Origin of the sequence: Hufsiella arboris, assembly GCF_009834875.1 — a bacterium.
Classification (GTDB): Bacteria; Bacteroidota; Bacteroidia; order Sphingobacteriales; family Sphingobacteriaceae; genus Hufsiella_A; species Hufsiella_A arboris.
This window is the reverse complement of sequence record NZ_WVHT01000001.1, coordinates 749,729-806,378: the sequence shown is the minus strand read 5'-3', so window position 1 is coordinate 806,378 and position 56,650 is coordinate 749,729. Positions and strand designations below refer to the sequence as shown.

60 protein-coding genes and 1 tRNA gene (2 of these 61 cut by a window edge) are annotated in these 56,650 nt (G+C 41.5%); 33 read left to right on the top strand and 28 right to left on the bottom strand.

All coding sequences use genetic code 11. From position 1 onward, the window contains the following. On the bottom strand, window positions 1–918 hold the 5' portion of the coding sequence (locus tag GS399_RS03555) for a Gfo/Idh/MocA family protein (protein ID WP_160843192.1). The gene continues 195 nt to the left of window position 1, outside the view; only the first 918 of its 1,113 coding nucleotides appear in the window; it begins with the start codon at window positions 916–918; the stop codon falls past the left edge of the window. 852 nt (window positions 919–1,770) lie between these two features. Here GS399_RS03555 and rplM point away from each other — a divergent pair. The 9 genes from rplM (at window position 1,771) to GS399_RS03510 (ending at window position 9,044) form a co-directional block, all read left to right on the top strand. Continuing rightward, a complete protein-coding gene (gene rplM, locus GS399_RS03550; RefSeq protein ID WP_160843191.1) occupies window positions 1,771–2,214 on the top strand; it encodes a 50S ribosomal protein L13 in 444 nt (147 codons plus the stop codon). A gap of 12 nt (window positions 2,215–2,226) precedes the next feature. Beyond that, a complete protein-coding gene (gene rpsI, locus GS399_RS03545) occupies window positions 2,227–2,613 on the top strand; it encodes a 30S ribosomal protein S9 (RefSeq protein WP_160843190.1) in 387 nt (128 codons plus the stop codon). Window positions 2,614–2,631: 18 nt separating this feature from the next. After that, window positions 2,632–3,474: a 30S ribosomal protein S2 gene (rpsB, locus tag GS399_RS03540; protein WP_160843189.1), complete on the top strand. Its 843-nt coding sequence runs from the start codon at window positions 2,632–2,634 to the stop codon at window positions 3,472–3,474. A 103-nt stretch (window positions 3,475–3,577) separates the two neighbouring features. Beyond that, entirely contained in the window at window positions 3,578–4,417 is an 840-nt protein-coding gene (tsf, locus tag GS399_RS03535) for a translation elongation factor Ts (protein WP_160843188.1), read from the top strand. Between the two features lie 78 nt (window positions 4,418–4,495). After that, window positions 4,496–5,620 (top strand): N-acetylglucosamine-6-phosphate deacetylase, encoded by a 1,125-nt coding sequence (gene nagA / locus GS399_RS03530; RefSeq protein ID WP_160843187.1) that lies wholly within the window; start codon window positions 4,496–4,498, stop codon window positions 5,618–5,620. A 48-nt stretch (window positions 5,621–5,668) separates the two neighbouring features. Continuing rightward, window positions 5,669–6,376: a UMP kinase gene (gene pyrH / locus GS399_RS03525; RefSeq protein ID WP_160843186.1), complete on the top strand. Its 708-nt coding sequence runs from the start codon at window positions 5,669–5,671 to the stop codon at window positions 6,374–6,376. A 48-nt stretch (window positions 6,377–6,424) separates the two neighbouring features. Further along, complete coding sequence (gene frr, locus GS399_RS03520) at window positions 6,425–6,988, top strand: ribosome recycling factor (RefSeq protein WP_160843185.1); 564 nt, start codon at window positions 6,425–6,427, stop codon at window positions 6,986–6,988. Window positions 6,989–7,059: 71 nt separating this feature from the next. Continuing rightward, a complete protein-coding gene (locus tag GS399_RS03515; protein WP_160843184.1) occupies window positions 7,060–8,814 on the top strand; it encodes an ABC transporter ATP-binding protein in 1,755 nt (584 codons plus the stop codon). 23 nt (window positions 8,815–8,837) lie between these two features. After that, window positions 8,838–9,044 (top strand): PLDc N-terminal domain-containing protein, encoded by a 207-nt coding sequence (locus GS399_RS03510; protein WP_160843183.1) that lies wholly within the window; start codon window positions 8,838–8,840, stop codon window positions 9,042–9,044. Here GS399_RS03510 and GS399_RS03505 read toward each other — a convergent pair. The 6 genes from GS399_RS03505 to GS399_RS03485 all read right to left on the bottom strand — a co-directional run bounded on the left by GS399_RS03505 (window position 9,041) and on the right by GS399_RS03485 (window position 15,865). Then, window positions 9,041–10,324, bottom strand: coding sequence for an MFS transporter (locus tag GS399_RS03505; RefSeq protein ID WP_237487847.1), 1,284 nt, complete (start codon window positions 10,322–10,324; stop codon window positions 9,041–9,043). The two genes, GS399_RS03510 and GS399_RS03505, sit on opposite strands and share 4 nt — an antisense overlap. A gap of 73 nt (window positions 10,325–10,397) precedes the next feature. Then, window positions 10,398–11,786, bottom strand: a complete 1,389-nt coding sequence (locus tag GS399_RS03500; RefSeq protein ID WP_160843182.1) for a M20/M25/M40 family metallo-hydrolase — start codon at window positions 11,784–11,786, stop codon at window positions 10,398–10,400. 40 nt (window positions 11,787–11,826) lie between these two features. After that, window positions 11,827–13,932: an ATP-dependent DNA helicase RecG gene (gene recG / locus GS399_RS03495; RefSeq protein ID WP_160843181.1), complete on the bottom strand. Its 2,106-nt coding sequence runs from the start codon at window positions 13,930–13,932 to the stop codon at window positions 11,827–11,829. 4 nt (window positions 13,933–13,936) lie between these two features. Next, on the bottom strand, window positions 13,937–14,317 hold the full coding sequence (locus tag GS399_RS03490; RefSeq protein WP_160843180.1) for a RidA family protein: 381 nt from the start codon (window positions 14,315–14,317) through the stop codon (window positions 13,937–13,939). Then, window positions 14,314–14,457, bottom strand: a complete 144-nt coding sequence (locus GS399_RS21060; protein WP_369410094.1) for a DUF6728 family protein — start codon at window positions 14,455–14,457, stop codon at window positions 14,314–14,316. The genes GS399_RS03490 and GS399_RS21060 overlap by 4 nt, the downstream gene beginning before the upstream one ends. Window positions 14,458–14,524: 67 nt before the next feature. Continuing rightward, window positions 14,525–15,865 (bottom strand): OmpA family protein, encoded by a 1,341-nt coding sequence (locus GS399_RS03485; RefSeq protein WP_160843179.1) that lies wholly within the window; start codon window positions 15,863–15,865, stop codon window positions 14,525–14,527. Between the two features lie 158 nt (window positions 15,866–16,023). Here GS399_RS03485 and GS399_RS03480 point away from each other — a divergent pair, with 158 nt between their 5' ends. Then, entirely contained in the window at window positions 16,024–17,313 is a 1,290-nt protein-coding gene (locus tag GS399_RS03480) for an aminopeptidase P family protein (protein ID WP_160843178.1), read from the top strand. Here the strand turns inward: GS399_RS03480 and meaB are convergent. Next, window positions 17,300–18,178 carry a methylmalonyl Co-A mutase-associated GTPase MeaB gene (gene meaB, locus GS399_RS03475; protein ID WP_160843177.1) on the bottom strand — a complete coding sequence of 293 codons (879 nt, stop codon included), beginning with the start codon at window positions 18,176–18,178 and terminating at the stop codon, window positions 17,300–17,302. The two genes, GS399_RS03480 and meaB, sit on opposite strands and share 14 nt — an antisense overlap. Before the next feature lie 66 nt (window positions 18,179–18,244). Here meaB and GS399_RS03470 point away from each other — a divergent pair, with 66 nt between their 5' ends. From GS399_RS03470 to GS399_RS03460, 3 genes are read left to right on the top strand one after another with little or no spacing between them, the layout of a single operon-like run. Next, the gene (locus GS399_RS03470) at window positions 18,245–19,240 is read left to right on the top strand and encodes a glycosyltransferase family 9 protein (protein WP_160843176.1); all 996 of its coding nucleotides are present in this window, start codon (window positions 18,245–18,247) and stop codon (window positions 19,238–19,240) included. Window positions 19,241–19,243: 3 nt separating this feature from the next. Beyond that, entirely contained in the window at window positions 19,244–20,122 is an 879-nt protein-coding gene (locus GS399_RS03465) for a glycosyltransferase family 2 protein (RefSeq protein ID WP_160843175.1), read from the top strand. 40 nt (window positions 20,123–20,162) lie between these two features. Then, window positions 20,163–20,954, top strand: a complete 792-nt coding sequence (locus GS399_RS03460) for a glycosyltransferase family 2 protein (protein WP_160843174.1) — start codon at window positions 20,163–20,165, stop codon at window positions 20,952–20,954. On the opposite strand, the gene GS399_RS03455 is transcribed toward GS399_RS03460, so the two are convergent. Beyond that, window positions 20,939–22,048 carry a glycosyltransferase family 2 protein gene (locus tag GS399_RS03455; RefSeq protein ID WP_160843173.1) on the bottom strand — a complete coding sequence of 370 codons (1,110 nt, stop codon included), beginning with the start codon at window positions 22,046–22,048 and terminating at the stop codon, window positions 20,939–20,941. The genes GS399_RS03460 and GS399_RS03455 overlap by 16 nt on opposite strands. A 57-nt stretch (window positions 22,049–22,105) precedes the next feature. Here GS399_RS03455 and GS399_RS03450 point away from each other — a divergent pair, with 57 nt between their 5' ends. From GS399_RS03450 to GS399_RS03435, 4 genes are all read left to right on the top strand, one after another. Further along, complete coding sequence (locus GS399_RS03450) at window positions 22,106–22,855, top strand: glycosyltransferase family 2 protein (RefSeq protein ID WP_160843172.1); 750 nt, start codon at window positions 22,106–22,108, stop codon at window positions 22,853–22,855. Between the two features lie 60 nt (window positions 22,856–22,915). Next, window positions 22,916–24,733 (top strand): ABC transporter ATP-binding protein, encoded by a 1,818-nt coding sequence (locus GS399_RS03445; RefSeq protein WP_160843171.1) that lies wholly within the window; start codon window positions 22,916–22,918, stop codon window positions 24,731–24,733. 86 nt (window positions 24,734–24,819) lie between these two features. Beyond that, a complete protein-coding gene (locus GS399_RS03440) occupies window positions 24,820–25,911 on the top strand; it encodes a glycosyltransferase family 9 protein (protein ID WP_160843170.1) in 1,092 nt (363 codons plus the stop codon). A 6-nt stretch (window positions 25,912–25,917) separates the two neighbouring features. Next, window positions 25,918–26,856, top strand: a complete 939-nt coding sequence (locus tag GS399_RS03435) for a nucleotide-diphospho-sugar transferase (RefSeq protein WP_160843169.1) — start codon at window positions 25,918–25,920, stop codon at window positions 26,854–26,856. On the opposite strand, the gene GS399_RS03430 is transcribed toward GS399_RS03435, so the two are convergent. From GS399_RS03430 to GS399_RS03410, 5 genes are all read right to left on the bottom strand, one after another. Continuing rightward, a complete protein-coding gene (locus tag GS399_RS03430; protein ID WP_160843168.1) occupies window positions 26,849–27,694 on the bottom strand; it encodes a class I SAM-dependent methyltransferase in 846 nt (281 codons plus the stop codon). The genes GS399_RS03435 and GS399_RS03430 overlap by 8 nt on opposite strands. Window positions 27,695–27,793: 99 nt before the next feature. Further along, on the bottom strand, window positions 27,794–30,787 hold the full coding sequence (gene infB, locus GS399_RS03425; RefSeq protein WP_160843167.1) for a translation initiation factor IF-2: 2,994 nt from the start codon (window positions 30,785–30,787) through the stop codon (window positions 27,794–27,796). Between the two features lie 80 nt (window positions 30,788–30,867). Further along, window positions 30,868–32,103, bottom strand: a complete 1,236-nt coding sequence (gene nusA, locus GS399_RS03420; protein ID WP_160843166.1) for a transcription termination factor NusA — start codon at window positions 32,101–32,103, stop codon at window positions 30,868–30,870. A gap of 2 nt (window positions 32,104–32,105) precedes the next feature. Next, window positions 32,106–32,570, bottom strand: coding sequence for a ribosome assembly cofactor RimP (gene rimP, locus GS399_RS03415; protein ID WP_160843165.1), 465 nt, complete (start codon window positions 32,568–32,570; stop codon window positions 32,106–32,108). A gap of 146 nt (window positions 32,571–32,716) precedes the next feature. After that, window positions 32,717–33,109: a hypothetical protein gene (locus tag GS399_RS03410; protein ID WP_160843164.1), complete on the bottom strand. Its 393-nt coding sequence runs from the start codon at window positions 33,107–33,109 to the stop codon at window positions 32,717–32,719. A gap of 28 nt (window positions 33,110–33,137) precedes the next feature. On the opposite strand from GS399_RS03410, the gene GS399_RS03405 reads away from it, so the two are divergent. Next, entirely contained in the window at window positions 33,138–33,479 is a 342-nt protein-coding gene (locus tag GS399_RS03405) for a phage holin family protein (protein ID WP_160843163.1), read from the top strand. 13 nt (window positions 33,480–33,492) lie between these two features. Here GS399_RS03405 and GS399_RS03400 read toward each other — a convergent pair whose 3' ends face one another. From GS399_RS03400 to panC, 5 genes are all read right to left on the bottom strand, one after another. Beyond that, window positions 33,493–34,740 (bottom strand): peroxiredoxin family protein, encoded by a 1,248-nt coding sequence (locus GS399_RS03400; protein WP_160843162.1) that lies wholly within the window; start codon window positions 34,738–34,740, stop codon window positions 33,493–33,495. 67 nt (window positions 34,741–34,807) lie between these two features. Beyond that, window positions 34,808–35,947 (bottom strand): acyl-CoA dehydrogenase, encoded by a 1,140-nt coding sequence (locus GS399_RS03395; protein ID WP_160843161.1) that lies wholly within the window; start codon window positions 35,945–35,947, stop codon window positions 34,808–34,810. Between the two features lie 72 nt (window positions 35,948–36,019). Then, on the bottom strand, window positions 36,020–36,514 hold the full coding sequence (gene rfaE2 / locus GS399_RS03390) for a D-glycero-beta-D-manno-heptose 1-phosphate adenylyltransferase (RefSeq protein WP_160843160.1): 495 nt from the start codon (window positions 36,512–36,514) through the stop codon (window positions 36,020–36,022). A 14-nt stretch (window positions 36,515–36,528) separates the two neighbouring features. Next, complete coding sequence (gene panD, locus GS399_RS03385) at window positions 36,529–36,879, bottom strand: aspartate 1-decarboxylase (RefSeq protein WP_160843159.1); 351 nt, start codon at window positions 36,877–36,879, stop codon at window positions 36,529–36,531. Between the two features lie 72 nt (window positions 36,880–36,951). After that, a complete protein-coding gene (gene panC, locus GS399_RS03380) occupies window positions 36,952–37,791 on the bottom strand; it encodes a pantoate--beta-alanine ligase (RefSeq protein ID WP_160843158.1) in 840 nt (279 codons plus the stop codon). Window positions 37,792–37,934: 143 nt separating this feature from the next. Here panC and GS399_RS03375 point away from each other — a divergent pair, with 143 nt between their 5' ends. From GS399_RS03375 to GS399_RS03360, 4 genes are all read left to right on the top strand, one after another. Further along, complete coding sequence (locus tag GS399_RS03375) at window positions 37,935–38,759, top strand: glycogen/starch synthase (protein WP_160843157.1); 825 nt, start codon at window positions 37,935–37,937, stop codon at window positions 38,757–38,759. Between the two features lie 12 nt (window positions 38,760–38,771). Further along, entirely contained in the window at window positions 38,772–40,205 is a 1,434-nt protein-coding gene (locus GS399_RS03370; RefSeq protein WP_160843156.1) for a DUF4270 family protein, read from the top strand. 79 nt (window positions 40,206–40,284) lie between these two features. After that, window positions 40,285–42,123 carry a glutamine--fructose-6-phosphate transaminase (isomerizing) gene (gene glmS / locus GS399_RS03365; RefSeq protein ID WP_160843155.1) on the top strand — a complete coding sequence of 613 codons (1,839 nt, stop codon included), beginning with the start codon at window positions 40,285–40,287 and terminating at the stop codon, window positions 42,121–42,123. A 178-nt stretch (window positions 42,124–42,301) separates the two neighbouring features. Beyond that, complete coding sequence (locus tag GS399_RS03360; protein ID WP_160843154.1) at window positions 42,302–43,243, top strand: hydrogen peroxide-inducible genes activator; 942 nt, start codon at window positions 42,302–42,304, stop codon at window positions 43,241–43,243. Here the strand turns inward: GS399_RS03360 and GS399_RS03355 are convergent. From GS399_RS03355 to GS399_RS03340, 4 genes are all read right to left on the bottom strand, one after another. Next, window positions 43,240–43,416: a phosphatidate cytidylyltransferase gene (locus GS399_RS03355; protein ID WP_160843153.1), complete on the bottom strand. Its 177-nt coding sequence runs from the start codon at window positions 43,414–43,416 to the stop codon at window positions 43,240–43,242. The two genes, GS399_RS03360 and GS399_RS03355, sit on opposite strands and share 4 nt — an antisense overlap. A 59-nt stretch (window positions 43,417–43,475) precedes the next feature. Beyond that, window positions 43,476–44,087 carry a superoxide dismutase gene (locus GS399_RS03350; protein ID WP_160843152.1) on the bottom strand — a complete coding sequence of 204 codons (612 nt, stop codon included), beginning with the start codon at window positions 44,085–44,087 and terminating at the stop codon, window positions 43,476–43,478. A gap of 83 nt (window positions 44,088–44,170) precedes the next feature. After that, a complete protein-coding gene (locus GS399_RS03345) occupies window positions 44,171–44,647 on the bottom strand; it encodes a nucleoside deaminase (RefSeq protein WP_160843151.1) in 477 nt (158 codons plus the stop codon). 3 nt (window positions 44,648–44,650) lie between these two features. Continuing rightward, a complete protein-coding gene (locus GS399_RS03340; protein ID WP_160843150.1) occupies window positions 44,651–44,986 on the bottom strand; it encodes a tRNA-binding protein in 336 nt (111 codons plus the stop codon). A 70-nt stretch (window positions 44,987–45,056) separates the two neighbouring features. Between GS399_RS03340 and GS399_RS03335 the strand changes: the two genes are divergently transcribed. Both GS399_RS03335 and GS399_RS03330 read left to right on the top strand, forming a co-directional pair. Then, window positions 45,057–46,241, top strand: a complete 1,185-nt coding sequence (locus GS399_RS03335; RefSeq protein WP_160843149.1) for a class I SAM-dependent rRNA methyltransferase — start codon at window positions 45,057–45,059, stop codon at window positions 46,239–46,241. Window positions 46,242–46,342: 101 nt separating this feature from the next. Next, window positions 46,343–46,984 carry an MCP four helix bundle domain-containing protein gene (locus GS399_RS03330; RefSeq protein WP_255491536.1) on the top strand — a complete coding sequence of 214 codons (642 nt, stop codon included), beginning with the start codon at window positions 46,343–46,345 and terminating at the stop codon, window positions 46,982–46,984. 19 nt (window positions 46,985–47,003) lie between these two features. On the opposite strand, the gene GS399_RS03325 is transcribed toward GS399_RS03330, so the two are convergent. After that, entirely contained in the window at window positions 47,004–47,369 is a 366-nt protein-coding gene (locus GS399_RS03325) for an iron chaperone (RefSeq protein WP_160843147.1), read from the bottom strand. A gap of 4 nt (window positions 47,370–47,373) precedes the next feature. Next, window positions 47,374–47,745 (bottom strand): VOC family protein, encoded by a 372-nt coding sequence (locus GS399_RS03320; RefSeq protein ID WP_160843146.1) that lies wholly within the window; start codon window positions 47,743–47,745, stop codon window positions 47,374–47,376. A 167-nt stretch (window positions 47,746–47,912) separates the two neighbouring features. Here GS399_RS03320 and GS399_RS03315 point away from each other — a divergent pair, with 167 nt between their 5' ends. Then, complete coding sequence (locus GS399_RS03315) at window positions 47,913–48,551, top strand: NAD(P)-dependent oxidoreductase (protein ID WP_160843145.1); 639 nt, start codon at window positions 47,913–47,915, stop codon at window positions 48,549–48,551. A 30-nt stretch (window positions 48,552–48,581) separates the two neighbouring features. Here GS399_RS03315 and GS399_RS03310 read toward each other — a convergent pair whose 3' ends face one another. Next, on the bottom strand, window positions 48,582–48,812 hold the full coding sequence (locus tag GS399_RS03310; RefSeq protein WP_160843144.1) for a DUF4287 domain-containing protein: 231 nt from the start codon (window positions 48,810–48,812) through the stop codon (window positions 48,582–48,584). Between the two features lie 147 nt (window positions 48,813–48,959). Between GS399_RS03310 and GS399_RS03305 the strand changes: the two genes are divergently transcribed. Both GS399_RS03305 and GS399_RS03300 read left to right on the top strand, forming a co-directional pair. Then, the gene (locus GS399_RS03305; protein ID WP_160843143.1) at window positions 48,960–50,138 is read left to right on the top strand and encodes a DUF3179 domain-containing (seleno)protein; all 1,179 of its coding nucleotides are present in this window, start codon (window positions 48,960–48,962) and stop codon (window positions 50,136–50,138) included. Window positions 50,139–50,362: 224 nt separating this feature from the next. After that, window positions 50,363–51,349: a pyruvate dehydrogenase complex E1 component subunit beta gene (locus tag GS399_RS03300; RefSeq protein WP_160843142.1), complete on the top strand. Its 987-nt coding sequence runs from the start codon at window positions 50,363–50,365 to the stop codon at window positions 51,347–51,349. Window positions 51,350–51,405: 56 nt separating this feature from the next. Here GS399_RS03300 and GS399_RS03295 read toward each other — a convergent pair whose 3' ends face one another. Together GS399_RS03295 and GS399_RS03290 are read right to left on the bottom strand one after the other, a co-directional pair. Continuing rightward, window positions 51,406–51,741: a hypothetical protein gene (locus GS399_RS03295; protein WP_237487846.1), complete on the bottom strand. Its 336-nt coding sequence runs from the start codon at window positions 51,739–51,741 to the stop codon at window positions 51,406–51,408. Window positions 51,742–51,822: 81 nt separating this feature from the next. Next, on the bottom strand, window positions 51,823–52,305 hold the full coding sequence (locus GS399_RS03290) for an Lrp/AsnC ligand binding domain-containing protein (RefSeq protein ID WP_160843140.1): 483 nt from the start codon (window positions 52,303–52,305) through the stop codon (window positions 51,823–51,825). Window positions 52,306–52,449: 144 nt separating this feature from the next. Between GS399_RS03290 and GS399_RS03285 the strand changes: the two genes are divergently transcribed. From GS399_RS03285 to GS399_RS03260, 6 genes are all read left to right on the top strand, one after another. Continuing rightward, window positions 52,450–52,561 (top strand) — tRNA-Asp (locus GS399_RS03285). Window positions 52,562–53,086: 525 nt separating this feature from the next. Continuing rightward, window positions 53,087–54,169: a glycosyl hydrolase gene (locus tag GS399_RS03280; RefSeq protein WP_160843139.1), complete on the top strand. Its 1,083-nt coding sequence runs from the start codon at window positions 53,087–53,089 to the stop codon at window positions 54,167–54,169. Between the two features lie 244 nt (window positions 54,170–54,413). Further along, entirely contained in the window at window positions 54,414–54,878 is a 465-nt protein-coding gene (locus GS399_RS03275) for a YMGG-like glycine zipper-containing protein (RefSeq protein WP_160843138.1), read from the top strand. A 53-nt stretch (window positions 54,879–54,931) separates the two neighbouring features. Then, window positions 54,932–55,426: a DUF2147 domain-containing protein gene (locus GS399_RS03270; protein WP_160843137.1), complete on the top strand. Its 495-nt coding sequence runs from the start codon at window positions 54,932–54,934 to the stop codon at window positions 55,424–55,426. Beyond that, window positions 55,423–55,887 carry a DUF4112 domain-containing protein gene (locus tag GS399_RS03265; RefSeq protein ID WP_160843136.1) on the top strand — a complete coding sequence of 155 codons (465 nt, stop codon included), beginning with the start codon at window positions 55,423–55,425 and terminating at the stop codon, window positions 55,885–55,887. The genes GS399_RS03270 and GS399_RS03265 overlap by 4 nt, the downstream gene beginning before the upstream one ends. Before the next feature lie 73 nt (window positions 55,888–55,960). Continuing rightward, a protein-coding gene (locus GS399_RS03260; RefSeq protein ID WP_160843135.1) for a sulfite exporter TauE/SafE family protein crosses the window boundary here: on the top strand, window positions 55,961–56,650 show its 5' portion. It continues 144 nt past the right edge of the window; the window shows 690 of its 834 coding nt (coding positions 1–690); its start codon is at window positions 55,961–55,963; its stop codon lies off the right edge, out of view.

Here is a 56,650-nt window from a genome sequence, read left to right as displayed (position 1 = left end):
CTGTCCGCCATAGGCATAGGCCGGCTCCAGCCAGAATTTTCCATTTTGGGCTTTGGCTTCCAACCTTCCCCAATTATTGTTGTAGCTGGATTTTCCATTTGAAACGGCACCAGACGGAAACTCAAGTTTCCAGAAAATCGTTTCGTCAACATCCTTGAACAGCTCTGGTTTTGTCTTTTCCTGGCGGGCTGTAACGTAAAGCGGTTCCTCCCCGGTAACATAGCGTGCTCCCTGGATGGCGTAAACTCCCATATCCATTAAAGCGCCGCCGCCAGATAGGGCTTTTTTTAGGCGCCAAGCATTCGGATCTCCGCCGTATACAAATCCGTTTTCAGCTTCGATAGTTTGCACTTTACCAAAAACTTGTTTCTGCCCCAGGCGCATCATCTCCATATTATAAGGCTCAAAATGCAGCCGGTATCCGATAGAAAGCATTCGGTCTGCTTTTTTGCAGGCATCGATCATTAATTGGCAGTCCGCTGCATTGAGTGCCATAGGCTTTTCACAAATTACATGTTTGCCTGCCTTGGCACCCCGAATAGTAAACTCCTTGTGCATTGAAACGGGCAGCACAATGTAAACGATGTCAATGTCTTTGTTTTTCGCAATTTCATCGAAGTTCCCGTAATTATATATGTTCTTCTGCGGAATGTTATACTGCTGAGACCATGTCGCTTCTTTGGAAGGCGTTCCTGTTACGATACCGGCCAAGTAGCAATTTTTAGTTTTCTGAAGGGCTGGAGCAAGCTGGCCACCGGCATAACCGCCCAACCCAATCAATGCGATTCCAAGCTTTTTGTTCTCTACAGTTGAAGCGCAGGCTTCAAGAAAGGAGAGATTTGGCGCGAGGGCTGCAGCTCCCACTCCAACCGAAATATTTTTAATAAATGACCGCCTGGTATTGTCGTTGCTTTTCATGCCGGATAGTTTTTTATTAGCAACTACACTGATTGATAAATGTTTAGAGAATTTAAGATTTGTGGTTTGCCTGTGGGATAAGATCCGTAGTTACTGGTTTGACTAGGTTATTTTTTTGAGGTATAACTCGCTATTGTTTTTGCGGTGATAGAAAATGATGATAGCAAGTAAAGCCAAAATGTTTTAAACGGGATGGAAGCGGCATCCTTTTTTATCAACGATAGGTTAAAGTCCGGGAATAAAAAAGATACAGCGTACAGCCCGGCTAACGTTAATTGGAACCCTGCAACTGCTTTCCAAAACCTGAATAGTAATTTAGTTGAGAAGCAATGGCAGATTTTCATGCAGTTGTAAGACGCTACGAATAGTTATAAGGCGCGGCAAACCTAAGATCTTTGACCGCTACCAAAAGATTGCACCGGTCCTTATCCGATTAAATAACGGCCTGTGTTAAATAAACCCACTCGTCGTGGAAAGCTTTTTTGCGGAATAGGCCTTCAATACGCAGAAGCGTTCACAAAAAACTTGCAACCAAAGCAGGACTGCAAATGCAAAGAATGATGCCGTTCGTTTTCAAAAGTGAATTATTAAAACGCTTTCTTTAAAGCAAGGGCCCTGTTGAACAAGTTTAATATAACCAACTTGTGTCATCCTTTGCTTTCATTTAAATTGAATCCCATTTAAACTTGGGCGACATTGCTTAAAACGCCCTTCTTGCCCAAATGCATTAACAAGTCTACGTACCCAAACTTTTTCTTCCCAACCATTTGACAGTTAAACAATTTCCCCTATCTTTGCAGTCCCGAATTTATGGGGTATAGTATATTGTTTAATTAATTTAATATCAAGCAAGTGAATACGTTAAGTTACAAAACTGTCTCTGCCAACAAGAAGACCGTTAACAAGGAATGGATCGTTGTTGACGCTGAAGGCGAGATCTTGGGGCGCTTGTCATCGAAGATCGCTATGATCATTCGTGGAAAACACAAGCCAACATTTACCCCAAACGTAGACTGTGGAGATAACGTAATCGTTATTAACGCAGACAAGGTAAAACTGACCGGAAACAAATTGTCTGAAAAGACTTATGTTTCTTACACTGGTTATCCAGGTGGTCAGCGTTTCATTTCTCCTAAAGAGTTATTGGAAAAGCATCCTACCCGTATCATTGAAAAAGCAGTACGTGGTATGTTACCTAAAAATCGTTTGGGCCGTGCGTTATACAAAAACCTGTTTGTTTATGCAGGTTCAGAGCATCCACACGAAGCTCAGACTCCAAAAACCGTTAAACTTTAAGGAAGAAAAGAAATGTCAACAACAAACACTTCAGGAAGAAGAAAAACTGCAGTTGCCCGCATTTACTTAAATGATGGCAGCGGCAACATTACCGTAAACGGTAAAGATTACAAAGAATATTTCCCAACGTTACCGCTTCAGTACATTGTTAACCAATCGTTAGAAGTTTCTGAAAACGGCGGTAAATTTGATGTAAATGTGAACGTAGCGGGTGGTGGCGTTAAAGGACAGGCAGAAGCCGTTCGTTTAGCTATCGCGAAAGCTATTGTTGAGTTAGATCCGGAGAAAAAATCTGCATTACGTGCAAAAGGTATCATGACCCGCGACGACAGAATGGTTGAGCGTAAAAAACCAGGACGCCGCAAAGCTCGTAGAAGATTTCAATTCAGTAAACGTTAATTTAAGGAGGATCAAACAATGGCTAGAACAACATATCAGGATTTACTTGATGCAGGTGTACACTTTGGTCACCTTACCCGTAAATGGGACCCGAAAATGTCACAGTACATTTTCATGGAGCGTAATGGCATCCACATTATCGATTTAAATAAAACTTTAACCAAAGTAGAAGAAGCTGCCGCTGCGATTAAACAGATCGTAAAATCAGGCCGTAAAGTATTATTCGTTGCTACTAAGAAGCAAGCGAAAGATATTGTAGCTGAGCAGGCAAAAAATGTAAACATGCCTTTCGTAACCGAGCGTTGGTTAGGTGGTATGTTAACAAACTTCGCTACAGTACGTAAGTCGATCAAAAAAATGTCGAACATCGACAAAATGACGAAAGACGGAACTTACGATGTATTGTCTAAGAAAGAAAAGCTGATGATTCAGCGTGAACGTATCAAATTGGAAACTCTTTTAGGAGGTATCTCTGATCTGAACCGTTTACCTGCAGCTTTGTTCCTTATCGATGTTAAGAAAGAGCATATCGCTGTTACTGAAGCGTTGAAATTGAACATCCCGACTTTCGCGATGGTTGATACAAACTCAGATCCTTCAAATATCGATTTTCCTATCCCGGCGAATGACGATGCTACTAAATCAATCTCTTTAATCACCAATATCATTATTGAAGCTATTAAAGAAGGTTTAGATGAGCGTAAACGCGATAAGGAAGATGAGGCAGAAAAAGAAGCGGCAGCATCTAAAGCTAAAATCGACAGCGGCGCTGAACAAGCACCTGCAGCCGAAGAAGTTTCAGGAAAACGCGAACGTAAGGTAGCGGCTGAAGCTCAAACTGAAGGCCAGTCAGAAGAATAATATCCAGTTACGGGTTACGGGTTATAAGTTGTGTGTGTCCACGTAACTCATAACTCCTAACCCTTAACTTTTTTACACGTAAAATCTTAAAAAAGAAATAAACATGTCTACAGTACAAATTTCTGCTTCAGACGTAAATAAACTGCGCCAGCAAACAGGTGCGGGAATGATGGATTGCAAGAAAGCTTTAACGGAAGCTAACGGCGATTTCGAAGCTGCTATCGATTACCTTCGTAAAAAAGGTGCAAAGGTTGCTGCTAGCCGTCAGGATCGTGATTCAAACGAAGGTGTTGTTATTGCAAAAACTACAGCTGATGCTAAAACAGGTATCGTTGTTGAAGTGAACTGCGAAACTGACTTCGTTGCGAAAAATGCTGATTTCATCTCTTTTGCTAACAGCATCGCTGATTTGGCTATTGAGAAAAATCCTGCAACAACAGAAGAATTATTAGCACTTGAATTAAACGGGTCAAAAATCTCTGATCTTTTATTAGATCAAACTGGTAAGATCGGTGAAAAAATCGGTGTTTCTAAATTTGAGAAGGTATCAGGTGAGAAAGTAATTGCTTACATCCACGGTAACTACCGTTTAGGTGTATTAGTTGCGTTAAGTGCTGATGCAGCTGGAGCTGACGAAGCAGGCAAAGACGTTTCAATGCAAATTGCTGCGATGAATCCGGTTGCTATTGATAAAGGCGACGTAGATTCAAAAACTATCGAGCGTGAGCTTGAAATCGCAAAAGAACAAATCCGTGCAGAAGGTAAACCAGAAGAAATGGTTGAAAAAATCGCTGCAGGAAAATTGAATAAATTCTACAAAGAGTCGACCCTGTTAAACCAGGAGTTTGTGAAAGATTCGTCGAAATCAATCGCACAATTCCTTGACAGTGTGTCAAAACGATTAACGGTAACCGCCTTCAAGCGGGTTCAGTTAGGAGCTTAATTTTCAAAGCCTCACTTTAAAAGTGAGGCTTTTTTTTGCTTTAACTTTTTTGAGCTATTTTGCGTGAGCATTCAACCTATGAAAATTGCGTATACGAATTGTATCGTTGTTACCAACGGCAGTGAGCTGCATGGCAAAGCCGTCATCACGGAAGGGAATATTATTTCGGATATAGTTTCTGAAAACAACATTCCTCAAGATTGCCGGCAGCATGATTTAGACGGTGCATTTATTTCGCCCGGTTTTATCGATCTGCAGATATATGGGAGCGGCGGCAAACTTTTTGGCGGCGTTCCAACAGCAGACGCCTTAGCACAAATGGAAGCGGACCTCCTTTCGCAAGGCACGACAGGTTTTCTGGGGGCGGTAGCTACTAATACTCCAGCAATTGTTCAACAAGCTGTCGATGCGGCAAAGGACTTCCGCAATCGATCGCAAGACATCTTCATTGGGCTCCATCTCGAAGGACCTTACTTAAATCCCAAACGAAAAGGCGCACATCCCGCTGACCTGATCAAAAAAGGATCACTTGAAGAACTAAAAAGTTGGGTGGAATCTGCTAAAGGGGAGATTAAAATGATGACAATCGCCCCGGAATTGCAGGATCAGGAACTGATCGACTATCTCAAGGAACAACAAATTATTATTTCGGCCGGGCACTCGGATGCTGACTATCGGCAAGCTTGTTCTGCTTTTTCAAATGGCGTCGCAGCGGCTACCCATCTTTATAACGCCATGCCGCAACTTCATCATAGAGAACCAGGGCTGGTTGCGGGCATTTTCCATTCGAAGCCGTTTACCAGTATAGTTGCTGATGGCGTCCACGTTAGTTTTCCAATGATTGAAATCGCCAAGAGGCAACTTCAAGAAAAGCTCTATCTCATAACTGATGCCGTAACTGAAACCAATGAAGGCATTTATCAGCATGTTTTAAATGGCGACAGGTACACAATGCCAGACGGAACGCTGTCTGGATCAAGCTTAACGATGCTGAAGGCAGTACAAAATTGTGTTACCGAGGTAAACATTGACTTACCGGAAGCCGTAAACATGGCAAGCCTCTATCCCGCAACAGTTATTGGATTGAACGAATCTCTGGGAACTATTGAGCATGGAAAACAAGCCAATATGGCCATTTTTGATCAGAATTTTAAAATTAAAGGCACAGTGTTTCAGGGAAATTACATTGAAAACGCCGGATAATTTTTTACAGTAACATTTATTAAATATTTTTGAAAAACCTTCTCTGTAATGAAATACAAAAGAGTTCTTCTTAAGCTGAGTGGCGAATCACTCATGGGCGACAAGCAATATGGCATTGACAGTGAACGTGTTGCGCAATATGCAAGTGACATTCGTGATGTCTATAAAAAGGGCTTGCAAATAGCCATAGTAATCGGAGGAGGAAACATTTTCCGCGGATTAAGTGCCGAAAAATCAGGGATGGACCGGGTTCAGGCCGACTACATGGGTATGTTGGCTACAGTTATCAACAGCATGGCTCTGCAAGATGCTCTGGAAAAAGTAGGGATGAAAACCCGCTTGATGACAGCTATTAAAATGGAACAGATTTGCGAACCCTTTATCAGGCGCCGCGCTGTCCGTCACCTTGAAAAAGGCAGAATTGTCATATTTGGCGCAGGAACAGGAAATCCATACTTCACAACCGATACTGCCGCATCGCTGCGTGCTATCGAAATCCAGGCTGACGCTGTTCTTAAGGGCACACGTGTCGACGGTATATACACCGCTGATCCGGAAAAAGATCCATTAGCTACACGCTACAATGAAATAACTTTCCAGGAAGTATACGACAAAGGATTAAATGTAATGGACTTAACCGCCATAACTCTTTGCCAGGAAAATAAGCTGCCAATTATCGTTTTTGACATGAACAAAGCCGGGAACTTTATGCGCGTCGCCGACGGTGAACCTTTAGGCACATTGGTTACCGGTTAATCAAATCGAAAAAGAATTGTAATTTTACACTCTCGAAAAACGCTTAATATGAGTGAACTGATAAAAAAACAATTAACTGAAGCACAATCAAGCATGGACAAGGCTGTTGAGCATTGTGAATATGAATTGACGAAAATACGCGCGGGAAAAGCAAGTCCTGGTATGCTTGATGGTATCATGGTTGAATATTATGGAACGCCTACCGCGATTAGCCAGGTTGGAACAATTAATACACCAGACCCCAGAACACTGGTGGTAACCCCATGGGAAAAGAATCTTTTAACCAGTATCGAACGGGCAATCCATGAAGCGAACATCGGTCTTAATCCACAGAATGACGGTCAGGTTATACGTTTAAACGTACCTCCCTTAACGGAAGAACGCCGCTTGGGTTTGGTGAAAAAAGTAAAAGAAGAAGCTGAACGCGGAAGGATCACCATTCGCAACATTCGCAAAGATGCTAACGAGCGCATAAAAAAATTAAAATCGGAAGGTGTATCCGAAGATGAAATAAAAACAGGTGAAGCCGAGGTGCAAAAGTTAACAGACAGCTATATAGTTAAAGTTGATAAACACGCCGAAGTGAAAGAAAAAGATATCATGACAGTTTAAGTTCGTAAGTCTTATGTCATTTGAAAGGGAATGAGGTGCATGCTTCATTCCCTTTGTTATTTTTGTTCAAGATGAATCTGTTAATCAATTATTTAAAGAAATATAAGTGGATCGTCCTGCTGGCCTTGGTGCTAGCCGGCTTCAATATGGGATTTTCGCTTCTTGACCCATACATAACCGGCCGCATAGTAGATCGCTTTATAGAAAAAAGAGACGTATTAGAACGCAGCCAATTTGTTTGGGGGGTTCTTGGCTTTGTCGGACTGGCAATTGGAGCGGCAATGGTTTCCAGAATCGCTAAAAATTTCCAGGATTATTTTACGAATATCATCATCCAAAAGGTCGGCGCTAATATGTATGCCGACGGACTAAAACATTCGCTTAAAATGCCTTATCAAGTTTTTGAGGATCAGCGTAGCGGGGAAACGTTGGGCATTTTACAAAAGGTAAGAACGGATTCAGAAAAATTCATTACATCCTTCATCAGTGTTTTATTTGTTTCGCTTATCGGCATCATTTTCGTGATTGTTTATTCCATTTCGGTAAGCTATAAAGTTACGTTGGTTTATTTCGCAGCCATCCCGATCATTGCTTTTCTTAGTATGTTCTTGAGTCGGAAAATCAAAGTGATACAAAAAACGATTGTTAAAGAAACCACGGCTTTGGCAGGATCAACGACCGAATCTCTTCGAAATATAGAACTTGTTAAAAGCCTTGGCCTGGCTGATCAGGAAATTGAAAGACTTAATAAAACAACTTTTAAGATTCTTGACCTGGAGCTAAAAAAAGTTAAATATGTTCGAAGCATGAGCTTTGTTCAGGGGACAACTGTAAACCTGGTTCGCAGTAGTATGATAGTAATCTTATTGCTACTTATTTTTGAAAAGACCATTTCACCCGGCCAGTATTTTTCCTTTTTATTTTATTCCTTCTTTTTGTTTAATCCTTTACAGGAATTAGGAAATGTGATCCTTACCTGGCGCGAAGCGGAAGTATCACTCGGAAATTTCCATAAGATCCTAAAAATGCCTGTAGAGCAAAAGCCTGTAAGCCCAAAGTCGTTTTCAAGGATTTCAGAACTTGAATTCGAGAACGTTACTTTCAAGCATCTTACCGCTAATAGAAATGCCCTTAACGGGATCAGTTTTGATGTACAAACAGGCGAGACAATAGCTTTTGTCGGCCCTTCGGGTTCCGGCAAAACGACGCTTGTTAAGCTGCTTGTAGGCCTATATAATCCCATTGAAGGTGAAGTTCTATACAACGGCATACCCTCTGATGAAATCGATCTGGACCACCTGCGTGAAAAAATTGGGTTTGTCACCCAGGACACTCAGCTCTTTTCAGGAACCATACGTGAAAATTTGCTTTTCGTACGGCCAAATGCAAGTGATGAAGAATGCCTGGAGGTATTAAGAAAGGCTGCGTGTCAGACCCTTATGGCGCGCGCCGTAAACGGATTGGATACCGTCATCGGTGAAGGTGGAGTAAAGGTCAGCGGTGGCGAAAAACAGCGACTGTCGATTGCCCGGGCTTTGCTGCGCCGGCCAAATATCTTGGTGTTTGATGAAGCTACTTCATCCCTTGATTCGATAACGGAGGAAGAGATTACACGAACAATTCGTGACGTTTCCGACATGGAGGACCATATCACAATCCTGATCGCTCACAGGCTTTCGACCATCATGCATGCAGATAAAATATTTGTACTCGAAAAAGGAAACATTATTGAATCCGGCAAACATCATGATCTGCTTGAAGAAAAAGGACTTTACTACGCGATGTGGCGCCAGCAAATAGGCGAGAGAACATTTGAGCTAAACTAGTGTTACTCAAGTTAAACATCACTATGAACCTTTTATTTATAAGCGGCCTTTTTAGTGGAATAGTCGGTTTGTTATGGCTGATCTTAATTATCTATGCTCTGTACGACATCATAAAAAGCAACATGCCGCAAAACACCAAGTTGCTTTGGATTATTATCGTTCTGGTTGCACCAATACTAGGATCAATTATTTACCTGATTTGGGGGAAAAACCAGACGATAAATATTTAAGCAGCCTCTTTCTCCGGCGGATGAATTTCATTTAAGCCTAACGGGATTAATTTTTTTGTTTTTAAAAAAGTAATCGTTACCACACTTAAAGTCATAAATCCTCCGAACAAAACAGCTGGGATTGTCCCCATCAGCTTTGCTGTAAGCCCCGATTCAAACGCACCCAGTTCATTAGAAGAGCCAATGAACATGGAATTTACGGCAGAAACCCTGCCTCTCATTTCATCTGGCGTAAGCAACTGAGAAATCGTTGATCGAATTATAACGCTCACGCTATCGAAAGCTCCTTCGCAGAAAAGGAAGAAGAGCGTGAGATAAAAGTTTCGGGAAAGGCCGTAGCAAATTATTGACAATCCAAAGCCGGTAACAGCGAATAGCAGGTTTCTCCATGGCTTATCCATGGGCGAGTGGCGCGTCATGAAAATCATAGTCAAAACAGCCCCTAATGCCGGCGCAGCGCGCATCATTCCAAATTGTTCAGCTCCAACATGCAAGACCTCAGTCGCGATAACCGGAATCAGAGCAACAGCGCCACCGAAAAACACCGAAAAAAGATCAAGGCTAAAAGCGCCAAGAAGCATCCTGCTTTTAAAAACAAAATGGATTCCTTCAGTAAGGCTTTTCACAATACTTTCCTTTGGGACATATTGAGGTGGACGGCTCTTGATGAAAAACAAACTTACAAACGAAAGAAAAATGAAGCCTATAATTACACTGAAAGTGACTGTAACGCCTGCAAATCCATAAATCAGTCCGCCTAAAGCCGGGCCAGCAATAGATGCAATCTGCCAGCTTGTGCTATTCCACGTCGAGGAGTTCGGATATAGCTCCCGGGGGACAATCTGGGCCATCAGTGAAAAAACCGTAGGCGACAAAAATCCTCGTCCAATTCCGATACAAAATATCATCAGATAAATTATCCATACAATATGTCCGTGATTTATTCGGTCTTTGATAGAAGGGATTGTTACCAGCAACAAAACTACAGAGCACAAAAACATTCCGAGTATAATCCGGCGAAGCAGCTTAGTTTTATCGGATTTATCAGCAACATAACCGCCGTAAAGCGAAATGCCAATTGACGGTATTGCTTCGGCAAGGCCGATCATTCCAAGCGAAAGCGGGCTTTTAGTTAAATGGTAAATATACCAGCCGATAACCACTGCTTGTATCTGGTAGCCAAACGTCAGAAAAAAACGCATGGCCAGGAATGCCCTGAATTCCGGGAATCGCAGCGCCGCGTAAGGGTCGGCTTTGGGTGTAGATGCTTGTGTTTCCAATAGAGGTTATTTTGCCGGCAAAGTTAAGCAACGAATGTGTTCGCTGGCTAACTGAATCGTATTTTAAGCGTATTTATTGACGAATGCCGTGCTGGTCTATTAAATAAACCAAAGAAGCCATTGCGGCGCCGCCTAATTCTAACTCTCGCCTGTTAACGTTTTCAAAAACATCATTCGGCGTGTGATGGATATCAAAGTAACGCTGTGAATCGGGCCTGAAACCGATCAGCGTTATTTCCGGAACTGTTCTCTTTAGCGGAGCAATATCGGTACCGCCGCCACCAACAGTTAGTTTGTCGGCTTCGTAAGGCTCAAGGAGTTTTTTCCAATCCGCGTTTGCGTTTGCAACTATGGCGCCGCTTGTCTGGAAGCTAAAACCGCGTGGAGTGAAACCACCCTCGTCTGATTCGATCGCAGCAATATGTTTCTCTTTATTTTCTGCGGCGAGTTCAGCATACTTCCTGCCTCCGCGGGCACCATTTTCTTCATTCATAAACATAACAGCGCGCACTGAATGTCTGGGCCGATAATTAAGCGATTTAAATATTCTCAATACCTCAACAGATTGCATCACGCCAGTTCCGTCGTCATGTGCTCCTTCTGCCATATCCCATGAATCAAGATGGCCACCGACTGTAATAAATTCATTTGGTTTTTCGGTTCCGGTTAACTCTCCAACAACATTGTATGATTTGATATCCGGAAGCATTTGGCAGTTTTGCTTCAAGAAAAATTTCACAGAGCCTGGTTTAGATGTTTTGAGTACCTGACTTAACTGATTTGCTGCAACGGTCGACAATGCAGCCGCTGGAATCTTTACGCCTAATGAGTCATATTGTGTTCCACCTGTATGAGGATAATTGTCTATTGCATGCGTTAAGGAACGAATAATAACCGCTACAGCACCGTATTTTGCCGCGACAGCCGGACCAGAGCGTCGTTGATCGCCGGCAGTACCATAGGAAATACCCGTTTCAATTGGCGTTGGATCAAATGGACGGTTGTAAAAAACAATCTTTCCTTTAACTCCCGCTTCGCCAAGCAACTTAACTTCATCCAACGTTTTTACTTCTACCACCTCGGCTGTCACGCCTGTTGCCGAAGTTGCTACAGAACCGCCAAGTGCACAGAGCGCTACGTTGATAGATTTTCCATTTGCAATGATTTTTCCAACTTCTTTTTCACCGCGCACCCAATGCGGAACCATCACTTCCTGTAAAAAAACTTTATCGAAACCATAAGATTGCATTAGCTGCTTTGTCCAGTCTACGGCTTTTTCGGCGTTTGCTGATCCACTTAATCGTGGGCCAATGTTTTTACACAGATAACGTAAGTTTTCATAACTTTTGCCGTTAATCAGTGCCTCATCATAAATTTTACGGAGTTGAATGGAATCTGTCGTCTGAGCTGATACCGCGGTAAAGAGGGTTATTGCCGCAAAAAGAGAAGTAAGTTTTTTCATGAAGGATCGGGTTAAGAAGCAAATATATAAAATACGTGTATTAAGAAATTTTATTCCACCCAATGCCATCGTGTTTAGTCATGAAATAAGCCGCTAATAGTTGATTTTTAGGATTGGCCAATTGAGGATCGTCTTCAAAAATCTTTATAACCGATTCCCGCGCTTCCTGTAAAATAGCCTGGTCGTTTGCCAGATCGGCAAGTTTTAAATCAAGGGTACCGCTCTGCTGAGTCCCTTCAATATTTCCTGGACCACGAAGCTGCATATCTATCTCAGAGATCTCAAAGCCATCATTCGTTCTGACCATCGTTTCGATGCGAATTTTTGCCTCACGGCTGAGCTTATTGCCCGACATCAGCACACAAAAGGATTGCTCCGCTCCTCGGCCAACGCGCCCTCTCAACTGGTGAAGCTGTGATAAGCCAAAGCGCTCCGAGTTTTCAATAATCATAACGCTGGCGTTTGGTACATTAACACCAACTTCGATAACTGTCGTTGCAACCATAATATGAGTCTCTCCCCGTACGAAGCGCTGCATCTCGTACTCTTTATCTTTAACAGGCATTTTTCCATGGACCACGCTGATGCGATACTTTGGAAGCGGAAAGACTTTTGCAATATGCTCCGCCCCGGCCTCCAAATGAAGTAAATCTAATTTTTCACTTTCCTTGATCAATGGATACACGACATAAATCTGTCGCCCTTTGTCAATCTCCTGTTTCATAAAGCCGAACATCCGTAAACGCTGACTTTCATAAAGATGCAGCGTTTGAATTGGTTTTCGTCCTGCCGGGAGCTCATCAATGACCGAGACATCCAAGTCGCCATACAGAGTCATAGCAAGTGTTCGGGGAATCGGCGTCGCAGTCATCACCAGCACATGCGGAGGAATGATATTTTTCTTCCATAATTTAGCACGTTGTTCAACACCAAAGCGGTGTTGCTCGTCAATAACTACAAGGCCCAGATTCTTAAACTGAACAACATCTTCAATAAGAGCATGCGTGCCTATTAAAATATCAATTCCCCCGGAAAGCAATTTCGCGAGCAGCGTTCTCCGCTTTTTGGCAGGTGTGGATCCAGTTAGAATCTCAACATTGATGAAGTCTGCTAGAACTAGCGACGTAATGGACTGATAGTGCTGCTGAGCCAGTATTTCGGTTGGAGCCATCATACATGCCTGAAAATCATTATCGATCGCCAGAAGCATGCTCATCAACGCTACGGCGGTCTTGCCGGATCCCACATCGCCCTGAATAAGCCGATTCATTTGAACGCCATTCTGGGTGTTCGTACGAATCTCTTTTATTACCTTTTTTTGCGCGTTCGTAAGTTCGAATGGTAGCAGCTCATTATAAAACGTATTGAATTTCTGGCCAACATTAGCGAAAACAGCTCCTTTAAATTTTGCCGTTTGCAGTAACTTGTTTCTAAGGAGTTTTAACTGAATGAAGAATAACTCTTCAAATTTAAGCCGGAATTGAGCCTGAGCCAGGTCAGACTGATTGGCGGGAAAATGGATAAACTGGTAGGCTTGTCTTCTGCTGATAAGCTTATGCTTTTCAAGCAAATATCCAGGCAGTATTTCTTCCACCTGATTTAAGATAAGCTCAAGCAGGCTAAATTGAACTTTTTGGATTCCCTTAGTATCCAGCGAAAATTGCTTGAGTTTTTCTGTTGAATTATAAACCGGTTGAAGTGTCAGGTTACCAGCTTTCTTTGAACTCGGGTCATATAGTTCAATTTCCGGGTGAGACATGGATATGCGCCCGTTAAATTCATTAGGCTTACTAAATGCAATGTAAACAGATCCAACCTGAATAACCTTATCGATCCATTTCAGGCTTTGAAACCATACGAGTTCAATAACACCTGTATCATCTTTAAATTGAGCTACAAGTCGCTTGGCCCTTTTATCACCTATAACTTCCTTCGAAACGATTCTTCCAAGAACTTGCACCTGCTGAAGATCTGCAGTAAGATCTCTGATTTTATAAAATCTCGTACGGTCGACATACCGGAAAGGAAAATAGTTAAGGAGATCAACGTAGCAAAAAACCCCTAACTCTTTTTTAATAACGTCACCCCGCTGGGGCCCAACGCCTTTTAAATATTCAATAGGTGTCGATAACGAATATTGAACCAATCAATTATGATTTATAGGCGATAACCGAAATTTCAACATTTACTCCTTTAGGTAATCCGGCAACTGCAACAGTTTCCCGCGCCGGAAAATCAGTGGTAAAATAGGAACTGTAAATCTCATTCACCTCAGCGAAGAGAGCCATGTCTTTCAAGAAAATCGTTGTTTTTACAACGTTACTGAAATCATAATCAGCTTCGTTCAGTATCGCTTTTAAATTGTTAAGAACCAATTGAGTTTCGGAAGAAATCGAATCAAGCACTAAATCATTTGTTTGCGGATCTATTGCTATCTGTCCCGAAATATATAAAAAGTTTCCTGCCTTTATCGCTTGGTTATAGGGGCCAATTGGAGCGGGCGCATTTGCTGTTTTGACGATTGATTTCATTTCTTAAAAAATAGCCATTCAATAAGTTTGTAAAGAAGCCCCCCAATAAAAACCAGTATCGCCGTAGCGTTAATGATATGCATTACCTTTAAATTGAAACTGGTCGGTCGATTAGGATCTTTTTTACGGAAAAAGTACATAGAACAAAAATAAAAAAGGCTCCGGGGTTCCGGAGCCTTTTTTTAAATAATATGCTTAATTACATTATTATTTGAATTCAACACGACGGTTTAAGATACGTCCTTCTTCAGTGCTGTTATCAGCAACAGGATTTTTCTCGCCGTAAGCTTTAACTGTGATTTTGCTTGCAGCAACACCAGAGTTTACTAAGTAAGTTTTTACTGAGTTAGCACGGTCTTTAGATAATTTCATGTTGTAAGAATCAGTACCTTCAGCTGAAGCATAACCTGACAAAGTCAAAGTTTTGCTTGCATCACCTCTTAAATCAGAAGAAACTCTGTCTAAAGTTGGGTATGAAGATGTTTTCAACACTGAGCTATCAAATTCGAACTGGATGTTTTCGTAAGCGCCAGTTGCAGCTACAGTATCTTTAGGGAACTGAATTGGGCAACCAGAACCATCAACAACAGTACCAGCTGGAGTTCCTGGGCATTTGTCAAATTTATCAGATACTCCGTCACCATCAGCATCAGCAGCTAATTGGTTAACAGTACCTTCTAAAGTAGATACACGTCCTTTTAAAGCTTCAACTTCCTGACGTAATGTAGGATCTTTTAATTCATCATACATTAAAGCAACAGGGTTAACCCAATCCAAGTTAGGTTTAGCGCTTGAACCTAATGAGAATTCAAGACCTCCGTAACCATAAGAATATTTGTCTTTTGTTGGGTGATCAGCTTTAATACCGTCAAGGTTATCTCCGTCTAAGAAATACATATTGTATCCCAAGTCAAAGTTAACACGATCAGATAATTTAAATTTGATACCTACACCAACCGGAATGAATTGCTCGTGAATGTATTTGTTATCTCCGTCATCACCAGCGCGATCTTTGTAATCATAAACTTGTCCGGTATTAAACGTAGTTTTTGGAGCGTATGCTGCAATACCGTAACCAGCTTTAACTAAGAAATTAACAGAGTTTTCACGACGTAAAAAGTCAACTGTTGCAACATTTACAACACCCATTAAAGATGCCTGCCATCCGAGTTCCGTTTTAAACTCTTTCGCGCCAGCTTTACCAGCTGTACCAACATCATCGTTATTACCTGACAAATCGCCACGTAAACCGGCAAGTTCTAAACCAAATGCATGGCCTAGTTGCTTGCGGATAGTTAAACCGTAGCCTAAATTAACGTCCCAGTTAGAGAAGTCATTAGATCCGCCAAGAACAGTAACCGGAGCTAAAACACCGGCGTTTACTCCGATATTCCAGGTTCTGTACTGACCTCTTCCACCAAATACCTTGGCAGAAGAACTGGTTGTTGACATTGCGGTCGACGTTGAGTCCTGCGCGTTAGCTGCTGTTACAGCCAGGGCAGAAATCATCGAACATGCAACAACCTTTTTAATTGTAGAATAATTCATGTTTCTGTTTTTAAGGTTAAACAATTTTAATTGTGTAATTTTTACAAAAGTAATTATAACTTTTATTTTGCCAAATTAACAACTATTGTTCCATTTTTACATCTCATTAACGTTTTCGCCACAAAAGGGTTTTACTTTTGTTTAAATAGATTTATATTATGAAGTATCGCACTATTGATAATTCCCTTTTTAAAAGCAACCGCCAAAAGTTTTATAACCTCCTGAAAAATAATTCTATAGCTATTCTTAATTCGAATGATGAATTTCCGAGGAGCGGCGACCAAACATTCACTTTTAAACAGAATCCCGACCTTTTTTATTTAAGTGGAATTGATCAGGAGCAAACTATATTGCTTCTTTACCCGGAGTGTCCTAATCCGCAATACAGAGAAGTACTGTTTTTAAGACAGACCAGCGACCTGATTGCTATTTGGGAAGGACATAAATACACAAAAGAAGAGGCTCGAAAGGCATCCGGCATACAGGCAGTTTATTGGCTGGACGACTTTCAAAATATCCTTCAAAGTATCATTTATTATTCTGACCATATATATCTGAATACGAATGAGAACGATCGCTATGCTCATACCGTTCCTTATAGAGATCTCCGTTTCATAAACGATCTGAAAGATAAATTTCCGCTTCATTCTTTTGAAAGAATGGCGCCTTTATTCAGAAAACTTCGTCCGGTTAAATCATCGATTGAAGTTGAACTGACCAAAAAAGCATGCAGTATTACACGTGATGCGTTTGTCAGAGTGCTTAAGTTTGTTAAACCGGGCGTAAAGGAATATGAGATAGAAGCAGAAATCATTCACGAATTCATAAGGCAGGGCGGAACGGGGCATGCCTATAACCCGATCATAGCATCCGGAAAAAATGCTATAGTTCTGCACTATAATGATAACAATCAAATTTGCAACGACGGCGATGTAATACTTTTCGATTTCGGCGCTGAGTATGCAAATTACAATGCCGACTTAAGTCGCTCCATCCCGGTAAACGGCCGATTTACAAAACGTCAGAAAGATGTTTATAATGCAGTGCATCATGTGATGAAAGAAGCTAAAAAGCTAATTGTGGCGGGTACTATATGGAATGAATACCAGGAAGAAGTTGGCAAAATCACAGAATCGGAGTTGATTAAACTTGGATTGATTGACAAGCATGACGTCGAAAAGCAAGACAAAAACTTCCCGTTATATAAAAAATATTTTATGCATGGCGTTTCACATCATCTCGGCATCGATGTCCACGACTTCGCGGGCAGATATGATCCATTCCAGGTTGGAAATATCCTTACTTGCGAACCGGGCATTTATATCCAGGAAGAAGGCTTGGGAATTCGCCTCGAAAATAACATTCTTATAACCGAGGGCGGAAATATTGATTTAATGGCAGATATTCCGCTTGATGCTGAAGAAATAGAAGACATTATGAACTCCTGATCCAGCGTTCAGAAAATTTATAAACGTTAAATTCTTTGGAAAAAAAAGCTTCTGCAAGTTCCTGCCGGAGCTTTTTTTTATCCAATGATTTTACAGCAAGGTTTCCTATGATATTAAAAATACGGTTTTCAAGTAACAGAAGCTTTTTATCGTTTTCCCCTGGTTTGTGATGAGTAATTTCATTAATTAGCTCAACAACGCCTTTTCCACTAATAGCTTCTGTTAAATAAACGGGTTTTAAAACTTCCTTTTTCAGATTATTGGCAAAAAGCGATGCATCTGGCCTGTCTGCTTTATTTACAACGAACAGATCAGCAATTTCAATGATTCCCGATTTAATGTTTTGTATATCGTCTCCCGCTTCGGGAACCAGTACCAGCACGGTGATATCAGCAAGGGCGGCTATTTCTATTTCTGACTGCCCCACACCGGCGGTTTCAATAATGACATAATCGAAGTTTGCAGCCTTCAGCACGTCGGCCATTTCAAAGGTCTTTTCGGATATGCCGCCCAAATAACCTCGTGTGGCAACAGACCGGATGTAAACGCCGGGATTATTAAACTGCTTGTTCATTCTTATCCGGTCGCCAAGCAAACTGCCCTTGCTGAACGCCGAAGTCGGATCCACAGCCAGGATTGCAACTCGTTTGTTATCCCTTGCTAATTCGGAAACTAACGAATTAATTAAGGTGCTTTTCCCCGCTCCCGGCGGGCCGGTTATCCCCAGAACAGGCGGATATTTATTGGGAAGTTTTTTTAGAATCTCTATGTAATCTCCAAGTTCATTTTCCACCATTGTTAAACATCTGGCTACCGCTTTAAAATCACCTGAAGTTAAACGATCGATTAATGATTGATCTGCCATTTAGATTACCTTTGCAAGATAATATGATTTTTTCTAGTTTAAGCTGCTTAATTTTTTAAATCATTCATGCCAGATTCTTCCGAAAGACCTTATAAGCATATTCTGGTTTGCAGAACAGATGCTGTGGGCGACGTTATTTTGGTGATGCCTCTGTGCGGAATGATTAAGAAATATTATCCTGATGCAAAAGTTTCGCTTTTAGGAAGAACTTATACGAAGCCTGTTGCCGCTTGCTGTATCCATATTGACGGATTTGTGAATATGGATGACTGGAATGGAAAAAGCGATGCAGAGATCGCGGAAATACTTAATGACCTTTCAATTGATACCGTGCTTTTGCTTCCTGCATACAAGCGTCTGGCATATATCATGAAATTTGCCGGGATTAAATTTCGGGTTGGCACCGCTACAAGATGGTTCCATTGGTTGTATTGCAATCGCTTGGTGTGGCTTAGTCGAAAAAATTCGCCGCTGCATGAAGCGCAGCTGCATTTTAAGTTATTGAAAGGAATCGGGATCAATGAATCACCATCAAAAGAGGAACTTTTTCAATATTACGGATTAAGCAATATTGAGCAGTTGGAAGATCGCTATAAAGAACTGCTCTCTGAATCGAAGTTCAACCTGGTCCTTCATCCGAAGTCTGGTCAGAACGCCCCGGAATGGAGCCTGGATCATTATTCGGCATTTATTGAACTGGCAGACAAAAATAAGTTCAACATTTTAATCAGCGGATCAGTAAAAGAGAAGGATGAGCTCGCATCCTGGCTAAAAAAACACAAAAACCAGGTAACTGATATAACCGGGATATTCTCCTTGAGTCAGTTTATCGCTTTTGTAAGTAACTGCGATGGGTTGCTGGCTTGCAGCACAGGGCCCGTTCATATTGCTGCCGCAACAGGAATACATGCGATGGGCTTGTATCCGACTGAACCATTCAGAAACGCAATCCGTTGGGCGCCTATTGGTGCGAAGGCTGAGCATATAAGTAGCTCCGGAAGCAATTTAAGTGATATCGAACCTCAATTAGTTTATAGTAAGATTAGAAGCTGGGAAAAATAATGTATGAAAGTAAGCGGCTTTACGTTTATCAGGAACGCGGTAAAAAATGACTACCCCATCGTCGAAGCAATTACATCGATCCTTCCTCTTTGCGACGAATTCATTGTTGCGCACGGAAACTCAGAGGATAATACCAGGGAATTGATCGAGGCGATTGGTTCACCAAAAATAAAGATCGTTGAGACAGTTTGGAATGATGATGTGAGAGATGGTGGCAAAACCTTCGCACTCGAAACAGACAAAGCCTTCGCCGCAATTTCAAAAGATAGTAATTGGGCTTTTTATATACAAGGTGATGAATGCGTTCACGAACAATATCTTCCTCTTATAAAAAGCGAGATGGAACAAACTTTGAATGATCCTAAGATTGAAGGCTTGCTTTTTCGGTATAAACACTTTTACGGCTCTTACGACTATTTCGCCTTTTCCAGGCGCTGGTACCGGAAAGAAATACGTATCGTGAAAAACTTACCCGGTGTTCATTCCTATCGGGACGCCCAGGGTTTCAGAATTGATGATCGGAAAATCCGTGTTAAGGAGATCGACGCATATATCTATCACTATGGATGGGTAAAACCTCCATCTAGTCTTAACCACAAAGTCAGAAATTTTAATAAGTTTTATCAGGAGGATCAGTGGATTGAAAACAATTATCCGGTATCTGATACGTTTGACTATGGAAATGCCGACAGGTTAATAAAGTTTGAAGAAAGCTATCCACAGGTAATGTCTGCAAGGATTGAAAAGAGTAATTGGAAATTCAGCTTTGATCCAACTACTTCTAAAAACAAAAATTCTTTTCGGAGAAGGTTACTCGAGAAGATTTTCGTTTGGACGGGCATAAGAATTGGAGAGTATAAGAATTACGAAAAAGTGAAATGAGAAAGTGTGGAACACGAATAAGAATAATTAATTTTGTAACATGCGTGTGACGTGTGCGTTATTGATATCTACTTATAATTGGCCGGAAGCGTTGGAACTCGTGCTACGAAGTGTGTTACAACAAAGCAGGATGCCTGACGAAATTTTAATTGCTGATGATGGATCTGGCCGGCCTACAATCGACCTGGTTAATAAATACCGGGATGCATTTCCTGTTCCCTTAAAACATGCGTGGATTGAAGATATAGGATTTAGAAAAAGCTTAGCGCTAAATAAGGCCATTAAAATGGCTCATTCAGATTATATTATTGAAGTTGACGGCGATATCATCTTGCATCCAAGATTCGTAGAAGATCATATGAAAGCCGCAAAAAAGGGCTTTTTCGTGCAAGGTAGCAGGACCATGCTTAATCAAAAGAAATCTGAAGAAATACTTCAAACAAAACAAGTTAAATTCTCGCCGTTTACTAAAGGAATTTACAGCCGGTTTAATTCATTTCGTATTCCTTTTTTATCGATTCTGTTTCAACCCGATCCAAAAGATTCTTATAACGCTAAAGCATGTAACATAGCTTTCTGGAGAAAAGATTATGTGCAAATAAATGGTTATTACAACGATTTTGAAGGTTGGGGCTGCGAAGATTATGAATTTGCTGCGCGCCTGATAAATAGCGGAATTTATAAAAAACGTTTAAAGATGGCTGCTATAGGCTACCACATTTTTCACAAGCATTATTCCAGACATAATCTACAGTCCAACGATGTAATTTACCAGCGTACATTGAAGGAAAAATTGACTTACTGTATAAACGGTTATCAGGAAGCGGAATAGATCAGATATATTATTACAAGGCCGTATAAGGAAAGCTTAATAATTTTGTATTTGTTTAAAGCAAAGCCAGAACGTTTAAAGCTTCCGTCATCTCTAAAACGTTCGCCGATGCCTGTAAACCGCAAACGCGAAAGGTTTTCGTAAAGAATGCCAAACTCATAGGCATTTCTAACCGTCATAAGTTCATAAATAAGTTCAAAATTGATTTTTCGTGTTTTCAAGTAAACCCTTAACATGTTGGCAATAAATTCTATCAAAATAATCAGCAATACGACTAGTCCGATTGCCTGGAGTTTTAAATGATTTAATATCAAGAAAACGACAGAAATAATCAGCCAGGCAAACATGGTTTCGCTGGTGTTTAAGAAGTCATAAAACTTATATTGTGGATTAAACTGTGGCAAATAACTGTTACCCCTTCCATAATAAAACTGTTTATAGTTTCTCTTTCCGTTGTGCCACCATGGGTGCGTAACTGCCGCGCCTGGTAGCGATTTATAATTTTTAAATCCATTCTTCTCACGTACCCTGAGAAAGAAGTCGACCTCTTCACCGCCGCCAAACTTAGGATAGTTTTCAGAAAAACGCAGGTCTTTTATCGCTGAACGGCGAATTATCATATTGGCTGTGGCTCCCCAGGCGTAGCTTTCTTTCGCTTTTGCCACGCTAAAGATTCCGGTTGCGCCCATCAATTCTAAAGCCTTTGCAAAAGTTGTTGGTGGTGACGGCATATTGACCAGGCCAATAAACCCAATCTCCTCCTGGTAATTCTGAATGGCGGCGGTATAGTTTAACAACAGATCATCTTGTACTTCGATATCATCGTCAAGAAATAGAATCCAGGTTCCGTCGCCCGCGTCGATTCCACGATTACGGGTAGCCGCTGCACCCAAATTAGAAGAATTGACAATTAAGATAACATCCTCATTATTAATTCTATTTGTTAAAGCTTCGCTAAGTACGATAGTTGGATTATCCGATATGAGGTAGTATTTTATTTGCACCTCTCCAGGTTTTTTCAGATCTAAAATTGGAAGTAAATACTGTTCCTGAAGCCTGAATGAGGGGATAATTATATCAATACTGAACGCCATAATGACTTGAAGTGGTCAAAAGTAAGCTATTATTTTTAATTTAGTCGCTCGCTAAAAATGATGCAAAAACATATACCTGGTAAAGAAACAGCTAACGGGCAACCACTAGTAAGCATAATTATCGCAACTTTTAACGCGGAAGAGCATCTCGAGAATTGCCTCTCATCAATCAGCGAACAAAAGGAAAAAAATATTCAACTGATCATCGTTGACGGAGGGAGCAGCGATCAAACCCTGGATATTATAAAAAAGTGGGAATCTACTATTTCTGCGTGGACGTCTGAAAGGGACAATGGAATTTATGACGCCCTAAACAAAGGCGTCGCTTTGGCAACTGGCAGGTGGGTATATTTCTTAGGTTCCGATGATTATCTGTTGCCTGGATTCAGCGATCTGACATCCCTGCTAAATGACGAGCAGACGGTATATTACGGCAACAGCGAGCCGGCAGACCTGCTAAGCGGTGCATTCAGCGCTTACCGGCTGGCAAAATATTCCATGAATCATCAATCGATTATTTATCCCGCCGCTGTATTTAAAAAATATCACTATGAGCTAAAATACCCGGTATTTGCCGATCATGTGTTAAATATTAAAGTTTGGGGAGACCGGCAATTTAAAAAACAATTTTACCCGATTACAATCGCCCATTATAATATGCATGGATTTTCCTCAATGACAGAGGATCCTGTGTTTAAAAAAGATAAAGCCGCACTTATAAGACGTCATTTTGGCCTCTCAATTTATCTAAGGTTCATCTTTAAACGATTCCGAAAGCAAAAGGAGAAGAACAGCAAATTTTACTAATTGACATGCTGCTGTTAAGCATTCTTCGTTTAATGAGTACTTTTGTTCAATTATAAATTGATGAAGACTTATTTTCGGCTACTGTCTTTTGCCAAACCCATAGAAAAATTTGCTATACCATATATCCTATTCACTCTTTTAGCAATTATTTTCAATACCCTAAACCTGGCGCTTCTTGCGCCATTGCTTGACACGCTTTTTTCGAGCACGAAGGTTTTAAAAACACCTACCGAGGTTCCGGCCGCATGGGATATCATGGGAAACTTTAATTATTATGTTAACTATTATCTGAAAGTTTATGGCGCGTGGACAACATTAAAAATCGTATGCTCTGTTATTGTTGTGTCGGTATTCCTTGCTAATATTTTCGCTTACCTTTCGCAGCGAATCATGGAAAATCTCAGGGCACATACTTTATTGAATCTCCGCAAATCCGTGTTTAATAACATGATTGATTTACACCTGGGATATTTCAGTAACGAACGTAAGGGAGACATCATGTCAAAAATCACCAATGATGTTCAGGTGGTTCAATATTCAGTTACGGGCACGTTACAGGTTATTTTTAAAGAACCTCTGCAAATAATCGCCTACCTGGTCATCTTATTAAATATTTCAGTTAAGCTTACGCTGATATCGCTGTTAGTAGTTCCCATTGCCGGCTTTGTTGTTGCCCGGATTGTAAAAAACTTAAAGCAGCAAGCCATCAATTTGCAGCAGTCATTTGGATTGATGATCAGTTATCTTGATGAAGCGCTTACCGGCATAAAGATCGTAAAGGCTTTTAACGCAAGTTTCCGGATGAAAGATCGCTTTAACAGTGAGAATCGCACATACACTAACATTGTTAAAGCAATGGCCCGCAGGCAACAACTTGCTTCTCCGACATCGCAGTTTCTCAGCGTTCTGATGATCTCAGGGATTGTGCTTTACGGAGGCTACCTTATTCTAAACAAGCAGTCGGAGCTAACATCTGCTCAATTTATAGTTTATATAGGCATTTTCTCACAATTAACCCGCCCGGTTAAATCAATCAGCGATTCTTTCAGCAACATACACCAGGGTATAGCGGCGGGAGAGCGGGTATTGGAATTAATCGATACAAAGCCTGCCATTACCGATCAGCCGGACGCGAAAGTTGTTGACGGTTTTAATGACAAAATTGAATTTCGCAATGTCGACTTCGCTTATGGCGATAAAATTGTCTTGAAAGACATTACAGCAGTAATTCCTAAAGGCAAAACAATTGCACTGGTGGGGCCGTCGGGCGGTGGCAAATCGACTTTGATGGATCTCCTTCCGCGATTTACCGAGCCTAAGTCGGGAAGCATTTTATTCGACGGTATCGATACCAAAACAATTAAAGCCGAATCACTCCGCGCGCAGATGGGATTCGTGAACCAGGAATCCATCTTATTTAACGATTCGATTTTTAATAATATAGCGTTTGGAAAACCGGATGCTACATTGGAAGAGGTAGAAGCAGCGGCCAAAATTGCCAACGCTCATGATTTCATTACCCAGACGGAAAATGGATATTTTACAAATATCGGCGACCGGGGAATGAAATTATCAGGTGGTCAAAAACAGCGGATAAATATTGCAAGGGCCGTTCTTTCCAATCCGTCCATTATGTTGCTTGACGAAGCAACATCTGCACTCGATACTGAATCGGAAAAACTAGTTCAGGATGCATTGAATAATCTGATGCAAAATCGTACAACTTTAGTTATCGCCCACCGTTTAAGTACGATTCAAAATGCGGATGAAATAATGGTGCTTGAAGGTGGAAGGATAGTCGAGCACGGAACGCACACTGACCTGATCAGCAAGAACGGCTTATACAGCAAGCTTGTTAATATGCAGACATTCGAATAAGAGCACCGGAAGCGTTTGTAATGGAGATTAAGAACAGAAATAAGTTTCGCTTTACGAGATTCGTTTTACTGAAACTCCCGTATCTCTTGAAGTTAATTTCCGTTCTGCGAAAATCGAGAAAGCGTATTCTTATTATTAAAATCGACGCTGTCGGCGACTATATTCTATTCAGGAACTTTATACAAGCCGTTAAAACATCCGATAAGTACAAAAACTACGAGATTGATTTGTGCGGAAATACGGCATGGAAAGATATTACCGTTGAATACGATTCAGAATGGATTGGCGAGGCTTTTTTCGTCGAACTAAATGACATATATGAAAGGCCTATCGATCTCCTGAAACTTGGCTGGCAGCTTTTTAAACGCCGGTATGAAGTTGTGCTGCAGCCAACATATACGCGAACATTGCTCAACGATGGCCTGGCCGCGTTGGCGTGCAGCGATCATCTTACAGGCTTTCAAAGCGATAATGAAAGAATACTACCCCGATACAAGAAAAAAATGGATCTCTTTTACACCGACCTGCTATTACTTCCTCCGGATATACATTTTGAGTTCTACAGGAACAAATTCTTTTTCGAAACGGCGCTCTCCCAAAAAATCGAGCTCATAAAACCTGTAATAGCAACAGCAAAACAAAAAGGCAATTACGTCGCTATTGTACCGGGTGCCGGTTCGGTCAAAAGGGAATGGGGTGCAGAGAACTTCAGTGTAGTGATCAGGCAGATATTAGCCCGGACAAACTACGATGTTATTATTTTAGGAAGCCAAAGCGAACGAAATTTGGCACAAGTAATTGTTGCCATGACTGGCGATAACAGGGTAACAAGCATCGCCGGAAAAACAACTTTACCTGAAGTCATCCATACTATTTCAGCCGCAGAATGTGTAATAACGAATGATACAAGTGCAATTCATATAGCGGCGGCTTGTAATACACCTGCTGTTTGCATTCACGGCGTAGCTCACTACAAACGTTTTATTCCTTATCCGGAAGAACTAAGCCGGAATTTACGTTTTGTGTACACCATGATGCCATGCTATAATTGTAACTGGTACTGTATTTATGAAACAAAAAAAGAAGAACCATATCCATGTATCTCGGTAAATACAGTCGATCAGGCGCAAAGTGCATTTTTTGAAATAATGTCTCACAACCCTGTCGTAAATAATTAATAAATCATGCCTTACCAAACGTCATCTCCGCTACTTTTCATCATTTTCAATCGGCCAGATACGACGTTGACGGTTTTTGAAAGGATCAGGGAAGCAAAGCCGAAGCGTCTGTATATTGCAGCTGACGGGCCGCGGACAAGTAGGGAAGACGAAGAACATCTTTGCAGCGAAGCGCGCAAAGTTATTGAGCAGGTTGATTGGGATTGCAGTGTAGAAACGTTGTTCCGTGAGAAAAATCTTGGCTGTAAGTATGCTGTTTCATCTGCGGTCGACTGGTTTTTTTCCAAAGAAGAAGAAGGTATTATTTTAGAAGACGACTGCCTTCCCTCAAATGACTTTTTTCGCTTTTGCGACGAGATGCTTGTCAAATACAGGTACGATTCCAGGATTAGGCATATAACCGGTTGCAACCTCCAATACGGGAAAAAATGGGGTGACGCCACTTATTACTTTTCCCGGAATGTGCACGTTTGGGGCTGGGCTAGCTGGAAACGTGTATGGAATTCTTATGATGTTGAACTGTCAAAATATCAGCGGCCCGAAGCTGAAAGGCAATTCTCTAATGTTTTTTCCGAACAATTGCTGATACAAAGCTGGGTTGATATCTTCCAGCAGCTAAAAGATGGTAAGATAGATACATGGGACTACCAGGTAGGAATCATTAATTTTTTTGAAAACGGACTTTGTGTAATTCCGAATTGCAACCTCGTTTCCAATATAGGTTTTGGGCAAAATGCAACACACACCTTTAACGAAGTTGATCGTAATGCTAATATTCCGCACGAAGATCTACCGGCTGAAGTAATTCATCCCGAGTATATCTTAGCGGAAACAAAGGCTGATTCACTACTACTAAATCGCGACTTTGATATCGAGAACAGGTTAAAAAAACTTCGCAAAAAAGAGCGAAAGATGCAAATAAAAAGACTTCTTGGCTTTAAGTGATGTTAGGTTTATTCAGCATATCTTTTATCATATCGTGATCTTGCATCGTTAAACTTTCCAATGTGACAAGCCGCTTATCAAAACGGCTGACAAGTTTTCGGGCTTTCCGTATGATGAAAGGCTCTTTCTTTTCAAAAAAGGGATTCTGCTCAAACTTCGTTTTTGAAAATAAATGTAGGTTAAGACCGTAATTTTTTAGGCTCTCGCTGTCGGTATAATAATATAGGCCAAACATATTTCCTAATACTCTTAATGACTCTTGTGTATAGAAAGCAACATGCTGACCGGTTTGTGGTGAAAAATACCACCAGTCATCACATGAGTCAATCGGCTTCTCGGGAATCAACTCCGTTGTAAAAATTATGTTATTTGAAAAATCGACAATTTCGCGCATAAACCCAATCGGATCAACAAGATGCTCTAAGACTTCAAACGCCGTTAACGCGGTAAACTGTTCCGTGCCTTTCACGTCAGCAAGGTCAAAATGCTTTGCAAACAAATTGTCACAATATTTATCTGTCGTATAAAAATTAAACCCACGATCTCTCATCAACCTGGTGAATAATCCGTATCCACCTGCATAATCGAGGAAAACACCTTTGGAATTAAAATTTCTATAAAGAAATTTAGTTAAATTATTTGCCAGGCTCAGATTTCGCCAAACAAGGCCGACATCCAGATCAGTTATTGCAGATGCGTAAGCTTCTCCAAGCCAATATGGTTCCTCCGTTTGTATAAATCCTGTTTCGACACACTGATAATATCTCACCACATACTTATTTAAAACCGTGGTTTCAAAAAGTAATCGGGTATCTCCTCCTGTAATTTTGCTTTTCATAAATGCGTGCACAATTTGTCAAAATAATTTGAAACTGCTCTGCCAACAATAAAAAAGGCTGCCTTATAAAAGACAGCCTTGTATTATCGTAATATTTTCTTACAATTTCCTCTTCACTTCAACCTGCTCGTATGCTTCAACGATATCGCCAACTTCGATGTTATTAAAGTTATTAATGTTCAATCCGCATTCATAACCGGCCGAAACTTCTTTCACATCATCTTTATAACGTTTCAATGAAGCAAGCTCACCTGTGTAAACTACCACGCCGTCGCGAACGATACGGATCTTGCTGTTCCTGGTGATCTTACCGTCAAGAACCATACAACCTGCAATCGTTCCAACTTTTGTGATCTTAAATGTCTCACGGATCTCGACGTTGGCAACGATCTTCTCTTCGAATTCCGGTGCAAGCATGCCTTCCATAGCCGCTTTTACTTCATTGATCGCATCGTAAATGATCGAGTACAAGCGGATATCAATTTCTTCCTGCTCAGCAAGCTTACGTGCGCCTGATGATGGACGAACCTGGAAGCCGATGATGATTGCATCTGATGCCGACGCTAACAATACGTCTGATTCTGAAATCTGGCCAACCGATTTATGAATGATATTAACCTGTATTTCCTGCGTTGAAAGTTTAAGCAATGAATCTGAAAGAGCTTCGATCGATCCATCCACGTCACCTTTAACGATGATATTCAATTCCTTGAAGTTACCGATAGCCAAACGTCTGCCGATCTCATCAAGCGTAATATGTTTTTGTGTTCGTAAACCTTGTTCACGTTGTAACTGAAGGCGCTTGTTAGCGATTTCACGAGCTTCTGGTTCGCTTTCCATTGCGTTAAACTTGTCACCCGCGGTTGGCGCTCCCTGCATACCTAACACCTGTACAGGAGTTGAAGGTCCGGCCTGGTCAACTTTCTGTCCGCGCTCATTACTTAGCGCTTTTACCCGCCCGCTGTAACATCCCGCAAGGATCGGATCACCGACACGCAAAGTACCAGCCTGTATCAATACTGTAGTTACAATACCACGTCCTTTATCAAGTGCCGCTTCGATAACAGTACCAACAGCACGTTTATTTGGATTCGCTTTCAGGTCAAGTATTTCCGCTTCCAGCAATACTTTCTCTAAAAGAAGGTCGATGTTTAAACCGCTCTTCGCGGAGATTTCCTGGGTCTGGTATTTTCCGCCCCACTCTTCAACAAGAATATTCATTGCCGAAAGTTGCTCACGAACTTTATCCGGATTAGCCCCTGGTTTATCAATTTTATTGAATGCAAAAACTATCGGAACACCGGCCGCCTGCGCGTGGTTGATAGCTTCACGTGTTTGAGGCATGACACTGTCGTCTGCCGCAATTACGATGATGGCTATATCTGTTGCCTGGGCACCACGGGCACGCATTGCGGTAAACGCTTCGTGACCAGGTGTATCCAGGAAGGTGATCTTACGTCCATCTTCCAGTTTAACCTCGTATGCACCAATATGCTGCGTGATACCTCCGGCTTCGCCAGAGATCACATTCGTTTTACGTATAAAGTCAAGCAATGAGGTTTTACCGTGATCGACGTGACCCATTACGGTAACGATCGGAGCACGAGGCAGCAAGTCATCGTCTTCATCTTCCTCTTCAAGGTTTATCTCTTCCTCTGTTGGTTTAACGAAGTCGACCTGGTAGCCAAACTCATCTGCTACAATAGTTAATGTTTCAGCATCAAGTCGTTGGTTGATCGACACAAACATTCCCAAACTCATACAAGTGGAAATGATTTGCGTTACGGAAACGTCCATCATGCTTGCGAGCTCGTTAGCGGTAACAAACTCGGTAACTTTCAGAACCTTCGACTGCATTTCTCTTTCTAATGCAGCTTCTTCCGCAGACTGTGCAACGTCATCACGTTTCTGGCGGCGTAACTTCGCACGCTGCGCAAATTTTCCGGATTTACCTGCGCCGCTTAAACGGGCAAGTGTTGCTTTGATCTGATCTTGTATTTCTTTTTCTGATGGTTCCTCTTTCGGACCACTGTCGGGACGTGCGCTTCTGTTTCTGAAATCAGGCCTTGCAGAATTTCCCTGCTGGCCCCCGCCTTGCTGGCTTCTGTTCCGGAAATCAGGACGGTTGCCCGACTGTTGATTTCCACCCGGTTGAAATGGCTTGTTTCCAGGCTGGAATGGCCTGTTATTTCCCGGCTGTGGTGTCTGTTGCTGTCCCTGCTGATTAGCCGGCCCGTCAAGTTGATCCTTACGTTTTCTTTTGCGCTTGTGATCATTGGCGGCAGCATTTGACGAAGACGAGGCAACAGGCTGATCTTTACGACGCGGCGGATTTACCGGAAGGGTAATTCGCCCAACAACGTTCGGGCCGCTTAAGCGCTCAGCTCTCGCACGGATAACATCCTCCTCATCATTTTTTTCTGCAACTGGTTGCTCCGGAGCTTTAACAGGCTCAGGTGTCGGAGCTGGTGCTGCCGGCGGTTGAACTGCCTCCGGTTTGGCTTCAGCTTCCGCGATAACTTCAACCGGCTTAACTGGCTCTGGCTCTTGAACAGGTGCCGGAATATCTTCCTTTACCGCTTCAACGGGCTTTTCTTCCACAACAGGCTTTTCAGCTTCCGCAGGTTTTTCCGGGCGCCGTGGATGCAAATTGTTAAGATCTATCTTACCAACAACCTTTACACCAGGTAATGTAGATTCGTCGTTCTCTTTATTTTCAGGCTGATCGGCAACAACTGGTGTAGGAACCGGTTTTGGTTTTTCGGTCTGAGATGCGAAGGTTCCTGCATTTTTAATCAGGATTTCATCCTGATCGAATTCATTAGAACGGCGATTTTCAGGTCGTTCTGCTGTTACAGGAGGCGAGTCATCACGACGGATCTTGCCAATACTGATCTGTTTAGCTTCTTCCCTCACAATTTTATCACCCTGGAATTCCTTTAAAAGAACATCGTACATGTCCTCCGTCAGTTTGGTATTAGGTTTAGGTTCAACTTTATGACCTTTTTTACCTAAAAACTCAACTGCAGTAGAGAGGCCAATATTCAGCTCTTTCGCCGCTTTTAATAAATTAATGCTTTTTCCTTCTGACATCTAAAAATATAATCTCACTAAAATTTGAACAAAAATACGGATTTTAGTTCATTAACTAATGAACGATCCTGCTTTAGGTTTTATTCAAACTCAGCTTTTAAAATTTCAATAACTTCTTTAACGGTACTTTCTTCCAGATCTGTACGTTTTACCAGCTCATCTACTGAAAGTTCCAGCACCGATTTTGCAGTATCCAGGCCGATTCTTTTGAACTCGTCGAGAATCCAGCCATCGATTTCATCTGAAAACTCTTCGATATCCACATCTTCATCGTTTTCATCTGCTTCACGATACACATCAATCTCATAACCAGTCAGTTTACCAGCCAACTTGATGTTATGCCCGCCACGACCTATAGCCAGGGATACCTGGTCAGGTTTTAAATACACTGCTGCACGTTTTTCTTCGTCATCCAGTTTGATACTTGATATTTTAGCCGGACTAAGTGCACGCTGTATGTACAAAGAAATATTGTTCGTAAAATTAATAACGTCAATATTTTCATTTTTCAATTCGCGGACAATACCATGGATACGGGAGCCTTTCATACCAACGCACGCGCCAACCGGATCAATACGATCATCATAGGATTCAACGGCAACTTTGGCGCGTTCGCCAGGTTCACGGACAATTTTTTTAATGGTGATCAAACCATCGAAAATTTCAGGAACTTCCAGCTCAAATAAGCGCTGTAAAAATTCCGGCGCTGTACGCGAAATGATGATTTTAGGATTGCTGTTCATCATATCCACCTTTAAAATCACGGCACGAACAGAATCTCCTTTTTTGAAGTAATCTGCGGGGATTTGTTCAGTTTTTGGCAGGAGCAGCTCATTCCCTTCATCATCCAGAACGAGTGTTTCTTTTTTCCAAACCTGGTAAACTTCGCCTGTAACTATTTCGCCTGTACGGTCCTTATACTTACGGAAAATTTCATCTTTTTCAAGTTCCAGAATCTTAGATACTAAAGTTTGGCGAGCCGCCAAAATAGCGCGACGGCCGAAACTTTCGAGCGTAATCTGCTCGATAAAATCATCGCCAACTTCCAGGTCGGCATCTATTTTATGCGCATCGGCAAGCTCTATTTCTAAATCATCATCTTCCGAGAAGCCATCTTCCATAACTGTACGCGTACGCCAGATCTCCAAGTCTCCGTTATCCGGATTCACGATGACGTCGCAATTCTCATCAGTACCATACTTTTTGCGGATCATGCTGCGGAACACTTCTTCCAAAACACTGATTACTGTAGGTCGGTCGATATTTTTGAAGTCTTTAAACTCCTGAAATGAATCGATTAAGTTAATACTGCTCATTTTTATTTAAATGAAATTAAAACCTTTGTTTCTGTTATTTCTCCAAACGGTACGAAGACTTCTTTTAATTCAGCCTTCTTCCCTTTTACTTTAATTTGCTGTTCTATATTAATTCCCTCCGGCTCTACCGATAATAAATTACCTTCCAACTGAGAGCCATCGGTTTTTTTTACGCTTAACAATCTGCCCACATTTTTCTGATACTGCCTGGTCGACTTTAGCGGAGTATCAATGCCAGGTGATGAAACCTCCAAATTATATGCAGTTTCAATGGCATTTTCTTCTTCTAAATGAAACCCGACATGGCGGCTGATTGCTACGCAATCTTTAATATCCACGCCGTTGTCGCCATCAATTAAAATCAGCAGCTTATTGCCGGGCGCCATCTTAATATCAACAAGAAAAAGATCGTCCCGGTCTGCAATTTTTTCTTCAACAAGTTCAGTTACTCGTTTTTCAACATTCATCTCACTGGTATTTATGCAAATGCAGGTCAAAAAAAAGAGGGGACAAACAGGTCCCCTCTTTTCAGATTGCTGCAAATATACAAATTATTTATAAATCAATAAACAAGACACTTATTTATTTCATTAACAAGCGCTTACTAAATGAGCTAGAAAGAAAATGTTTTGCTGACGATCTTAATCTTTCCTGGGAGAGCCGGGTCTTTGAATACCTGCATTGCAGAATAGTACGCCGGTGCATGGAATTCTGCCCTGTAAGTGTTCCTGCGGACAAATCCTTTAGCGGGAATAAATTCCACCAATCCGTTAGTAACTTGGTAATTCCCTGGTTCCAGCTTTTCAAAGCCAATTAACGATTCATCAGCCGATTGTAAATACACCGGAAAAACCTTCTCAAGCAATTGTTTTAAATTTGAATCAGCTTTAAATGTTTGAATCAGATCGTAATCAAGTCCGGCTAAAACAATTTGAGTACTATCTTTATTTAAAGAAAAATTAACTGATTCAGCCTGGCGTTGCACACATGCTGGAAAAGCGTACATCAAAACAAATAGTAAACCTGCACTGATTATGAAATTAATTATCGAATTTTTACTGATGGGCGTAGCCGTCATCCTTGCTTCGTTTGTTGTTCCCGGCGTTGAAGTAAGCGGTTTTGGAAGCGCGTTACTTGCCGGCATTTTAATCGCACTGGCAAATGCCACGGTAGGGCTAATCTTACGAATCTTTACATTCCCATTAAACATTTTAACATTAGGGCTAATGTCATTTATCATCACAGTTTTGATGGTGTTGTTAGTTGACAGGCTAATGGATGGCTTTAACACCAGCGGCTTTTTATCGGCAGCAATCTTCGCAATCGTACTAGCCATTATTAAAATGATATTTGCGGGCTTAAATAAAGATAAATAATCGCGATCCCTGCTTAGGATTTCGGCTCAGTGATTAACTGATTTATCAGGCTTTCGAATTCATTCATGAATTCTGTATAATGATTGCCGGTTCCCGGCCCGCTGAAGCCCGTATGTATTTTTCTTACCAAGCCTTTTTTGTCGATAATGATCGTCGTCGGAAAAGCAACAAAATTACTTAGCATTGGCAAACTCCTGGCCACTTCTTTTTTGTCGTTAACAAAGCCCGTGATCAAAAGCGGGTACGCTACATCAAATCGTTTTTTAAATGATTCCACATTCCTTTTTGATTTGTTAAAATCCGTCGTCCGTTCATACGCCAGTCCAACAACCTCTACACCCTTACTTTTGAACTTATTATAAAACGGCGAAAGATAGGCGGTTTCGTCCATACAGTTCGGGCACCAGGATCCCATAAATTGCACAACGACAACCTTATCATGAAAGCGAGGATCATTAAGAGAAACCTTCTTTCCGTTAAGGTCGGGAAACGAAAAATTTATTTTATCATAGCCTGGCTTCAACGCTGTAAGCGAATAAGCATCAGGAAGCATCGCCTTTTCATCCTTCTTCGCTGTCCAGTTATCTATCGATGAGTAACCACCATAAAATTTGCCCTCGCTGATTGTATTGTCGGGATTTATTTTTCCTGTAAACAGAAAAGCGTGCGAGCCATCAAAACAGGAAAGGGAAAGTTTATCCTCTGTAACGGTACCTTCCAAAAATCGATAATCCCCGGTTGTTGTCAGAAAAGTTCCGGTTACCTTCGCATCTTTTTGCTTGAATTCACCAACCGCAACGGTTGTGTCCTGGCCATCGGCGCTAACAAAAACAGTCGACCATCTGCCTGTTACATTGTATTTAGGCGCATCATCTGTTTTAAAAAAACGTGATGCATTGCCGGGCTCGGCATTGAATGCCATGTAAGAATCTTTTGCAGCAAGATGTTTAATCCAGCGACCGCTCAAATTTCCGTCGGTAAATTTTGTCCTGATCTCTGAATCAAATAAAGGCATCCGGATAAACACCGAATCGTCTTTTACGGAGATATCGCTTACTTTGAAGCGTTCAGCGCCGTTGATTATATGTATTATTTTCTTTCCGGCCGAATCAGCCAGCTCAAAATTAAATGGAATTTCTGCGCCAGATTCGGTAGTCAAAGCTGCTCGCCATATGCCATCTTTCAATTCAACCTTTTCACTGTTCGAACATGAAACAGTAACTAATGATAATGCAGCCAGTAACAAAACAACAACCTTCATGCAACTCGTATATAGTTAAGCCGAAATATAGGAATTTGTGTTGAAAACTGCTTTAAACGAACGTGAATTAACTTAACAATTCACGTGAAATTACAATTTTTTGAATTTCGGAGGTTCCTTCGTAAATCTGCGTGATTTTAGCATCACGCATTAACCGCTCAACATGAAACTCTTTTACAAAACCATATCCTCCGTGGATCTGTACGGCCTCAATAGTTGTTTTCATGGCAACTTCCGACGCGAAGAGTTTCGCCATAGAACTGGCCTGCGAATACGGTAAGCCCTGGTCTTTAAGCCACGCGGCTTTAAGGCAAAGCATTCTGGCGGCTTCAATTTCGGTAGCCATATCGGCGAGCTTGAACTGTATTGATTGATGATTTGATATCGGCTTTCCAAAAGTGGTTCTTTCTTTCGAGTATTGAACAGCAAGTTCGTAAGCTCCTGACGCAATACCTAAAGCCTGTGCCGCAATACCAATACGGCCACCTTCCAATGTTTTCATGGCGAATGTGAAGCCAAATCCATCCTCCCCAATGCGATTCTCTTTTGGAACTTTAACATCGGTAAACATTAACGAATGAGTGTCCGACCCCCTGATGCCCAGTTTATTTTCTTTCGGGCCAACAGTAAATCCTTCCCAGCCCTTTTCTACAATAAATACATTGATTCCCTTATGCCCCTTTTCGGGATGTGTTTGAGCTATCACTAAACAAACGGACGATGTACTACCATTCGTTATCCAGTTTTTTGTACCGTTTAGAAGGTAGTGATCCCCCATGTCTATCGCTGTAGTTTTCTGCGACGTTGCATCGGAGCCAGCCTCAGGTTCGGAGAGGCAGAAAGCACCGAGCATTTCGCCGGAGGCGAGTGGCTTCAAATATTTTTCCTTTTGATAATCGCTTCCAAAAGCCTCCAATCCATAACAAACAAGCGAGTTATTAACTGAAACAACTACTGATGCGGAAGCATCTACTTTTGATAGTTCTTCCATGGCTAACACATAGGAAACGGTATCAAGGCCCGCGCCGTTATAATCCGGGCTAACCATCATCCCAAGAAACCCGAGCTCAGCCAGTTTCTTAACCTGTTCTGCAGGAAATTTTTGGTGCTCGTCCCGCTCGATAACTCCGGGTTTTAATTCAGTTTGTGCGAAATCTCTTGCGGCCTGTCTGATTAGTTTATGCTCTTCGGATAATTCAAAATTCATTGGGTTAGAATTGGATTATCCAAAGCTATCATAAATAGATTTACTATGCAAGCATAGTATTGCTTTGTTTCTTTATGAATTTTTAATTTTTTTCTCGATGGCCGTAGTGGAATAGCCTTCTATAAATTCGATAGTTTCTACTTTGCCTCCGTTTGAAATAACTAAATCAGCGCCCACAATCTTGTCGATAGTGTAATCAGCGCCTTTTACCAGGACATCGGGTTTAACAAAGTTAATCAGATCAAAGGGAGTGCTTTCGTCAAATAATACGACCGCGCTCACAAAGAAGAGTGAGGCAAGTATATGAGCCCGTGATCTTTCATCGGTAATTGGCCTGTTTGGCCCTTTAAGTGAGGAAGTGGATGCGTCGGAGTTAAGCCCGATAACTAATTCATCGCCAAGATCGGCTGCTTTTGATAAATAATCCACGTGACCTAAATGCAGTAAGTCAAAACAGCCATTAGTGAAAACGATCTCTCTTCCTTGAAATCTCCACATATTTAACAATGGAGCGAGTTTCGCGGGCGTAAGGATCTTATTTTCAATGATACTCAACTTACTGATCATGGCATTATATGGCTCTATTTAATCAGTTTATTGTTATCATCAGGAAAAACCAAAATCGGCGAATAAACTTTCGCTTCTTCAAACTCCATGTGGGCATATGACATGACGATCAGGATGTCGCCGACCTGCGCAAGCCTTGCACAAGAGCCATTCAGGCAAATTGTCCCTGACCCTCGTTCGCCTTTTATTACATAAGTTTCAAATCGGGCGCCGTTATTATTGTTAACAACCTGCACTTTTTCATTGGGTATGATATTGGACGCGTCGAGCAGATCCTCATCAATCGTTATACTCCCCACGTAATTCAGTTCAGCCTGAGTTACTTTCACCCGGTGGATCTTTGACTTTAAAATATCAATAATCATGACTGCAAAATTAACAAAACTTTCATTCAACGAATTGTATGCTACCGATTAGCAATTATCAGGCCCTTAAGTTTACTTCAGGATGAGATTGTCAATAAGGCGTGTTTTACCAACCCAGGCTGCCACAAGTGCAACCAAACTGGCAGGTTCCTTTGTTTTTACCCGTTCCAGCGAACCTCCGTCGCAGATTTCAAAATACTCAAGCTTTACATCATCAGTTCCGTTAATTAATTCACGCCCTTCTTCCTCCAACTGCTCAATTGTTTCCGCAGTGAAGTGATCCTTTGTATTTGAAAGTGATTTATAGAGCACTAAAGCTTTTTCCCGTTCATCGGCGGATAAGCGAACATTGCGCGAACTCATGGCAAGACCAGTCATTTCCCGTTCTATCGGACACATAATGATTTTAACCGGCATCTGGAAAATTTCGACCATCCGTTGAACAACTTTGACCTGCTGATAATCCTTTTGCCCAAAAAAAGCGAAATCAGGCTTTACCGCATCAAAAAGTTTCTTCACAATTTGTGTTACTCCCTGATAGTGGCCGGGCCGAAACTTTCCTTCCAGGATATTTTCCAGGTCACCCAGCTCAATGTGCCAGGCCTCATCTTCATCAGGATACATTTCCTTTACATCCGGCATAAAAAGCACGTCGCATCCTTCGCTTTCCAGAAGAGCGATGTCTTTTTCAACCGGCCTCGGATATAATTCCAGATCCTTCGGATCGTTAAACTGAGTAGGATTTACAAAAATACTGCAAACGGAAATATCTGATTGCTGACGCGCCAGTCTGATCAGAGAAAGGTGGCCGTTGTGCAAAGCACCCATCGTAGGCACAAAGCCTACGGTTTTTGACTGGCTCAAAGGCATGAGGTAATTTTCAACTTCCGCCTTTGTCTTAAAAATTTTCAAAATTTAAATTTTATAAAGCCGGTAAAGGTGAGTATTTGCTTAAAAAATTACAAGAGCTATTTCGTAAATGGTTGATATATCATAAGATAATGCGTATATTTGCAGTCCGAAATTCTATTCTTAACAAAAAATCAATATTGGAGATGGCTAAAACGAAGTTATTGTTTATTACCCACGAGATGTCGCCTTTCCTCGAACTTTCCAAAATTTCAGAAATCACCCGTCAGCTTCCGCAGGCTATGCAGGACAAGGGTTACGAAATCCGTATCCTGATGCCACGCTTCGGAAACATAAACGAACGAAGGAACCGCCTTCATGAAGTTATCCGTTTATCGGGGATGAATATTATTATTGATGACAATGATAATCCTTTGATTATCAAAGTAGCATCAATCCCTTCGGCTCGTATGCAGGTTTATTTCCTGGATAACGAGGAGTATTTTCAGCGCAAGCATGTGTTTAGAGATGGAAGTGAGAAGTTTTATGAGGATAATGATGAGCGCATGATTTTCTTTTGCAAAGGAGCATTAGAAACGGTTAAAAAATTAGGTTGGGCTCCAGACGTAGTACATTGCCATGGCTGGATGACCGCATTGGTGCCTACGTACCTTAAAACGACGTACAAAGACGATCCGACATTCAAAAATTCTAAAGTTGTTTACTCGATTTATGATGACTGTTTTACAGAAAAACTAAACGATCGGTTTGCAGAAAAAGCTACATTAAATGGTGTTAACGAAAGTGACACGGAGGTATTCAAACCGGCTACCTGCAATGCCTTGCATTTTGGCGCAATTAACTTAGCTGATGCTGTTGTTTATGGCAGCGCGACCATCGATAAAGATGTGTTAAATTATGTTAAAAAAGCCAACAAGCAGGTTTTAGAATATGATTCTACTTCAGATTTCGAAAATTATTACAACCTTTACGAAGAAATTGCAAACGAAGAAATCGTTTCTTTAGCTTAATAAGGAATATACATGAGATACATCAAAATAGACTTATTAACTCTGTTGATAAGTCTTTTTCTTTTAAATGCGTGCAAGAGCCCTGATGAAATTGGCCTGGACGTTGATCCGGCAAATCAAATTGATGCAAGCAGTACTGATACTATAACTGTCAGAGCAAGTACCGTGAGGGATGATTCAACCTTAACAACTGCAATCAACACTAGTGCGCAAACTTATCCCGTCCCTCAACATCCTTTTGGTTACCAGGATGATCCTATTATGGGGAAAACTGAGTCGTCGCTTGCCTTCCGCCTGCTTTTTCCATCCGACAGCTCGTCTGTTTCATTCGGAAATAAACCGCTTCTTGATTCTGCGGTTTTAGTGATGCGTTATGGAGATGAATTTTATGGCGACTCTGTCAGTTCAACTTATTCATTAAACGTCCACCGCTTGCAGGAAACTTTTAATGGAGGTTACTATAATACAAAAACATGGGCTTACGAGGCTGGTTCCGTTGGTGGAAAAAAGGTTAAAAAGTTCGCCATACGTGACAGTATTCTTGTAAATCAGATCAGAGATGGAAAAGCGGACACGACGATTAAATCTGCGCCGCAACTCCGCATCCCGGTAAGCTCGTCTTTTATCACCTCTGATTTTTTTAACGCCGCCAGCTCGAATTTTAAAGACGGCACAGCTTTCTCTAAATATTTTAAAGGTTTATATCTGAACCTTGATAAGTCACAGATAGGAGGGAGGGGCGGCATCGTGCAGTTTAATGCAGACAGTTCCCGCCTGGTATTATATTACAGAAATGTAAACGGGTCGACTATAGACACCAATGTTGTTTCGTTTAACCTTAGCAGCACCGGAACTGCTGCGAATATAAAACACGATTATACTGGAACACCGGTTCAAGCCCAGCTAAGCGCGCCAAACCAACTATTCAATACGGTTTATACGCAACCTCTGGCAGGCCTTCGGACACGTGTAATTTTTCCTTATCTCAACAAGTTAAAGGAATTAGGTTCATTTAATATTAATAAAGCAGAACTTGTCGTTTCTATTGATGGCGATGTCAATACAGATCTTCCGCCTGCATTGCGTTTAGGATTTTACCGATCAGACATTGCTGAACAACGCCAGCCAATTCCTGATAACAATGCCGGACAAACTAATACGGCAACACCGGGTCGACTTCTCCCTGATGGTGCATACGGCGGTTTCTATGATTCAAGTAAAAAGAGATATGTTTTTGTCATTACTTCTTACATCCAGGATTTACTCGATGGCAAATTAACGCAGTATAATTCTTACCTGGCGCCTGTTAAATACAATTATCAACGGGCACAGGGTTTCACAAATGATTTATTCTCACCAGTTACAACTGCCGGCAGATCAGTGATCGGCGGCAATACCGGAAACTATAAAATCAAACTAGTATTAACTTATACCAAGCTTAACTAAGCTGGTATAAGTTCTTCACTTTTTCCTCATCAAATATTCTTAGTTTCGCACTACCTTATTTAATTCAATTTAATAATTTATGTGTGGAATTGTTGGCTACATCGGGCAGCGTAATGCCTGGGAAGTTATCATTAAAGGCCTGCACCGACTGGAATATCGTGGATATGACAGTGCCGGCGTTGCTTTAATTAATCAGGATCAGTTAAATATTTACAAAAAAGCTGGCAAAGTAAGTGACCTTGAAAATTTTTCTGACGGAAAGAACATAAAAGGCGCAATCGGAATGGGGCATACCCGCTGGGCAACCCATGGCGCGCCTTCAGACAGAAATTCTCACCCTCACACTTCAGGCGATGGAAAACTCGCGATAATCCATAACGGCATCATTGAAAACTATGCCACGCTCAAGGAGGAACTCATCTCAAGAGGGCATCATTTTAACAGCGACACTGACACGGAAGTTTTGATACACCTGATCGAAGAGATTCAACAACAAGAGCAAGTAGATCTTTTGGAAGCTGTTCGTTTGTCACTTAATGAAGTTATTGGCGCCTATGCCATCGTTGTCATGAGCGAAGATCACCCTGACCAGCTTATCGCAGCCAGAAAAGGAAGTCCGATGGTTATTGGTGTCGGCGACGGCGAGTATTTCATCGCTTCAGATGCTTCTCCTATTGTTGAATACACGAAAAATGTAATATATCTTAAAGACAAAGAAATTGCGTTTTTAAAACGTGACGAACTGCTTATTAAGACTATCGACAACGTAGTTCATTCGCCTTATATTCAGGAACTCGAATTAAAGCTCGAGATGCTTGAAAAAGGCGGTTTCGATCATTTCATGCTCAAGGAAATCTTCGAGCAACCGCGGTCAATTTATGATTGCATGAGAGGTAGGATCTATCCAAACGAAGGAAAGGTCCAATTGGGCGGCGTGAAAGAATATGTTGAGAAGCTCAAAAATGTAGACAGGATTATCATCGTTGCCTGCGGAACATCCTGGCATGCCGGATTGGTAGGCGAATACCTTATCGAAGAATACGCCCGTATACCTGTTGAAGTCGAATATGCTTCCGAATTCAGATATCGCAACCCGATCATATCAGAAAAAGATATTGTTATAGCCATTTCTCAATCAGGCGAAACAGCCGATACAATGGCCGCCATAGAACTTGCAAAGGAAAAAGGTGCGACTATTTTTGGGATTTGCAATGTCGTTGGCTCGTCGATTCCACGAATTTCGCATGCCGGTATTTATACCCACGCAGGACCGGAAATTGGCGTTGCGTCAACTAAAGCATTTACAGCACAGGTAACAGCTCTCACTTTATTTGCGTTTTATGTAGCGCAGCAGCGTGGCAAAATTACCGAGTCACAGTTAATAACCTATCTCACCGAACTGGAGACAATTCCATCGCTGGTTGAAACGGCCCTTAAATCAAATGAGCTGATAAAAAAGATCGCTGAGCATTTTATCGATTCACGTAACTGCCTGTTTCTGGGTCGGGGGAGTGGTTTCCCGGTAGCGTTAGAAGGCGCGTTAAAACTTAAAGAAATTTCATACATCCACGCAGAAGGATATCCCGCAGCAGAAATGAAACACGGGCCAATAGCTTTAATTGACGAAGAAATGCCGGTAATTTTTATCGCTACTAAAAACTCTTCTTATGAAAAAGTTATCAGCAACATCCAGGAAGTAAAAGCCAGAAAGGGAGTGGTTATTGCAATTGTTACCGAAGGCGATATTACCGTTAAAAACATGGTAGATTACAGCATCGAAATACCTGATACTAACGAAGCCTTTCTTCCATTAATCGCGACTATTCCGTTACAGCTATTATCATATCACATCGCTGTTATGAGGGGTTGTAATGTCGATCAGCCCCGCAATCTTGCTAAATCAGTAACAGTAGAATAAACTTTAGTTAAAATAATGAAACGAGCTTGTCACATAACGCGACAAGCTCGTTTCATTTTACACAAAAATCAAACTGCAATTACATTGCGTCAAAAACTAACTGTCAACAGCAAGCATCGCTTTTAAGCGATATAGAAGAAATCAATATTTATTATATTTGCTTATCAATATTTTATATATGACACTTGTTCAGTTAGAGTACATTGTAGCAGTTGACCTTTACAGAAGTTTTGTACTGGCTGCCGAAAAATGTTTTGTCACACAGCCCACCTTAAGTATGCAGATCCAGAAATTGGAAGAAACATTAGGGGCAAAACTTTTCGACAGAAGCAGGCAACCCGTTACACCAACAGAAATAGGCATTCAGATAATCGAACAGGCAAAAAACATACTTGCTGAAAGCGCAAAATTAAAAGAGCTTATCAGTATCCAAAAAGGTGAAATAAAAGGCGAATTAAAAGTCGGGATTATACCCACAATTGCCCCGTATCTGTTGCCGAAGCTAATACCTGTATTTACTAACAAATATCCGGAACTTAAGCTACAGGTGTGGGAGCTGACAACCGAACAGATCGTTCAGCAGCTCAAAACCGGCTTACTTAATTGCGGCGTACTGTCAACTCCGCTCGAAGAATCTTCACTATCAGAGACACCTTTGTTTTACGAAAATTTTGTAGCCTATTTGTGTAAAGGAAGCCCTCATTTAAAAAAGAAATCCATTGTTGCTGAAGATATTGATCCCGCAGAATTGTGGTTGCTTAACGAAGGACACTGCATGCGGAACCAGGTGATGAACATGTGCAATTTAAAACGAACTGTTAACGAGGAACGCAATTTTGAATATAACACCGGCAGCATTGAAACGCTGAAGCGGATGGTCGATCTTAACCAGGGTATAACAATCCTTCCGGAGCTAAGCCTGGCCGATTTTTCATCCAGGCAACTGGACCGGGTCAGGTATTTTAAAAATCCTGAACCGGTAAGAGAGATTAGTATTATAACTCATCGCAATTTCTTGAAACAATCGGCTATAAAAGCATTTCAGGATGAAATCTTATCGATTATTCCAAAGCAAATGCGCAGCACAAAGAAAAAAGAAGTGATGGAAATCTATCGTTAACCTTTTTTTCTGAAAGCGGATACAATCCAAAAGATCACGATCAAAATTACCACAACGACGATGATACCAACGTAGTATCCGGCTTTGAAAAGGCCTTTGGCAAGTTCGCAGCTGCTTAGGAAACTGATAGCAGCAAAAAGGGCTATCAGGTAGGAGGTTTTTAATTTTGTCATAAAATAAAAAAGTAGTGTACGTAAATACACTACTTTCAATTAAAAGGTTTTAATGCCTCTTACTTTTTAGCTTTTGAGTAACGGTTAGCTACTTCATCCCAGTTGATAACATTCCAGATCGCTGCTAAATAATCAGGGCGCTTGTTTTGATATTTTAAGTAATAAGCGTGCTCCCATACGTCGATTCCCAGGATTGGAGTTCCCTTAACTTCTGCAATATCCATTAACGGATTATCCTGGTTGGGAGTTGATGAAACCTGTAATTTTCCGTCAGCGCCAACAGTCAACCACGCCCAGCCTGATCCAAAGCGCGTTGCTCCGGCTTCTGACATTTTTTTCTTTAACTCGTCAAACGATCCGAACGCTGAATTGATTGCCGAAGACAATTCTCCTGATGGTTCACCACCTTTGTGCGGACCAAGAATTGTCCAGAAAAGGCTGTGATTAAAATGGCCGCCACCGTTATTGCGAACCGCCGCCGGATACTTGGAAATATTTTTGACAATTTCCTCGATCGATAGTTTTTCAGCGTCTGTTCCCGCAATCGCTTTGTTCAGATTATCCACATAAGCCTGGTGATGCTTTCCGTGGTGGATCTCCATAGTTTGTTTATCGATATGCGGTTCAAGTGCGTCTGTTGCGTATGGTAACGCAGGTAATACGAATGCCATGATTTATAAATTTAAGTGAAAATTAAGTTTTGATTCAACGCAAATATAACGGCTTAGGCTAAAAAATTGTTCGACTGTTTGCATTAAGTTTTGTTGCGCTTACGTAAAAAGAACTCCTTCACCATCATACTGCATTCATTTTCCTTAATGCCTCCCACAATCTCAGTTTTTGGATGCGTGATACGCTGGTTTACCCTCATAAAACCCCGGTGAGGGTCGTAAGCACCGAAAACGATCCGGCTTATTTGAGTCCAGTATGAGGCTCCGGCACACATTACACAAGGCTCTACCGATACATATAAAGTGCAATCTTTTAAATACTTTCCGCCAAGGAAATTAGCCGCTGCAGTAAAGGCCTGCATTTCGGCATGTGCTGTAACATCATTGAGTCGTTCTGTTAAGTTATGTCCCCGACCGATTATTTTTCCCCTGCAAACAACTACCGCACCGATAGGAACTTCATCAGCCTCCAGAGCGAGCTTGGCCTCCTTAAGCGCTTCATTCATGAAAAACTCATCGGGTGTAATTGTTGGCTCGTCGCTAAAAGTTACGTATCTCATCTTCTAAATTAGTTTTGAGCCGTTAGGAACAGCTTTATCAATTGATGAAAGAATAATGTCGCCGTTTTCATCAGCGAAACCTGTAACAAGAAACTCAGACATAAATTTGCCGATCTGTTTTTGAGGAAAGTTGATAACTCCAATTATCTGCCGTCCGATCAGTTCGTGCGTTGTATAATGTTTAGTGATTTGGGCGCTGCTCCACTTAATGCCAAAGTCGCCGAAGTCGGCTTTAATTTTGAAAGCGGGCTTCCTTGCTTCAGGATATTCGAGCGCTTCAAGAATGGTGCCCACCCTTAATTCGACTTTTTCAAAATCGCTCCAGCTGATTTGATCCATGCGTCAAAAATCAAAATTTAAAAGTCAAATTTCAAAAATGTCACGCTTTTAAAAAGTGTATTTTTGCCAGATGTTTACTGTTCGTTTAAGAAAGGGAAAGGAAAAGGCTGTTCGCCAATTACATCCATGGGTATTTTCGGGTGCTATTGAAAACGTAAAAGGCCGGCCTGAAAATGGCGACCTCGTTAGCGTTACTGATAATTCCGGCGAGTTCCTGGCCTATGGCTTTTATAACTCGCAATCCAGGGTGGCGGTACGTTTGCTGGAATGGAACCCCGAACAGGAAATTAATGATGAATGGTGGCGAAACCGGATCAGGAAGTCGATTAATTCACGAAGAGAGCTATTAAATGATTCAACCGATACATGTCGGCTTATCTTTAGTGAGGCCGATTATTTGCCCGGCCTGATAGTCGACCAGTATGCCGATTTTTTATCTGTTCAGATATTAACCTCCGGGATAGAAAAGGTGAAAGATATATTGCTTGATGAACTAAACAAGCTTGTTAAACCGAAAGGTATATTCGACAAGAGTGACGCATCTGCACGCAGCCACGAAGGTCTTGAAGCATCGCATGGAAAGTTATCAGGCATTAATCCGCCCGAGTTTGTAACGGTTAAAGAAAACGGCGTCTCCTATAACGTGAATATTTCAGAAGGGCAGAAATCAGGATTTTACTGCGATCAGCGAGACAACAGGCGCATCGTTGCCGGGCACGCTGTTGGAAAACGAGTGCTTGACTGTTTCTGCTATTCCGGCGGATTTACACTGAACGCCCTGAAAAATAACGCCAGCGAAGTGATGAGCGTCGATAGTTCCGCTTTGGCAATCGAGACTTTAAAGCAAAACGTTTTGCTTAACGACCTTGATTCAATCAAACATATCGCCGTACAATCGGACGTTAATAAACAGCTCCGGAAACTCAAAGAAGAGGGTGAAAAGTTCGACGTTATCGTGCTCGATCCACCGAAGTATGCACCCTCACGTTCTGCGCTGACTAAAGCTTCAAGAGCTTACAAAGACCTGAACCGTTTAGGAATGCAATTATTGAATGAGGGTGGCCTTCTTGCTACGTTTTCCTGTTCGGGGGCGGTAGATATCGCGTCGTTTAAGCAAATACTCGCCTGGGCTGCGCTCGACGCAGGTAAAGAAGTCCAGTTTATCGATCAGCTTTGCCAGCCCGAAGATCATCCTGTACGGGCATCATTTCCGGAAGGAGAATATTTAAAGGGCTTGCTATGCAGAGTTTGGTAAAAATTGTGGTCAATTATTTTTCTTTTTAACGGTTAACCGCTATAGTCGTAAATCAGCTAAAAGCCCTAACTTTAATTATCCAATTAACCAAAATTTATGCGATGAGGTGGGTATATTATCTTCGTCACAAGATTAAGTCTGTGCTTATTCTTTCGTGCATTATGTCAATACTGATCCTGGGAAACTTGTGGTATAAAAAAACTTTTTCCACCCTGGGCGACAATGTGACATCAATCCTGAACGACAGGCTGAAACCTTCCAATTACCTGTATCAAATCAGCAATAAATTACACGATAAGCGATTCCTGCTCCAGGAACCGCGCAGGACCGATGCCCTAGATCAATCGAAGGAGATGGATTATGAGATAAAATCTCTGACAAAAGCCTATGAGCTTACGACTTTAACCTCGGTCGAGAAAAAGGAATGGCAGCTGTTCAAGCAACACCTGAACGAATATAATTCACTGGAAAAAAATGTTTATAGTCATCCCGCGCAAGCAGATGATACGAAAGAGCTTGACCTGCATTACCGGCAAACCCTGGCACAGCTCGATAAGCTCAGCAATATCCAGTTAGGTGTAGGTAACGAGCTGATGCGCGACAGCCACTCGGTTCTTAGTGATTCTGTATTTTTATCAAAAATCGAACTGGTCGCGCTTATCGCCCTGGGGCTGTTGTCGCTGATCATTTTAAGCGCTTCCGACAAGCGGCTGTTCCGCCAGGAGAAGTATCATTTAAACTGATTATTGAGGTACTCCTTTATTATTTCACTTTCTCCAGCAACTTCTTCTTCCTGAATTCTGTCATCCGTAAAATTAAATCCATCGGAAAAGGTTCGCTTAAAGGAAATTGTACCGAGCCTTTTGCATTTTGATATTGCGACAGTTCCTGCTCAAACTCTTTGATTCCATCTGGCGTCGGGTAAAACCCGATGTGATTTTTAAAAGCGCCGAAGTGCACGAGGTTTTTGCCATTAAGTTTGAAGGTCGGGATTCCATAACCGATTGTTTCGGTCGCTTCAGGAACGGCAGCTTTGATGGATGCTCTTATTCGCTCCAGCAACTGCTGAACTTCCGCCGGAAATTCAGCAAAGTATTCCTGCATGGTAGTTGGCTTTGCTGAGTTCATATACTTATTGCTGATAGATACCTATAATATTTCCGGCCGGATCGGTAAACCGGGCTGTTGTTTCGGGAGATTCCATTCCTACAGGCACAACAATTTGCCCGCCGTGAATGATGATCAGATCTACTGTTACTTCGATGAAATCCACCATCAGGTAAATCATTACGCTCTTTCCGTCGATCGGTTCCAGGCCCGTGTCCCACGTTCCGCTTACCTCGTTTACCGAATCGTCAAAAGCTGTGGATCCGTCGCTCCGTGTACGAATATTCCATCCAAAAACATTCCTGTAAAATTCCGCCGAAGCTTTAATATCCTTTGCAGGTAAAACGATATAACAGATTTTGCCATTTCCGAAAGTAGGATGCGTTTGCTCTTCCATAAAATGTTTTTGTTTTATACAAGTTACGGAAAACCTCGTTCGCACAAAATTTATGCTTAATTTGCTTTAATAAAACTCTCTCTAGTATAGATCATTCAGCTCCATTTGAGCTTACTCCCGGACCTCTCCGGGTCAGCTATTTTTTTGTTTAATTTTTAAAAGAAGAGATGAAAAAACACTCTAAAATCGCCATCATCGGCGGTACCGGTAAAGCCGGAAAATACCTTGTAAAACAATTGCTCGCCCAAAATTTCCCGGTTAAGCTGTTACTCCGGGAGCCAGGAAAATTCGATTTTCATCATCCATCCATTGAACTGCTTGCCGGCGATGCCAGGAACCCGCAGGCTATTAAATCGCTCGTGGAAGGTTGCGGCGCTGTAATCAGCACACTTGGGCAGCCCGCGAACGAACCGTCAATTTTCAGCACAGCAACGAAAAATGTCCTTGATGCGATGAAACACTTTGGTATCAGACGTTATGTCCTGATTACGGGCCTTAATGTCGATACCACATACGACAAAAAAAGCGAGAAAGTGCTTGCCGCCACCGAATGGATGCTGAAACATTATGCTGAAACGAGCCTTGACAAGCAGGCTGAGTACCAGCTGCTACTTAACAGTGCAGTGGATTGGACGTTGGTAAGACTTCCGCTTATCGAGCAAACAGAGCTCAAGGGAAGCCTGGTAGCCGACCTCGAAAACTGTCCCGGTGAAAAGGTCTCGTCAACAGATCTGGCACTTTTCCTGGTACAACAGCTCAGCGATAAGCGCTTTGTTAAAGCAGCTCCTTTTGTGGCAACCGTTTAGTTTTTCGGAAAGGGGGTAACCCCTTCCTTACTATTCGCTGTCCTCGTTCTTAATTCCTTTTAACAGCGCATAGATCGCCATGGCATGCCCATGTCCCAGATCATAATCTTCCTTGAGCCATGTTACCACATCGCCGGCTTTCGTCGATGCTTTCAGTTCACTGTTTTCGGTTAAGCCTTTTTCCTCGGCCAGTCTCCTGAATTCTTCCGGTCCTTTGCCTGTTTTTTCTTTGATCGTTTTAAGATATCCCTGGAATGACATGATAGTTTTTTTATTGAATCTAAGATAGCAATGATATCAATCTTGCGTTATCCCTAAAGTCGTCAAAGTGCAGGGGAAATTGCGACAAGAAGATTTCATGTTTGCGGCCATCTGAATTATTGTGTTATTTTTAAACAATAATTTCAAATGAAAAAATTGCTTTTAATTTGCGGCTTTGCGCTGCTGTTCGTTGCAGAAATTCTCCGCGTATATTTCATTATGCCTTTTCCCGGAAGCCAGAAGGCTAATACCATAGACTTTGCTTATTGGCTAAGCAATAATATCGTTTGGATTCGGATTGTCGGATTGCTTATGATCACCTATCCGCTGTTCGTTATATTCAGGCGGGGAACACTCCGTGACAAGATCATAGCATCTGCGACATTTGCAATTTTCGTTGTGGTGTTCTGCTTGCTTAACTTCTATATGCAGGCTGATAAAATGTTTTATCAGCCCCGGAATATGCATGAGTCTGCTGCGGGCCATAATAAAATAGGAAAAGATAAACTTGTTATCGGTGTGATGATTGGCGGCAAAACCAAAGCCTATCCTATCCAATTTATTGGATATCATCACCAGGTTAGGGATACAGTTGGCGGAGAATTAGTGATGGTGACCTATTGTACAGTTTGCCGCACCGGAAGGGTTTATAGCCCGATTGTAAAGGGCAAGGCAGAAACCTTCAGGCTGGTTGGAATGGATCATTATAATGCGATGTTCGAAGACGCGACAACCGGAAGCTGGTGGCAGCAGGCAAACGGAAAAGCAATAACCGGCCCGCTCAAAGGGTATACTTTGAAAGAGATCCCGTCACGGCAAACGACGCTGGCTTCCTGGCTAAGGCAACATCCGGATTCTAAGATCATGCAGCCTGACACCGTTTTTAAAGATGAATATAAGGCTATGGCAAAATACGATAAAGGTTCAGGCAAAAGTGATCTGACCAGGAGAGACAAAAAATCATGGAAAGACAAGTCATGGATTTTAGGTGTCGCACAAAATAACGTCGCAAAGGCATACGATTGGAATTCGTTGGTGAAACATAAATTTATCTCGGATTCTTTGGAGAATTTACCCCTGGCTATTTACCTGGAAAAAGATAACGCGTCGTTTCATGTATGGAGCCGTGAATTGGACGGCCGGGCTATCCGGTTAAAATTAAACGATGGCAAGATAACGGACCAGGCTACCGGTTCTGTGATGAGTGTCGATGGTTCGTTTGTCTCTGGTCCAATGACCGGGAAGAAATTGACAGAAATACAGGGTTACCAGGAGTTTTGGCATTCATGGAAGACGTTCCATCCTCAAACGTTAGCCGACCAATAGCCGTAAGGTGTCAATTTTTTAGCACAAGATTTTAAGACTTCATCTGTGTACCGGTAGAGTATATAGTTCATTTAATGCTTCTTTTAGAGACGCACGCATTGGTGATTGACGTCTAAAATTAACATCCTATAAATTTTACAATCAGTACGTTTTATCGGTTTCTCATCCGGTTGCATTATACACTTTAAGCCTTATATTTGCCTTCCGAAATTGAATTATATAAAATGAGAGAAATACAATTCAGAGAAGCCCTTCGTGAAGCGATGAACGAAGAAATGCGCAAAGACGATACGATATTCCTGATGGGCGAAGAAGTAGCAGAATATAATGGTGCTTACAAAGTTAGCCAGGGAATGCTCGACGAATTTGGCGCTAAGCGTGTAATTGACACTCCTATCGCGGAACTTGGCTTTGCCGGTATCGCAACAGGCGCAGCAATGAACGGATTACGTCCCATCGTTGAATTCATGACCTTCAATTTTTCTCTTGTTGCAATTGACCAGGTTATTAACGGCGCGGCAAAAATTCATTCGATGAGTGGCGGCCAGTTTACCTGTCCTATCGTATTTCGCGGTCCAACCGGAAACGCCGGACAATTAGCTGCACAGCACTCGCAAAATTTTGAAAACTGGTATGCGAACTGCCCTGGGTTAAAGGTTGTCGTTCCATCTACTCCATACGAAGCGAAAGGACTGTTAAAGTCGTCAATAATCGATCCGGATCCAGTGATTTTCATGGAATCTGAAGTAATGTATGGTGATAAGGGCGAGGTTCCTGAAGAGACTTATTACATCGAATTGGGTAAAGCAAATGTGGTTAAAGAAGGTACAGATGTTACCATCGTAACATTTGGAAAAATGCTAACCCGCGTTGTAAATCCTGCGGTTGAAGAGTTAAGCAAAGAAGGTATTAATGCTGAAGTAATCGATTTGCGCTCAGTCCGCCCGATTGATTATGATACGATAATTAATTCAATTAAGAAAACGAACCGTTTAGTAATCGTTGAAGAGGCATGGCCGCTTGGCTCAATCGCTACCGAGATTACTTACAAAGTTCAAAGTGAAGCTTTTGATTATTTAGATGCTCCGATTCGCCGCGTAGTGTCTGCAGACGTTCCGCTCCCTTATGCTCCGACATTAATCCAGGCTGCATTGCCGAATGCAGAGCGTGTAGTGAAAGCAGTTAAAAGCGTTTTGTACGTAGAGAACTAAAAATTAAAGAAGATAAAATAAAAAAGCATCTGCCATAAGTAGATGCTTTTTTTATGCTAGTCCAGCCCTTCAGTCAACAATCCGGGGTTGACGTTTCCCTTATTGGATTTTTCTATTTTACTGAGATTGTAGACAAAGTGATTATCTGAGAGATGACCTTTTATCAATCCCTTTTTGAAATGATCTTTCAGAATTGACTCAGAGCAATTTTCAACTTCACTGCGGGTTTGTTCCGAGTCTATTTCGATCAATTTATCAGCTACTTCCAAGGCCGTCGCCTGGCCCAGTTGCGCAAGGGCATAGAATATTTTATCATCCCATGTATGGCAGTCGGCAAAATGTGCCGGCACATGCACTGGTTTAAATTCATCTTTAAAATCCTGGTCGTTCATTTTTCTGTCAGTCAGCAAAAACAACAGCACAACCCTGGAAATGTTTAACAGAGCAATATAGCCTGGTAAAATTATTATTCGCTAATCCAGATTATCTAAACTGATTTGACGCTTAATGCTTTCTTCGAGTGATATAAACGTTTCGGTACGTTGAACGCCTTCTACTGCCTGGATCGACTCGTTAAGCACATGACGCAGGTGAGCTGTATCACGGCAAATGATCTTTGCAAACATACTGTATGCACCAGTGCAATAATGAAGCTCAACAATTTCCTTTACCTTTTTAAGTTGTTCAACAGCGTCTTTGTAAGCCGATCCTTTTTCAAGAAAAATTCCTAAAAAGGCACACACGTCATATCCTATTTTTTGAGCGTCGACAATCAGGTTTGAGCCTTTAATAATACCCATATCCTGCATTTTCTTCATTCTGACGTGAATTGTACCTCCTGAGACGATTAATCTTTTAGCAATTTCGGTGTAAGCAATTGTTGCATCCTCAAGCAAGTATGATAAAATCTGCATGTCGAGATTATCAATTTCTAAATTTGGCGACCGTTTTTCCATGTAATTTTTTAAGGATTCTAATTAATGATCTAAGTAAATAAAAAAATTACAAAAATTAAAATAATTCCTTATAAAATTTGCAATAAATAAATCAATTGCCTTACATTTGTATTAATCAATCAGCTAATAAGATTGATCGATCTTTGTAGGGTGGTGAAATTGGCAGACACACCTCCTTGTCTCGGTGGCGGAGATTCTGGGAAATTCGTTTCGGCGAACTAACCACTCCTTGTAGGTTCGACTCCTACCCCTACAGCAACCTTTCGTTTAATTTAGGTTTATAATTGGTTAGTTTGAAGCTTCTGCCCATCAGAAGCTTCTTTTTTTTGTTTTATATTATTCCTAATCACTGGTAATAAATCCTTCTGTTTCAATGCGATTCAAGGCTGACTTTGAAATAAAAGTCTTTTCTGCAAAGCAAGCCACCTGGCAGAGCTTTTTACGACTGGTAGAGCCGGCAATTATGTCTGGTCACTGGGTAACTTCGGAAGTTTTTCAATGAATTGTTTGCGAAGTTTTCATGATAATCATCATTCTTCTGGATGTAATTTCTGGCATTATTTCAATCCTCCAATATCCATCCATGTTCTGAAACATCTGGACAATAACTTATGAGAAATTTTAGAGTGTGAAAAAAGTGAGAAATTTCGTGAAACATCGTGCCGAGTCAAAATTGTTTTAAAAATTTAATTTTTTATAAATTCGTAATTTTAAGGATTTTAATTGAAACATTTAAAATTTTTTGACCGTATAAGCCGATAATTTTAAAATATATTAATAAATGTTTAAATATTCTTACTTGCAAAAAACAGTGATTATTAGTCTTGTTGCTGTTTCAATTTTCACACAATCATGTAAAAAAGGCGAAATTATTTCAACCCCTACCTTATCCGATCAAAATAAATTATCCGCAGCAGCACTAGAAAGCACAAGCACATCTCCAATTCTGGCTGGATCAAGTTTGCAGCTAGGAATAAATGGGCACCCGTTGGATGGAACAGGTGCTTATAGTTACTTAACGGCCGCAAAACAGGTCGAACTTCTTAAAAGTATGGGGATGACTTGGTATAGGGTAGATGTTACAACAATGTCGGATGGTTCCATTACTGTTCCATATCTGTACAATCCATTAAAGGAAGCTGCAATTGCAGGCAAAGTAAATATTTTGCCGGTTCTGTACACGAGAACTCTTAATATGAGTGCAACCGAGTCTGCGTCATACGAAGCGGGAAAAAAAATAGGCGGCAATTTTGCGGCAAAATATGGTGCTTACTTTAATTATTATGAACTTGGAAATGAACTGGATTTAAAAATTCTTTTAGCAGGAAAGAGCGGACAAAGCCAGTCACATTATGACACCGCAAAATTTAAAATTATTGCAGCATATTTAAAAGGAATGGACGTCGGGATTAAAGAAATGGATCCCGGCGCAAAAACAATGGTTGATGCAAGCTGGTTGCATTATGCGTTTTTTTGGCTGCTCGATAATTATGGTGTAAAGTATGATATTATTGCTTATCACTGGTATTCAGAAATGGAATCAGCTGCTGCAGGCACTACCTATAAAATTGATGACATTACAAAAAAATTATCAGGTACGTTCAGTAAACCAATCTGGTTTACTGAATTCGGACAACGATTTAAAAATAATGGTGTTGACGAAGAGAACCAGCAAAAGTTCATCACGAGCTTTTTAGAAAAGTGCAAAAAAAATCCAAGAGTTCAAGTAGTTATGGGCTATGAGTTGCTTGATGAGCCACAAAAGAATAGCTTGTTGGAATCAAATTATGGATTTTTAAAATGGCAGGCATATCCAAATAGCTGGTCTAAAAAACTGGTGGCCGAAACTTTAACGATAAAATAAGCTTTGCCGAGGCAAATTGAAAGGATGGATAAATTCCATCCTTTTTTGTTTATAAGATGGTGACGATACCCTCTTATCGTAATTACAAGCGAACGATGTCGCTTAGTCTGGAAAACTGTCTGGAAATATATTCAAAATCCAATCTGTATAAATGTGCTATTTAATGTTAAAACACATTTGACATAGCATTTCCGTGTTTGGCATTGTTTTTTCTATACACCAGAATAACAAAGAAAGAAACATCATGAAAAAGATACTATGCGTGATTGCAGCGGTTGGAATTTTAGCTGCATGTAATAACAACAGGGAACAAGACAGACAGGCCGCTGTAAAAGCAGTAAAAGACAGCATGAGATTAGATAGCTTTAAGAGAGCGGAAGCAAGTGTTGCTGCTGCTAAAGCAAGACAACGCTCAATAGATAGTGCACAGGCTATTGCCACAGCAAGGGCGAGAGCATCATCGCGTACTGGTGGTAGCCGGGTTGCAGGTTATTCACAGTCGTACACAAATGATCAACCTGCTCAACAGAAAAAAGGCTGGAGTTCTGCCGCTAAAGGCGCCGCTATTGGTGCTGGTGCCGGTGCGATAACTGGTATTGCCGTAGATAAAAAAGATGGCCGGGGAGCTATTGTTGGTGGTTTGGTAGGCGCAGGTACAGGTTACCTTATCGGACGAAGTAAAGATAAAAAGACTGGCCGCGCACAATAATTAGTATACTTAGGCCGTAGAATTATCTACGGCCTTTTTTATTAACCACAAAAATGACATCAGCAATCTCACTTACCTTTATATTAAGCTTGCTGAGCATTAATCTCAGCCTGGCGCAAAAAACGTCGGGAGAGGATCGTATACTCGGCAGGTGGATTTCTGAGAAAAAAAACCTTATCGTTCAAGTTTATAAAGATCCACAGGATGATGAATACAAGGCAAAGATCGTTTGGTTCGATGACAGGGATGATCCGTCACGGCCAATGAATACGCGCTTAGATGACCAAAATCCAGATCCTAAACTTAGAAAACGCCGAATTGCAGGAATGCAAGTACTTCGAAACCTAAAATATGATCCTGAGGGCAATATATGGGATGACGGATTAATCTACGATGCTATTAGCGGCCGGGAATGGAGTTCGTATGCATATTTTACCGACAAAGGAATTTTAAAAGTAAAAGGATACTGGCATTTCAAATTTATCGGGCAGTCGATCGCATTTTCCCGCTATACTTCACCAGATCTTCCGGACTTTGCAAATAAATGAAACAAGCTGTCAGCGAAAATAAGCTTTATTGGGTAGAACGCGCATCGAAATTGATGGATGAAGAATTCCGACTCCCGGGAACTAATTTTCGTTTTGGCATCGACCCAATTCTTAACCTCATTCCTGTAGCCGGAGACATCTCCGGTTTCCTGATCTCCATCCTGCTGGTTCTTACCATGGCGAGGCATGGGGCCAGTAGAAAAATAGTCATTTTAATGACCCTCAATGTTTTGCTCGATGCGACGATCGGAGCTATTCCGCTTATTGGCCAGTTGTTTGATTTTGTATACAAGGCAAACACCAAAAATATCCGCCTACTTAAAGAGCATTACATAGAAGGAAAACATCAGGGTAGCGGAACGGGCATTATCATAACAGTCCTGGTTGTTGCTATTGCGTTTCTGATTTTTATCGCTTACCTGTCATACAAGCTGATGGCATATTTGATACATCTGTTTTAAAGAGTTCTATAAAAATCACCTAGGTTATTGCGACTAAAAGAATTAAAGTAAATTTGGCGGAAACCCTTCGCTGATGAGTGTTCTTGTCCTCACGTTAATTATTCTTCTTGGCGCCTTTTTAGCAGGCTTGATCGGATCTTTAACTGGCCTCGGCGGCGGTGTAATAATCATTCCATTACTTACATTGGTTTTGAAGGTTGATATCCACTATGCAATCGGAGCATCATTGGTTTCGGTAATTGCTACATCGTCCGGATCAGCCGCCGCCTACGTGAAAGAAGGAATTTCAAACATCCGGGTTGGTATGTTTTTGGAGATCGCAACCACTGTCGGCGCAGTAATCGGGGCATTTATAGCAGTCTACGCCGAAACTAACATGATTGCCGTAATATTTGGATTGGTTTTGGTGCTTTCCGCTGCCCTTTCCTTTAAAAAACATGCGGAGATAATCGCCAGCAAGCCTAACAGGCTGGCGGCGTTGTTAAAACTGAACAGCAGCTATCCTACTGCCGCTGGCGAAATAAATTATACCGTTCAGCACGTGCCTGGCGGTTTTTTTATGATGATGATTGCAGGCGTGCTTTCGGGGTTGCTCGGCATAGGATCCGGTGCACTAAAAGTGCTGGCAATGGACAACATCATGAAACTGCCCTTTAAAGTTTCAACCACAACCAGCAATTTCATGATAGGCGTTACCGCGGCGGCCAGCGCGGGCGTTTATTTCGAACGGGGATATATTGATCCTGGTTTGGCGATGCCGGTA

What these genes read in the sequence shown, in the direction of transcription:
- GS399_RS21060 (WP_369410094.1), bottom strand. Translation starts at nt 14,457, where the DNA reads ATGTACTTTTTCCGTAAAAAAGATCCTAATCGACCGACCAGTTTCAAT.
- GS399_RS03335 (WP_160843149.1), top strand. Translation starts at nt 45,057, where the DNA reads ATGTTTACTGTTCGTTTAAGAAAGGGAAAGGAAAAGGCTGTTCGCCAA.
- GS399_RS03315 (WP_160843145.1), top strand. Translation starts at nt 47,913, where the DNA reads ATGAAAAAACACTCTAAAATCGCCATCATCGGCGGTACCGGTAAAGCC.
- GS399_RS03290 (WP_160843140.1), bottom strand. Translation starts at nt 52,305, where the DNA reads ATGGAAAAACGGTCGCCAAATTTAGAAATTGATAATCTCGACATGCAG.
- GS399_RS03350 (WP_160843152.1), bottom strand. Translation starts at nt 44,087, where the DNA reads ATGGCATTCGTATTACCTGCGTTACCATACGCAACAGACGCACTTGAA.
- GS399_RS03275 (WP_160843138.1), top strand. Translation starts at nt 54,414, where the DNA reads ATGAAAAAGATACTATGCGTGATTGCAGCGGTTGGAATTTTAGCTGCA.
- nusA (WP_160843166.1), bottom strand. Translation starts at nt 32,103, where the DNA reads ATGAGCAGTATTAACTTAATCGATTCATTTCAGGAGTTTAAAGACTTC.
- GS399_RS03395 (WP_160843161.1), bottom strand. Translation starts at nt 35,947, where the DNA reads ATGAATTTTGAATTATCCGAAGAGCATAAACTAATCAGACAGGCCGCA.
- GS399_RS03345 (WP_160843151.1), bottom strand. Translation starts at nt 44,647, where the DNA reads ATGAGATACGTAACTTTTAGCGACGAGCCAACAATTACACCCGATGAG.
- GS399_RS03435 (WP_160843169.1), top strand. Translation starts at nt 25,918, where the DNA reads ATGCCTTACCAAACGTCATCTCCGCTACTTTTCATCATTTTCAATCGG.
- GS399_RS03355 (WP_160843153.1), bottom strand. Translation starts at nt 43,416, where the DNA reads ATGACAAAATTAAAAACCTCCTACCTGATAGCCCTTTTTGCTGCTATC.
- GS399_RS03270 (WP_160843137.1), top strand. Translation starts at nt 54,932, where the DNA reads ATGACATCAGCAATCTCACTTACCTTTATATTAAGCTTGCTGAGCATT.
- glmS (WP_160843155.1), top strand. Translation starts at nt 40,285, where the DNA reads ATGTGTGGAATTGTTGGCTACATCGGGCAGCGTAATGCCTGGGAAGTT.
- GS399_RS03490 (WP_160843180.1), bottom strand. Translation starts at nt 14,317, where the DNA reads ATGAAATCAATCGTCAAAACAGCAAATGCGCCCGCTCCAATTGGCCCC.
- GS399_RS03470 (WP_160843176.1), top strand. Translation starts at nt 18,245, where the DNA reads ATGCCAGATTCTTCCGAAAGACCTTATAAGCATATTCTGGTTTGCAGA.
- GS399_RS03445 (WP_160843171.1), top strand. Translation starts at nt 22,916, where the DNA reads ATGAAGACTTATTTTCGGCTACTGTCTTTTGCCAAACCCATAGAAAAA.
- GS399_RS03400 (WP_160843162.1), bottom strand. Translation starts at nt 34,740, where the DNA reads ATGAAGGTTGTTGTTTTGTTACTGGCTGCATTATCATTAGTTACTGTT.
- GS399_RS03460 (WP_160843174.1), top strand. Translation starts at nt 20,163, where the DNA reads ATGCGTGTGACGTGTGCGTTATTGATATCTACTTATAATTGGCCGGAA.
- GS399_RS03480 (WP_160843178.1), top strand. Translation starts at nt 16,024, where the DNA reads ATGAAGTATCGCACTATTGATAATTCCCTTTTTAAAAGCAACCGCCAA.
- GS399_RS03485 (WP_160843179.1), bottom strand. Translation starts at nt 15,865, where the DNA reads ATGAATTATTCTACAATTAAAAAGGTTGTTGCATGTTCGATGATTTCT.
- infB (WP_160843167.1), bottom strand. Translation starts at nt 30,787, where the DNA reads ATGTCAGAAGGAAAAAGCATTAATTTATTAAAAGCGGCGAAAGAGCTG.
- GS399_RS03310 (WP_160843144.1), bottom strand. Translation starts at nt 48,812, where the DNA reads ATGTCATTCCAGGGATATCTTAAAACGATCAAAGAAAAAACAGGCAAA.
- GS399_RS03510 (WP_160843183.1), top strand. Translation starts at nt 8,838, where the DNA reads ATGAACCTTTTATTTATAAGCGGCCTTTTTAGTGGAATAGTCGGTTTG.
- GS399_RS03515 (WP_160843184.1), top strand. Translation starts at nt 7,060, where the DNA reads ATGAATCTGTTAATCAATTATTTAAAGAAATATAAGTGGATCGTCCTG.
- rpsB (WP_160843189.1), top strand. Translation starts at nt 2,632, where the DNA reads ATGGCTAGAACAACATATCAGGATTTACTTGATGCAGGTGTACACTTT.
- GS399_RS03325 (WP_160843147.1), bottom strand. Translation starts at nt 47,369, where the DNA reads ATGAACTCAGCAAAGCCAACTACCATGCAGGAATACTTTGCTGAATTT.
- GS399_RS03320 (WP_160843146.1), bottom strand. Translation starts at nt 47,745, where the DNA reads ATGGAAGAGCAAACGCATCCTACTTTCGGAAATGGCAAAATCTGTTAT.
- rpsI (WP_160843190.1), top strand. Translation starts at nt 2,227, where the DNA reads ATGTCAACAACAAACACTTCAGGAAGAAGAAAAACTGCAGTTGCCCGC.
- GS399_RS03305 (WP_160843143.1), top strand. Translation starts at nt 48,960, where the DNA reads ATGAAAAAATTGCTTTTAATTTGCGGCTTTGCGCTGCTGTTCGTTGCA.
- GS399_RS03465 (WP_160843175.1), top strand. Translation starts at nt 19,244, where the DNA reads ATGAAAGTAAGCGGCTTTACGTTTATCAGGAACGCGGTAAAAAATGAC.
- GS399_RS03450 (WP_160843172.1), top strand. Translation starts at nt 22,106, where the DNA reads ATGATGCAAAAACATATACCTGGTAAAGAAACAGCTAACGGGCAACCA.
- GS399_RS03360 (WP_160843154.1), top strand. Translation starts at nt 42,302, where the DNA reads ATGACACTTGTTCAGTTAGAGTACATTGTAGCAGTTGACCTTTACAGA.
- tsf (WP_160843188.1), top strand. Translation starts at nt 3,578, where the DNA reads ATGTCTACAGTACAAATTTCTGCTTCAGACGTAAATAAACTGCGCCAG.
- GS399_RS03370 (WP_160843156.1), top strand. Translation starts at nt 38,772, where the DNA reads ATGAGATACATCAAAATAGACTTATTAACTCTGTTGATAAGTCTTTTT.
- GS399_RS03500 (WP_160843182.1), bottom strand. Translation starts at nt 11,786, where the DNA reads ATGAAAAAACTTACTTCTCTTTTTGCGGCAATAACCCTCTTTACCGCG.
- GS399_RS03280 (WP_160843139.1), top strand. Translation starts at nt 53,087, where the DNA reads ATGTTTAAATATTCTTACTTGCAAAAAACAGTGATTATTAGTCTTGTT.
- GS399_RS03455 (WP_160843173.1), bottom strand. Translation starts at nt 22,048, where the DNA reads ATGGCGTTCAGTATTGATATAATTATCCCCTCATTCAGGCTTCAGGAA.
- pyrH (WP_160843186.1), top strand. Translation starts at nt 5,669, where the DNA reads ATGAAATACAAAAGAGTTCTTCTTAAGCTGAGTGGCGAATCACTCATG.
- nagA (WP_160843187.1), top strand. Translation starts at nt 4,496, where the DNA reads ATGAAAATTGCGTATACGAATTGTATCGTTGTTACCAACGGCAGTGAG.
- GS399_RS03405 (WP_160843163.1), top strand. Translation starts at nt 33,138, where the DNA reads ATGAAATTAATTATCGAATTTTTACTGATGGGCGTAGCCGTCATCCTT.
- panD (WP_160843159.1), bottom strand. Translation starts at nt 36,879, where the DNA reads ATGATTATTGATATTTTAAAGTCAAAGATCCACCGGGTGAAAGTAACT.
- GS399_RS03340 (WP_160843150.1), bottom strand. Translation starts at nt 44,986, where the DNA reads ATGGATCAAATCAGCTGGAGCGATTTTGAAAAAGTCGAATTAAGGGTG.
- frr (WP_160843185.1), top strand. Translation starts at nt 6,425, where the DNA reads ATGAGTGAACTGATAAAAAAACAATTAACTGAAGCACAATCAAGCATG.
- GS399_RS03430 (WP_160843168.1), bottom strand. Translation starts at nt 27,694, where the DNA reads ATGAAAAGCAAAATTACAGGAGGAGATACCCGATTACTTTTTGAAACC.
- rfaE2 (WP_160843160.1), bottom strand. Translation starts at nt 36,514, where the DNA reads ATGATCAGTAAGTTGAGTATCATTGAAAATAAGATCCTTACGCCCGCG.
- GS399_RS03265 (WP_160843136.1), top strand. Translation starts at nt 55,423, where the DNA reads ATGAAACAAGCTGTCAGCGAAAATAAGCTTTATTGGGTAGAACGCGCA.
- GS399_RS03300 (WP_160843142.1), top strand. Translation starts at nt 50,363, where the DNA reads ATGAGAGAAATACAATTCAGAGAAGCCCTTCGTGAAGCGATGAACGAA.
- rimP (WP_160843165.1), bottom strand. Translation starts at nt 32,570, where the DNA reads ATGAATGTTGAAAAACGAGTAACTGAACTTGTTGAAGAAAAAATTGCA.
- GS399_RS03330 (WP_255491536.1), top strand. Translation starts at nt 46,343, where the DNA reads ATGAGGTGGGTATATTATCTTCGTCACAAGATTAAGTCTGTGCTTATT.
- GS399_RS03375 (WP_160843157.1), top strand. Translation starts at nt 37,935, where the DNA reads ATGGCTAAAACGAAGTTATTGTTTATTACCCACGAGATGTCGCCTTTC.
- GS399_RS03295 (WP_237487846.1), bottom strand. Translation starts at nt 51,741, where the DNA reads ATGAACGACCAGGATTTTAAAGATGAATTTAAACCAGTGCATGTGCCG.
- GS399_RS03410 (WP_160843164.1), bottom strand. Translation starts at nt 33,109, where the DNA reads ATGTACGCTTTTCCAGCATGTGTGCAACGCCAGGCTGAATCAGTTAAT.
- meaB (WP_160843177.1), bottom strand. Translation starts at nt 18,178, where the DNA reads ATGGCAGATCAATCATTAATCGATCGTTTAACTTCAGGTGATTTTAAA.